The sequence below is a fragment of the Rhizobium sp. SRDI969 genome (assembly GCF_025152725.1).
Lineage (GTDB): Bacteria > Pseudomonadota > Alphaproteobacteria > Rhizobiales > Rhizobiaceae > Rhizobium > Rhizobium leguminosarum_I.
In genome coordinates, this window is record NZ_CP104037.1 from 459,304 (window position 1) to 515,360 (window position 56,057).

Annotated in this window: 56 protein-coding genes and 3 pseudogenes (2 of these 59 only partly in view); 39 read left to right on the plus strand and 20 right to left on the minus strand. The window is 60.4% G+C overall.

Features of this window, described 5'->3' with window-relative positions; translation table 11 throughout:
- The 10 genes from N2A41_RS29265 to N2A41_RS29310 all read left to right on the plus strand — a co-directional run.
- A protein-coding gene (locus tag N2A41_RS29265) for a NosR/NirI family protein (protein ID WP_260111580.1) crosses the window boundary here: on the plus strand, nt 1-1,648 show its 3' portion. Its footprint begins 590 nt before the window's first position; the window shows 1,648 of its 2,238 coding nt (coding positions 591-2,238); the start codon falls outside the window, past its left edge; it ends in the stop codon at nt 1,646-1,648.
- A 46-nt stretch (nt 1,649-1,694) separates the two neighbouring features.
- Entirely contained in the window at nt 1,695-3,614 is a 1,920-nt protein-coding gene (nosZ, locus tag N2A41_RS29270; protein WP_260111581.1) for a TAT-dependent nitrous-oxide reductase, read from the plus strand.
- A complete protein-coding gene (locus N2A41_RS29275; RefSeq protein ID WP_441005726.1) occupies nt 3,611-4,987 on the plus strand; it encodes a nitrous oxide reductase family maturation protein NosD in 1,377 nt (458 codons plus the stop codon). The genes nosZ and N2A41_RS29275 overlap by 4 nt, the downstream gene beginning before the upstream one ends.
- The gene (locus N2A41_RS29280) at nt 4,984-5,904 is read left to right on the plus strand and encodes an ABC transporter ATP-binding protein (RefSeq protein WP_131606010.1); all 921 of its coding nucleotides are present in this window, start codon (nt 4,984-4,986) and stop codon (nt 5,902-5,904) included. Before N2A41_RS29275 ends, N2A41_RS29280 begins: the two co-directional genes overlap by 4 nt.
- A complete protein-coding gene (locus tag N2A41_RS29285; protein ID WP_260111582.1) occupies nt 5,901-6,728 on the plus strand; it encodes an ABC transporter permease in 828 nt (275 codons plus the stop codon). Before N2A41_RS29280 ends, N2A41_RS29285 begins: the two co-directional genes overlap by 4 nt.
- Nucleotides 6,725-7,291, plus strand: coding sequence for a nitrous oxide reductase accessory protein NosL (locus N2A41_RS29290; protein ID WP_260111583.1), 567 nt, complete (start codon nt 6,725-6,727; stop codon nt 7,289-7,291). The genes N2A41_RS29285 and N2A41_RS29290 overlap by 4 nt, the downstream gene beginning before the upstream one ends.
- Nucleotides 7,284-8,273, plus strand: coding sequence for an FAD:protein FMN transferase (locus tag N2A41_RS29295; RefSeq protein ID WP_260111584.1), 990 nt, complete (start codon nt 7,284-7,286; stop codon nt 8,271-8,273). Before N2A41_RS29290 ends, N2A41_RS29295 begins: the two co-directional genes overlap by 8 nt.
- A gap of 85 nt (nt 8,274-8,358) precedes the next feature.
- A complete protein-coding gene (locus N2A41_RS29300) occupies nt 8,359-8,733 on the plus strand; it encodes a plastocyanin/azurin family copper-binding protein (RefSeq protein ID WP_260111585.1) in 375 nt (124 codons plus the stop codon).
- Nucleotides 8,734-8,860: 127 nt separating this feature from the next.
- Nucleotides 8,861-10,624 carry a putative bifunctional diguanylate cyclase/phosphodiesterase gene (locus N2A41_RS29305; protein WP_260111586.1) on the plus strand — a complete coding sequence of 588 codons (1,764 nt, stop codon included), beginning with the start codon at nt 8,861-8,863 and terminating at the stop codon, nt 10,622-10,624.
- A gap of 227 nt (nt 10,625-10,851) precedes the next feature.
- Nucleotides 10,852-11,295 (plus strand): pseudoazurin, encoded by a 444-nt coding sequence (locus N2A41_RS29310; protein ID WP_131606022.1) that lies wholly within the window; start codon nt 10,852-10,854, stop codon nt 11,293-11,295.
- 1 nt (nt 11,296) lies between these two features.
- Here N2A41_RS29310 and N2A41_RS29315 read toward each other — a convergent pair whose 3' ends face one another.
- From N2A41_RS29315 to N2A41_RS29325, 3 genes are all read right to left on the minus strand, one after another.
- Nucleotides 11,297-11,446 (minus strand): hypothetical protein, encoded by a 150-nt coding sequence (locus N2A41_RS29315; RefSeq protein ID WP_260111587.1) that lies wholly within the window; start codon nt 11,444-11,446, stop codon nt 11,297-11,299.
- Nucleotides 11,447-11,865: 419 nt separating this feature from the next.
- Nucleotides 11,866-12,360: a hypothetical protein gene (locus tag N2A41_RS29320; protein ID WP_260111588.1), complete on the minus strand. Its 495-nt coding sequence runs from the start codon at nt 12,358-12,360 to the stop codon at nt 11,866-11,868.
- Nucleotides 12,361-12,363: 3 nt separating this feature from the next.
- Nucleotides 12,364-12,519 carry a hypothetical protein gene (locus N2A41_RS29325; protein ID WP_097545300.1) on the minus strand — a complete coding sequence of 52 codons (156 nt, stop codon included), beginning with the start codon at nt 12,517-12,519 and terminating at the stop codon, nt 12,364-12,366.
- Nucleotides 12,520-12,801: 282 nt separating this feature from the next.
- Between N2A41_RS29325 and N2A41_RS29330 the strand changes: the two genes are divergently transcribed.
- The 7 genes from N2A41_RS29330 (at nt 12,802) to N2A41_RS29360 (ending at nt 19,022) form a co-directional block, all read left to right on the plus strand.
- Complete coding sequence (locus tag N2A41_RS29330; protein WP_260111589.1) at nt 12,802-13,353, plus strand: cytochrome c oxidase subunit 3; 552 nt, start codon at nt 12,802-12,804, stop codon at nt 13,351-13,353.
- On the plus strand, nt 13,350-13,637 hold the full coding sequence (locus N2A41_RS29335; protein WP_260111590.1) for a cytochrome C oxidase subunit IV family protein: 288 nt from the start codon (nt 13,350-13,352) through the stop codon (nt 13,635-13,637). Before N2A41_RS29330 ends, N2A41_RS29335 begins: the two co-directional genes overlap by 4 nt.
- 269 nt (nt 13,638-13,906) lie before the next feature.
- Nucleotides 13,907-14,359: a c-type cytochrome gene (locus N2A41_RS29340; RefSeq protein WP_113546179.1), complete on the plus strand. Its 453-nt coding sequence runs from the start codon at nt 13,907-13,909 to the stop codon at nt 14,357-14,359.
- Between the two features lie 19 nt (nt 14,360-14,378).
- Nucleotides 14,379-15,719, plus strand: coding sequence for a nitric-oxide reductase large subunit (locus tag N2A41_RS29345; RefSeq protein ID WP_260111591.1), 1,341 nt, complete (start codon nt 14,379-14,381; stop codon nt 15,717-15,719).
- A 26-nt stretch (nt 15,720-15,745) separates the two neighbouring features.
- Entirely contained in the window at nt 15,746-16,558 is an 813-nt protein-coding gene (locus N2A41_RS29350) for a CbbQ/NirQ/NorQ/GpvN family protein (RefSeq protein WP_260111592.1), read from the plus strand.
- Nucleotides 16,559-16,568: 10 nt separating this feature from the next.
- Complete coding sequence (locus N2A41_RS29355; protein ID WP_260111593.1) at nt 16,569-18,455, plus strand: nitric oxide reductase activation protein NorD; 1,887 nt, start codon at nt 16,569-16,571, stop codon at nt 18,453-18,455.
- A gap of 264 nt (nt 18,456-18,719) precedes the next feature.
- Nucleotides 18,720-19,022 (plus strand): DUF6894 family protein, encoded by a 303-nt coding sequence (locus N2A41_RS29360; protein ID WP_260059837.1) that lies wholly within the window; start codon nt 18,720-18,722, stop codon nt 19,020-19,022.
- A 40-nt stretch (nt 19,023-19,062) separates the two neighbouring features.
- Here N2A41_RS29360 and hemN read toward each other — a convergent pair whose 3' ends face one another.
- Nucleotides 19,063-20,415: an oxygen-independent coproporphyrinogen III oxidase gene (hemN, locus tag N2A41_RS29365; RefSeq protein ID WP_260111594.1), complete on the minus strand. Its 1,353-nt coding sequence runs from the start codon at nt 20,413-20,415 to the stop codon at nt 19,063-19,065.
- 221 nt (nt 20,416-20,636) lie between these two features.
- On the opposite strand from hemN, the gene N2A41_RS29370 reads away from it, so the two are divergent.
- From N2A41_RS29370 to N2A41_RS29390, 5 genes are read left to right on the plus strand one after another with little or no spacing between them, the layout of a single operon-like run.
- Nucleotides 20,637-20,921, plus strand: coding sequence for a DUF2249 domain-containing protein (locus tag N2A41_RS29370; protein ID WP_260059840.1), 285 nt, complete (start codon nt 20,637-20,639; stop codon nt 20,919-20,921).
- Nucleotides 20,922-20,936: 15 nt separating this feature from the next.
- Nucleotides 20,937-22,310, plus strand: a complete 1,374-nt coding sequence (locus N2A41_RS29375) for a hypothetical protein (protein ID WP_260111595.1) — start codon at nt 20,937-20,939, stop codon at nt 22,308-22,310.
- Nucleotides 22,294-22,806, plus strand: coding sequence for a DUF2249 domain-containing protein (locus N2A41_RS29380; RefSeq protein ID WP_260111596.1), 513 nt, complete (start codon nt 22,294-22,296; stop codon nt 22,804-22,806). Before N2A41_RS29375 ends, N2A41_RS29380 begins: the two co-directional genes overlap by 17 nt.
- Nucleotides 22,793-23,095 (plus strand): metal-sulfur cluster assembly factor, encoded by a 303-nt coding sequence (locus N2A41_RS29385; protein WP_260059844.1) that lies wholly within the window; start codon nt 22,793-22,795, stop codon nt 23,093-23,095. The genes N2A41_RS29380 and N2A41_RS29385 overlap by 14 nt, the downstream gene beginning before the upstream one ends.
- Before the next feature lie 16 nt (nt 23,096-23,111).
- Entirely contained in the window at nt 23,112-23,450 is a 339-nt protein-coding gene (locus tag N2A41_RS29390; protein WP_260111819.1) for a DUF6522 family protein, read from the plus strand.
- Nucleotides 23,451-23,977: 527 nt separating this feature from the next.
- Here the strand turns inward: N2A41_RS29390 and N2A41_RS29395 are convergent.
- Nucleotides 23,978-25,192 carry an NnrS family protein gene (locus tag N2A41_RS29395; RefSeq protein WP_260111597.1) on the minus strand — a complete coding sequence of 405 codons (1,215 nt, stop codon included), beginning with the start codon at nt 25,190-25,192 and terminating at the stop codon, nt 23,978-23,980.
- A gap of 202 nt (nt 25,193-25,394) precedes the next feature.
- Here N2A41_RS29395 and nirK point away from each other — a divergent pair, with 202 nt between their 5' ends.
- From nirK to N2A41_RS29425, 6 genes and pseudogenes are all read left to right on the plus strand, one after another.
- Nucleotides 25,395-26,543 (plus strand): copper-containing nitrite reductase, encoded by a 1,149-nt coding sequence (nirK, locus tag N2A41_RS29400; protein ID WP_260059846.1) that lies wholly within the window; start codon nt 25,395-25,397, stop codon nt 26,541-26,543.
- Between the two features lie 81 nt (nt 26,544-26,624).
- Nucleotides 26,625-27,587, plus strand: coding sequence for a formylglycine-generating enzyme family protein (locus N2A41_RS29405; RefSeq protein ID WP_260111598.1), 963 nt, complete (start codon nt 26,625-26,627; stop codon nt 27,585-27,587).
- Entirely contained in the window at nt 27,577-28,272 is a 696-nt protein-coding gene (locus N2A41_RS29410; RefSeq protein WP_260059849.1) for a Crp/Fnr family transcriptional regulator, read from the plus strand. The genes N2A41_RS29405 and N2A41_RS29410 overlap by 11 nt, the downstream gene beginning before the upstream one ends.
- A gap of 24 nt (nt 28,273-28,296) precedes the next feature.
- Nucleotides 28,297-28,518 (plus strand): annotated as a pseudogene (locus N2A41_RS29415) (heavy metal translocating P-type ATPase); the annotation flags it as partial.
- A gap of 71 nt (nt 28,519-28,589) precedes the next feature.
- Entirely contained in the window at nt 28,590-28,769 is a 180-nt protein-coding gene (locus tag N2A41_RS29420; protein ID WP_260059850.1) for a hypothetical protein, read from the plus strand.
- Nucleotides 28,770-28,927: 158 nt separating this feature from the next.
- Nucleotides 28,928-29,281 carry a YbaN family protein gene (locus tag N2A41_RS29425; RefSeq protein WP_260111599.1) on the plus strand — a complete coding sequence of 118 codons (354 nt, stop codon included), beginning with the start codon at nt 28,928-28,930 and terminating at the stop codon, nt 29,279-29,281.
- 264 nt (nt 29,282-29,545) lie between these two features.
- On the opposite strand, the gene N2A41_RS29430 is transcribed toward N2A41_RS29425, so the two are convergent.
- From N2A41_RS29430 to N2A41_RS29445, 4 genes are read right to left on the minus strand one after another with little or no spacing between them, the layout of a single operon-like run.
- Nucleotides 29,546-30,829, minus strand: coding sequence for a 4Fe-4S binding protein (locus N2A41_RS29430; RefSeq protein WP_260111600.1), 1,284 nt, complete (start codon nt 30,827-30,829; stop codon nt 29,546-29,548).
- A complete protein-coding gene (locus N2A41_RS29435; protein ID WP_260111601.1) occupies nt 30,826-31,677 on the minus strand; it encodes an FTR1 family iron permease in 852 nt (283 codons plus the stop codon). The genes N2A41_RS29430 and N2A41_RS29435 overlap by 4 nt, the downstream gene beginning before the upstream one ends.
- Entirely contained in the window at nt 31,674-32,015 is a 342-nt protein-coding gene (locus N2A41_RS29440; RefSeq protein ID WP_260060243.1) for a cupredoxin domain-containing protein, read from the minus strand. Before N2A41_RS29440 ends, N2A41_RS29435 begins: the two co-directional genes overlap by 4 nt.
- 8 nt (nt 32,016-32,023) lie before the next feature.
- A complete protein-coding gene (locus tag N2A41_RS29445; RefSeq protein WP_260060244.1) occupies nt 32,024-32,518 on the minus strand; it encodes an iron transporter in 495 nt (164 codons plus the stop codon).
- Nucleotides 32,519-32,877: 359 nt separating this feature from the next.
- On the opposite strand from N2A41_RS29445, the gene N2A41_RS29450 reads away from it, so the two are divergent.
- Nucleotides 32,878-33,555: an NnrU family protein gene (locus tag N2A41_RS29450; RefSeq protein ID WP_260059856.1), complete on the plus strand. Its 678-nt coding sequence runs from the start codon at nt 32,878-32,880 to the stop codon at nt 33,553-33,555.
- Here N2A41_RS29450 and N2A41_RS29455 read toward each other — a convergent pair.
- Together N2A41_RS29455 and N2A41_RS29460 are read right to left on the minus strand one after the other, a co-directional pair.
- Entirely contained in the window at nt 33,487-34,149 is a 663-nt protein-coding gene (locus tag N2A41_RS29455; protein ID WP_260059857.1) for a UbiX family flavin prenyltransferase, read from the minus strand. The two genes, N2A41_RS29450 and N2A41_RS29455, sit on opposite strands and share 69 nt — an antisense overlap.
- A complete protein-coding gene (locus N2A41_RS29460) occupies nt 34,133-35,635 on the minus strand; it encodes a UbiD family decarboxylase (protein ID WP_260060245.1) in 1,503 nt (500 codons plus the stop codon). The genes N2A41_RS29455 and N2A41_RS29460 overlap by 17 nt, the downstream gene beginning before the upstream one ends.
- 136 nt (nt 35,636-35,771) lie before the next feature.
- On the opposite strand from N2A41_RS29460, the gene ubiT reads away from it, so the two are divergent.
- The 5 genes from ubiT to N2A41_RS29485 all read left to right on the plus strand — a co-directional run bounded on the left by ubiT (nt 35,772) and on the right by N2A41_RS29485 (nt 39,137).
- Nucleotides 35,772-36,242 carry a ubiquinone anaerobic biosynthesis accessory factor UbiT gene (ubiT, locus tag N2A41_RS29465; RefSeq protein WP_260059859.1) on the plus strand — a complete coding sequence of 157 codons (471 nt, stop codon included), beginning with the start codon at nt 35,772-35,774 and terminating at the stop codon, nt 36,240-36,242.
- A complete protein-coding gene (gene ubiU / locus N2A41_RS29470; protein ID WP_113546129.1) occupies nt 36,233-37,210 on the plus strand; it encodes a ubiquinone anaerobic biosynthesis protein UbiU in 978 nt (325 codons plus the stop codon). Before ubiT ends, ubiU begins: the two co-directional genes overlap by 10 nt.
- Before the next feature lie 2 nt (nt 37,211-37,212).
- Nucleotides 37,213-38,139, plus strand: a complete 927-nt coding sequence (ubiV, locus tag N2A41_RS29475; RefSeq protein ID WP_260111602.1) for a ubiquinone anaerobic biosynthesis protein UbiV — start codon at nt 37,213-37,215, stop codon at nt 38,137-38,139.
- Between the two features lie 14 nt (nt 38,140-38,153).
- Nucleotides 38,154-38,558, plus strand: coding sequence for a hypothetical protein (locus N2A41_RS29480; protein WP_260059862.1), 405 nt, complete (start codon nt 38,154-38,156; stop codon nt 38,556-38,558).
- 183 nt (nt 38,559-38,741) lie between these two features.
- Complete coding sequence (locus N2A41_RS29485) at nt 38,742-39,137, plus strand: hypothetical protein (RefSeq protein WP_260059864.1); 396 nt, start codon at nt 38,742-38,744, stop codon at nt 39,135-39,137.
- 258 nt (nt 39,138-39,395) lie between these two features.
- Here N2A41_RS29485 and N2A41_RS29490 read toward each other — a convergent pair whose 3' ends face one another.
- Both N2A41_RS29490 and N2A41_RS29495 read right to left on the minus strand, forming a co-directional pair.
- Nucleotides 39,396-39,602 (minus strand): hypothetical protein, encoded by a 207-nt coding sequence (locus N2A41_RS29490; RefSeq protein WP_260111603.1) that lies wholly within the window; start codon nt 39,600-39,602, stop codon nt 39,396-39,398.
- Between the two features lie 748 nt (nt 39,603-40,350).
- Nucleotides 40,351-42,363 (minus strand): methyl-accepting chemotaxis protein, encoded by a 2,013-nt coding sequence (locus N2A41_RS29495; RefSeq protein WP_260111604.1) that lies wholly within the window; start codon nt 42,361-42,363, stop codon nt 40,351-40,353.
- A 382-nt stretch (nt 42,364-42,745) separates the two neighbouring features.
- On the opposite strand from N2A41_RS29495, the gene N2A41_RS29500 reads away from it, so the two are divergent.
- Nucleotides 42,746-43,129, plus strand: a complete 384-nt coding sequence (locus N2A41_RS29500; RefSeq protein WP_260111605.1) for a VOC family protein — start codon at nt 42,746-42,748, stop codon at nt 43,127-43,129.
- 81 nt (nt 43,130-43,210) lie between these two features.
- Here N2A41_RS29500 and N2A41_RS29505 read toward each other — a convergent pair whose 3' ends face one another.
- The 3 genes and pseudogenes from N2A41_RS29505 to N2A41_RS29515 form a co-directional block, all read right to left on the minus strand.
- Nucleotides 43,211-43,663, minus strand: a complete 453-nt coding sequence (locus tag N2A41_RS29505) for an SMC-Scp complex subunit ScpB (protein ID WP_260111606.1) — start codon at nt 43,661-43,663, stop codon at nt 43,211-43,213.
- 233 nt (nt 43,664-43,896) lie between these two features.
- Nucleotides 43,897-44,088, minus strand: a pseudogene (locus N2A41_RS29510) (hypothetical protein); the annotation flags it as partial.
- A gap of 349 nt (nt 44,089-44,437) precedes the next feature.
- Nucleotides 44,438-45,039: pseudogene (locus tag N2A41_RS29515) on the minus strand (AraC family transcriptional regulator); the annotation flags it as partial.
- A gap of 610 nt (nt 45,040-45,649) precedes the next feature.
- Here N2A41_RS29515 and N2A41_RS29520 point away from each other — a divergent pair.
- The 3 genes from N2A41_RS29520 to N2A41_RS29530 all read left to right on the plus strand — a co-directional run bounded on the left by N2A41_RS29520 (nt 45,650) and on the right by N2A41_RS29530 (nt 49,386).
- Nucleotides 45,650-45,850, plus strand: a complete 201-nt coding sequence (locus N2A41_RS29520; RefSeq protein WP_170282511.1) for a hypothetical protein — start codon at nt 45,650-45,652, stop codon at nt 45,848-45,850.
- Between the two features lie 327 nt (nt 45,851-46,177).
- Nucleotides 46,178-47,410: an HlyD family secretion protein gene (locus tag N2A41_RS29525; RefSeq protein WP_260111607.1), complete on the plus strand. Its 1,233-nt coding sequence runs from the start codon at nt 46,178-46,180 to the stop codon at nt 47,408-47,410.
- Nucleotides 47,392-49,386, plus strand: coding sequence for a glycosyltransferase (locus N2A41_RS29530; protein WP_260111608.1), 1,995 nt, complete (start codon nt 47,392-47,394; stop codon nt 49,384-49,386). Before N2A41_RS29525 ends, N2A41_RS29530 begins: the two co-directional genes overlap by 19 nt.
- A 68-nt stretch (nt 49,387-49,454) precedes the next feature.
- Here N2A41_RS29530 and N2A41_RS29535 read toward each other — a convergent pair whose 3' ends face one another.
- From N2A41_RS29535 to N2A41_RS29550, 4 genes are all read right to left on the minus strand, one after another.
- A complete protein-coding gene (locus N2A41_RS29535; protein ID WP_260111609.1) occupies nt 49,455-52,712 on the minus strand; it encodes an error-prone DNA polymerase in 3,258 nt (1,085 codons plus the stop codon).
- Nucleotides 52,709-54,220 carry a Y-family DNA polymerase gene (locus N2A41_RS29540; RefSeq protein ID WP_260111610.1) on the minus strand — a complete coding sequence of 504 codons (1,512 nt, stop codon included), beginning with the start codon at nt 54,218-54,220 and terminating at the stop codon, nt 52,709-52,711. Before N2A41_RS29540 ends, N2A41_RS29535 begins: the two co-directional genes overlap by 4 nt.
- Entirely contained in the window at nt 54,141-54,893 is a 753-nt protein-coding gene (locus N2A41_RS29545; protein ID WP_260111611.1) for an ImuA family protein, read from the minus strand. Before N2A41_RS29545 ends, N2A41_RS29540 begins: the two co-directional genes overlap by 80 nt.
- Before the next feature lie 92 nt (nt 54,894-54,985).
- Nucleotides 54,986-55,177: a hypothetical protein gene (locus N2A41_RS29550; RefSeq protein ID WP_260111612.1), complete on the minus strand. Its 192-nt coding sequence runs from the start codon at nt 55,175-55,177 to the stop codon at nt 54,986-54,988.
- Between N2A41_RS29550 and ligD the strand changes: the two genes are divergently transcribed.
- A protein-coding gene (gene ligD, locus N2A41_RS29555; protein WP_260111613.1) for a non-homologous end-joining DNA ligase crosses the window boundary here: on the plus strand, nt 55,176-56,057 show its 5' portion. Its footprint extends 183 nt past the window's final position; only the first 882 of its 1,065 coding nucleotides appear in the window; its start codon is at nt 55,176-55,178; its stop codon lies off the right edge, out of view. The two genes, N2A41_RS29550 and ligD, sit on opposite strands and share 2 nt — an antisense overlap.

Below are 56,057 nucleotides of genomic sequence, written 5' to 3' on the forward strand. Positions count from 1 at the left end.
TGTGAAAGCTCTGGACCTCGCGAAGACGAATGTCAGCGACTGGCAGACCCTGGTGGGGGACGGTTCGGTCCGCAGCCTCCGGCTCTCAGTCGGAGAGGTTTCGAAAGCCTTTCAGGATGCCGGGCATGAGGACGCCGCATCCCATCCGGAAACATCAAATCCGGAGGACCGCTTCATCGATCTCTACGTCGCGCCGGTCAACGTTCCCTCCATCGGAAAGACCCTTCTTGGGGACGCCGGCTACCAGCGTCTTCAGACCCGCCTGCAGCCGGGGCAGTCCGCAATCCTCGTAGCCGGCGACGGGGCCTACTCCTTCAAAGGATCCGGCTACGTCAGAGGAGGCATATTCGACCGCATCGAGTTGCTGCAGGACGGACAAGGATTGAGGTTTCGGGATCGCTACCACACCCGGATCTCCGCGCTTGCAGCCGCCGACGCCCCGGATCTGAAGGAGATCGCGCTCTTCGTGGTACCACCTGAGTTCGCATTCGACGTCACGGAGCCGTGGGAACTCCAACTGCTGGCGCAGCGAAGCAGCACTGGCGCCCGCGACAAGTCGGTCATCCCGTTCAATGTCGGATATACGCTGCCTTCTCAATATTACAACGTGACCAAAGCCGCCGCTCCGTCGCCACCGGTCGTGGTGCCGGGCGAAGCGGCGAACGAAACGGACGAACCGCCGTTGTGGATGCGCATCTGGAACATCAACCGCGTCAACATCGGCGTCACCGCAGGCGCGCTTCTCGTTTTGACGGCAATTTTCTTTTTCCAGGACTGGCTCGTCAAGCGGCCGGCACTCTTCGCCTGGGTGAGAAACGGCTATCTGGTATTCACCCTGGTCTGGCTAGGCTGGTATGCCAACGCCCAGCTATCCGTCGTCAACGTCCTGACATTCACGAACGCGCTGATCACCAATTTCAGTTGGGAGTTCTTCCTCGCGGCGCCGTTGATCTTCATCCTCTGGGCAGCGGTGGCGGCGGGGCTGCTGTTCTGGGGGCGCGGTCCATTTTGTGGCTGGCTCTGCCCTTTCGGCGCGCTTCAGGAGTTGCTGAGCAATATAGCCAAGCGTCTCAAAGTGCCCCAGGTCAAGCTGCCATGGGGTCTTCATGAGCGCCTTTGGCCAATCAAATATATGATCTTCCTCGGGCTGTTCGGATTGTCATTCTATTCGATTTCCTACGCCGAGATGGCGGCCGAGGTCGAGCCTTTCAAGACCGCCATCATTCTGAAGTTCGTCAGGGACTGGCCTTTCGTCGTCTTCGCGGCCGCGCTGCTTTTTGCAAGCCTCTTTATCGAGCGCTTCTATTGCCGGTACCTGTGCCCGCTTGGAGCCGCCCTCGCCATACCAGGTAGAATTCGCATGTTCGAATGGCTGAAACGCTACCCGGAATGCGGCTCGCCCTGCCAGCGTTGCGCGAAGGAATGTCCTGTCCAGTCTATCCATCCCGAGGGCCAGATCAATGTCAATGAATGCATCTACTGCATGCATTGCCAGGAACTCTACCATGACGATCACCGCTGCCCGCACATGATCCAGGTCCGGCTGAAGCGCGAGAAATTCATGGCGCTTTCGACGCCGGAGTCACGCGGCGAAAAACCACCAAGAACGGTCGTCACCCACAACGGCAAACCGATCGAACGAGCTTAATCGGCAATGCGACGCTCCGTCGCAACCACAACGAAGGAAAAGAAGCATGTCAACGGAAGACAATCAGCGGCGGTTCAACAGACGCCAGCTACTCGGAACGACGGCGATGGCGGCTGCCGCCGGAGCGGCAGCGGCCGGCGGCGCCCTGAATTTTTCAGGCGGGATCGCCTCTCCTGCGATGGCAGCGGAAGGGCGTCGCCAGACCTGGGAGGTCAAGCCCGGAGAACTCGACGAATATTACACGTTCTTCTCCAGCGGCCAAAGCGGGGAAGTCCGCATCGTCGGCGTCCCCTCGATGCGTGAAATGATGCGCATCCCGGTCTTCAATCGCTGCAGTGCGACGGGATGGGGCCAGACCAACGAAAGCCGGAAAGTCCTGACCGAAGGACTTCTTCCGCAGACGGTAGAATTTCTCAAGGACCAGGGCGGGGTCTATCACAACGGCGACCTCCACCACCCGCATCCCTCGCAGACCGACGGCACCTACGACGGGCGCTATCTCTACGCCAACGACAAGGCCAATACGCGCGTCTGCCGTATCCGTCTCGACGTCATGAAGTGCGACAAGATCATCGAGCTTCCCAACCAGCACACGGTCCACGGTTTGCGCGTCCAAAAATACCCCAAAACCGGCTACGTATTCTGTAACGGCGAAGATGGCGTGCCGATCCCAAACGACGGAAAGATCCTGGACGATCCCAAGAGCTATCAGGCCATCTTCACGGCAGTCGATGGAGAGACGATGAAGGTCGCCTGGCAGGTCATGGTCGATGGCAATCTCGACAACGTCGACGCCGACTACCAGGGCAAGTATTGCTATTCGACCTGCTACAACTCGGAGAACGGCGTCAACCTCGAGCAGATGATGGCGAAGGACCAAGACTGGGTCGTCGTCTTCAACCTGAAGCGCATCGAGGACGCGGTCAAAAGTGGTGACTTCAAGGAAATCAATGGCGTCCCCGTTATCGACGGCCGTCACGGCTCACGGTACACGCGATACATCCCGGTCTCGAATGGCCCGCACGGCATGAACACCGCGCCCGACGGAATTCATGCGGTCGCCGCGGGCAAGCTCTCTCCGACCGTTACCGTTTTCGACGTCCGCAAATTCGACGACCTTTTCGACGACAAGATCCAGCCGCGGGACACGGTGGTCGCAGAACCGGAACTTGGTCTCGGACCGTTGCACACGGCCTACGATGGTCGTGGCAACGCCTACACCACCCTCTTCATCGACAGCCAGATCTGCAAATGGAACATCGAAGACGCCAAGCGCGCCTTCGCCGGCGAGAAGGTCAATCCGATCCGTCAGAAGCTCGATGTCCATTATCAGCCGGGGCATAATCACAGCTCCATGGGCCAGACCAAGGAGGCCGATGGCAAGTGGCTGATATCGCTGAACAAGTTTTCGAAGGACCGATACCTGAACGTCGGCCCGCTGAAGCCAGAGAGCGACCAGCTCATCGACATCTCCGGCGATGAAATGATCCTCGTTCACGACAACCCGACCTTCGCCGAGCCGCATGACGCGACGATCGTGCATGCCTCCAAGATCAACCCGGTCAGCCTCTGGAGCCGCGACGACCCGTTCTTTGCGGACGCCGTGGAGCAGGCGAAGAAGGACAACATCGATCTGATGACCGACTCCGAAGTGATCCGGGATGGCAACAAGGTGCGCGTCTACATGACGTCGTCGGCGCCCGCGTATGGTCTGGAATCCTTCACCGTCAAGCAAGGCGACGAGGTCACGGTCTACGTCACCAACATCGACGAGGTCGAGGACCTGACGCATGGATTCGCCATCGTCAACTACGGCATCAACATGGAAGTTGCGCCGCAGGCGACAGCTTCGGTCACCTTCACCGCGAGCAAGCCGGGCGTCTACTGGTACTACTGCTCCTGGTTCTGCCATGCCATGCACATGGAAATGAAGGGTCGAATGCTGGTCGAACCGAAGTCGGCATGATGCGGCAAGCTGCAATCGCTACCATGGCGGCCCTCTGGGCCGCCATCGGTTCGGACGCCTCGGCCGCGGATCGGATCGTCACGCCTTCCGACAGGGTGACCCTGGCGGCGATCGTCGATCAGGCCGCTGCGGGAGACCGGGTCATCCTGCGGGCCGGCAGCTATGACGGGCCGCTGACGATCAAGAAGCCGTTGACCTTGCAAGGTGACCTTGGCGCTTCCATAGTCGGAACGGGCAAGGGAACGGTCGTGACGATAGACGCCGTGGACGTCACGCTGCGCGGCCTCGAAATCCGTGGGTCGGGCACAAATCTTGAAACGATGGACTCCGGCGTCTTCGCAACCGAAGCAGCGAAGGGGGCGGTCATTGAGGACAACTTCGTAGCGCAGAACCTCTACGGCGTTTACATCCATGGCGCGAAGGACTCTATGACGCGCGGAAACCGGATCGTCGGAATCAGGGAGGGGCGGCTCAGTGAAGCGGGAAACGGCGTGACGGTGTGGAATGCACCGGGTGCGAAAGTCGTCGGAAACGACATCAGCTTCGGTCGCGACGGCATCGCCACCAACGCCAGCAAGCGCAACGTCTTCAGCGAGAACCGCTTCCACGACCTCCGTTTCGCCATTCACTACATGTACACCAACGACAGCGAAATCCGCGGCAACGTCTCGGTTGGAAACGTGGTGGGCTACGCCATAATGTTCTCGAGCCGGCTGAAGATCGTCGACAACCTCTCGGACGGCGACCGTGACCACGGAATCCTCCTAAACTCCGCCAACAGCTCATTAGTCCGAGGAAACATCGTGCGTGGGCGGCTGCAGCCGGAGAGCCGGTGGGCGTCGGCCGGATCGCGCGCCTCGACCCATGGGCTGCCTACCGACGACGGCCGACCCCAGGCCAGGGGCGACGTGGCCGGTTTCCACCTCGGCCCGGAAAAGTGCGTCTTCATCTACAACGCGAACAAGAACCAGTTCATCGAAAACGAGTTCAACGGCTGCGCGATCGGCATCCATTTCACCGCCGGGTCAGAAGGAAACGCCATGAGCGGAAACTCCTTCATCAGCAACCGCAACCAGGTCAAATATGTGGGAACCCGCTATCTGGACTGGTCTGCGAAAGGCCGAGGCAACTACTGGAGTGACAATCCTGCCTTCGATCTTGACGGCGACGGCATCGGCGACAGTTCGTACCGACCCAACGATCTCGTGGACAAGGTTTTGTGGACTTCGCCGCAGGCGAAGATCCTCACGACAAGCCCTGCCGTCCAGCTCATCCGCTGGGCCCAGGCCCAGTTCCCCGCCCTGCTTCCTGGCGGCGTGGTCGACAGTCATCCATTGATGGAACCTCCTGTTCGTTCGGGAGCTCGCCAATGAAGAAACCTACGGTCGTCCTATCGGGCGTCGCCAAGCGCTACGGCAAGGTCGAAGCAGTCAAGAATGTCTCCTTCACGCTCAACGAGGGCGAAACGGTGGCGCTCGTCGGTCACAACGGGGCAGGCAAGACCACGCTGATCAAATTGATGCTCGGCCTCATCCGCCCATCGGGCGGCAGCATCAACGTCATGGGAGAGGATCCGGCGGCGGGCGACGTCGCGGTTCGCAAGAAACTCGGATACCTGCCCGAAAGCGTCGCCTTCCACGCCGCCTTGACCGGCCGCGAAACAATCGCCTTTTACGCTCGGCTGAAGCACGTCGGTCCCTCAAATTCGCTGGAGCTTCTGGAACGTGTCGGACTGGGCGCCGAGGCCGCCGACAGACCTGTCCGCACCTATTCGAAGGGAATGCGCCAAAGGCTCGGGCTGGCGCAGGCCCTGCTTGGGGAGCCGCGCCTCCTCCTCCTCGACGAGCCGACGAGCGGCCTCGATCCGGCGTTGCGGCGCAGGTTCTATGATCTCTTGAGCGAACTCCGTTCGAAGGGCACCACGATACTCCTGTCGTCGCACGCCCTGACCGAACTCGAAGACCGGGCCGACCGTTTGCTGATCGTCAACAAGGGCGTGGCCGTCGCCGACGGGACATTGGACGATTTGCGCGGTCTTGCGCGATTGCCGACCCGCATCAGTGTCAAATTCGCCGCTGGGGCGACAGTTCGGAGCTTCACGAGCGGACGTGCCGCCTGGAGAGCAACGGAGGACGGCAGACTGGAAGCTGATGTGGCGATGGAAGACAAGATCGCCCTCCTCAAGGAAGTTACCACCTGTCCCGATGACATCGCGGATCTCCAGGTCACTGAACCTACTTTGGATGACCTCTACGCACACTTCCTCGGCGCCGGAAAGATAACTTCATGAAGAACGTGATCATCATCGCCTCGAAGGAAATTCGCGAGGGCCTTCGAAACAGGTGGATCCTCGCGACAACGCTTCTCCTGGGAGCGCTCGCCTTGACCCTTTCTTTTCTTGGCAGCGCGCCGACCGGAAATGTCGGAACAGATCAGCTCGACGTAGTGATCGTCAGCCTTTCCAGCCTGACCATCTTCCTGGTGCCGCTGATCGCACTCCTTTTGTCCCATGACGCGATCGTAGGCGAAATGGAACGGGGCACCATGCTTCTGCTCCTCAGCTACCCCGTAGGGCGAAACCAAGTGATCCTGGGCAAGTTTCTCGGACACATTGCGATTCTTTCCTTCGCGACGCTGCTTGGCTATGGGGCTGCCGCCGTCGCACTGGCGGCAACGGGAGCGAAGATCGACGCCGCAAGCTGGTCGGCGTTCGCAGCTATGCTGACGTCGTCGATCCTTTTGGGCGGCGTGTTCGTTGCGATCGGCTATCTCGTCAGCGCGCTTGCAGGCGAACGCAGCACCGCGGGAGGCATCGCCATCGGGGTGTGGCTGTTCTTCGTTCTCATCTACGACATGGCGTTGCTTGGCACGTTGGTCGCCGCAGGTGGACATGCTCTTCCAACGGGGCTGCTCGACGCTCTTCTTCTCATCAATCCGACAGACGCCTACCGCTTGCTCAACCTCGGATCTGGAAGCGCAGGAGCTCTTTCCGGCATGGGAGGCGTGGCGGAGCACTCCATGCTTGGCACCACGACCTTGCTGACTGCGCTTGCTCTCTGGACCGCTGGTCCTCTTGCACTTGCCGCCATGACATTCTCCAGGAGGGAACTATGAGGACCGCGTTCTTGACTTTGGTTTTCCTGTGCACGCTGTTGCTTGGCGGATGCGAAGAAAAGAGGGAGGCTGTCCCTCCCGCTCCGTTCGCGCTGACGGCGGAAGCGATCGGCAGGTACTGCGGGATGAACGTCCTCGAGCATGCCGGACCAAAGGGTCAGGTCATCCTCGACGCACAGATTGGAGAGCCTATCTGGTTCTCTTCGGCGCGCGATACATTGGCCTTCACGATGCTACCAGAGGAACCGAAGGACCTCGCGGCGATCTACGTTTCCGACATGAGCAAGGCTCCAAGCTGGGAGAAGCCCGGCGCGGACAACTGGATAGACGCCAGAAAAGCCTTCTACGTCATCGGCAGCTCGCTTCGCGGGGGCATGGGCGCCGAGGAGACGGTGCCGTTTTCGACGAAGGAGGCGGCAACGCGGTTCGCAGGCGAGCACGGCGGCAGCGTCGTTGCGTTCGCCGACGTTCCCCGCGAATACGTGTTGGGAGCCGGTGTGGACATCGGCACGGAAGCCCCGGCCGGTGAAGACAAAAAAGTGGAGGCACATGAACATGGCTAGGACTTTCACTCGTCGTCGCGCCATCGCCATCTTTGCCGCGGCGGCCGGACTGCCCTTGTTGACGCGCGCTGAGGGCGCCGCTCGTCCTCTGACTTGGAGGGGACAGGCTCTTGGTGCGCCGGCGACGATGATCCTGAACCATCAAGATCCAGTCGAGTCTACACGTCTTGTCGCCCTGGTCGTCGCGGAAGTTTCCCGGCTGGAGAAAGTGTTCAGCCTCTACCGCGACGATTCCGCCCTGACCGAATTGAACAAGGTGGGCGCCTTGATCGCCCCTCCCCAGGACCTTGTGTCCTTGCTCCAAAGGAGCCGCGGTTTCTGGGAGGCGACAGGCGGCGCCTTCGATCCCACGGTGCAGCCTCTTTGGAAGCTCTATTACCGACATTTCTCCGCGATCGATCCGGACCCGGCCGGTCCCGCGCAGGCAGAAGTCGCCTCCGTGCTGAAACGGGTCGACTTCGAAGGCGTCAAGTTCAACCGTGACCGGATCGTCATGCGCCCCAACATGGCGCTCACGCTCAATGGAATCGCGCAGGGCTACATCACCGATCGCGTCGTCGACATGCTTCGCAACGCTGGAGTGACGAGCTGCCTCGTCGACATGGGAGAGGATCGGGCGATTGGCTCCCGACCGGATGGAACCCCGTGGCGCATCGGCCTGGCCGAAGGAGAAGACGGTCGCCCCGATCAAATCCTGAACATCGTCAACAAGGCCGTGGCGACATCAAGCGCCGCCGGTTTTCACTTCGACGAGGAGGCTCGTTTCGGCCATATCCTTGATCCGCGAAGCGGCGGCACGCCTCGGCTCTATCAGCGCGTAAGCGTCGTTGCCGGCGACGCCACCACCGCCGACGCCTTTTCGACCTCCTTCAACGTGCTGGACGAGATCGCCATCCGAAGGATCGCGCGGTCCTCCACTGACCTGACCATCCACGTGGTCGACGAGGCCGGAAACCCCTCGCGCATCGAAAGCAAGGCATGAACGAGTGTCGTGAACAGAGGCTGCGGCGTTGATGCGCGCATAGGCCGTCGTCTCTAATCCCACCGGAATGACGAAGGAGAAGCCGATGAAATCGATTGCAACTCTCGCTCTGGCAGCATCCGCCGCAGTCATCGCTGGTTCGGCGGCTGCGGCCGATTTCGAAGTCCACATGCTGAACAAGGGCGCGGACGGCGTCATGGTGTTCGACCCCCTTTTGAGGAAGGTGAAGGATATGATTCCGGACGGCGCCGCGGCCTTCCGGGGTAAGACCAACGAGACCGTCAAGCAGACGTTCTCTATGCCGGGCGCCTGCGTGATCAAGTGTCTGCCCCATTTCCCCATGGGCATGGTGGCCGTCGTCGTCGTGGGTGACGCTCCCGCGAACCTTGATAAGATCGAGTCCGCAAAGCTGCCCAATAAGGCCAGGGAGCGCGTCGACAAGGCGCTGTCGGAGCTCTGACCCATATCCTCATGCGCCAGGTAGTTGGGAGGCCGTCAGCCCATCGTTCTCGTTCGATAAAATCCGGAACTTCAATCTTCACTAATGTTTTCGACATAGGGTGTCTGCAACAGCAGGTGGCGGGTTGATGACATCAGACGATATTGAATGCGAAGTCGGGGCTGGCGGCGCGGCTCTTTCGCGTGTCGCGGTGGCAGCCCCGCCGACCTCGCTGGCGTCACCGGCCATTCCGGGGTTCGACATGGTCGTCGCCGCCAACTTTGCCGACGCGACGAAGCTCGCGCTGATTTCGGTCGATCCGCGCGGCCGTATTCGATTTGTGAACCGGGCGGCCGCCAGTCTTTTCGGCTACGCGCGGGATGAAATGATCGGCCAGCCCGTTGAAATCATCATCCCAGAACGACTGCGCAGCTCGCACGCGCGGGGTTTCGCCCGTGCAATGGCTGGAGAAGAACTGAACCTCGGCGGCAAGGCGGTCGAAGTGTACGCAGTGCGCCGGAATGGCAGCGAGTTTCCGATCGAATTGACACTCTGCGCCTGGCATGACGGCCGCGAAATGGGTGCTGGTGCGGTGATAAGAGACATCACCGAACGGCGCGAGAGGGACAGCCGTCTCCTGCGCCTCGCAAGTCAGGATCAATTGACGGGGCTTCACAATCGAAGCCGTTTTACGGAGATCCTCGAGGGCGAGATGATGGCGGGCGGGCGCTCGACTGTCGTGATGATCGACATCGACGGCTTCAGGGACGTGAACGACGTGCACGGTCATGTGACGGGGGATTCCCTTTTGCAGTCGGTGGCTGTGAGACTGCCGCATAGTCTTCCTGCAAATGCGGAGGTGGCGCGCTTCGGCGGTGACGAATTCGCGGTGCTGCTGCCCGGCGTGGACGACCGGCGTGCGGCCATGGCGTTTGCCCAGGCGATATTGGAGTCTTTTGCAAGACCATTTGAAGTCGACGGACAGGTGCTGGACCTTGGAGCTAGCATCGGGATTGCGATCGCCGCCGTGGACGGCGGTGACGCCGACGAGGTCGTGGCAAGCGCCGATCTCGCGCTTGCCAATGCCAAGTCGGGCGGCAGGTCGGCCCGTATGTACGAGCCGGAAATGAGGAGCGAGGCTAATGAGCGTCGCGCCTTGAGGGATCAACTGCTTCAGGCTCTTCGCGCTCGCCAGCTAGTCCTCCATTTCCAGCCACAAGTCGACATAAGATCCAGAACCATCTTCGGAGTGGAAGCACTGATCCGTTGGCAGCATCCAGAAAAAGGCATGCTGATGCCAGGGACGTTTCTGCCCGCGCTCGCGCAGAGCGCGCTCGCACTTGAGATCGGCTGGTGGACGTTGGACGAAGCCTGCAGGGTCGCCTCGCTTCTTAACGCGTCAAGCAGCCGCTCCATAAGAATGGGCGTCAACCTCTTCCCTGAGCAACTGCAGGCGCCAATTCTTTGCAAAAAGGTCTCGCAGGCTCTGGACAGGCACGGTCTGGCCGCGGAGCTGCTCGAGCTCGAGATAACGGAGACGATTGCCTTGCACGACGACGACAAGTCGCTCGATGCCATGAACATGCTGCGCGACATCGGCGTCGGCATCGCGTTCGATGATTTTGGAACCGGCTACGCGTCGCTCAGTTCGTTGCAACGTTATCCGCTTACGAAGCTTAAGATCGACCGTGGTTTCGTTTCAGAGCTTGCGACAAAGCCGCGAAACGCGGCGATCACCCGCGCCTTGATCGCCATGAGTCTCGAGATGGGGCTCGAAACGATTGCGGAGGGGATCGAGACGCGGGAGCAGGAGGAATTTCTTCTCTCGCTCGGATGTCCCTCCGCACAAGGCTGTCGCTACGGAAAGCCAATGGCTTTCGAAGCTCTTAAAGATTATCTACGCGAGATTTGAAACGCGCCACGGTCCGTTACCAGCCTCCGAAAATTCGACCTTCCCTCGTAGGGCTTGGTGACCAAAGCAGTCACGGGAAAAGCGCCATCGCGTTTGGCTCCTTCGCGGCGTCCGGCTTTCAAACGATGATCTTATCGATGCTTGACCAAAGTCAAAGAGCGACTTGTAGGGATATCTTAGGGTCGTCCGCGAGGCCAGATCCGGCCCGCAAAAAGGAGATATGAAAAATGCGTTCGAAATTCGGTCTGATCGCCGTTGCTGCGGTGCTCGTTGCGTCTGCGGCCCCGTCGATGGCCGCCGATCATCAGATTCAGTTGCTCAACAAGGGCGCCGACGGCGTCATGGTCTTCGAGCCTGGCTTCGTCAAGATCGCTCCCGGCGACACCGTCACCTTCGTGCCGACCGACAAGAGCCACAACGTCGAAACCTACAAGGGTCTCATTCCGGACGGCGCGGCGCAATTCAAGTCGAAGCCGAACGAGGAGTTCCAGACCAAGTTCGACGTGCCCGGCGCCTACGTCGTCAAATGCACTCCACATGCCGGCATGGGCATGGTCGCACTGATCCAGGTCGGCGACGCGCCGACAAATCTCGACGCCATCAAAACGGCAAAGGTGCCGAACCCGGTGCGCAAGCGCCTCGACGCCGATCTCGCCCAGGTCACCCAGTAAATTACAATGCTGGCATGAGCAGGTGGCGGCGAAAGGCCGCCACCGGGGATTCGAGCTTGCCCTCCTCGACGAAGCAACGCGACTGAATGCCAGCCGCGACGTCCGCCGCTCGCCGACGTCGGCTGAGCATGGCACGGATGAGAGCTTCCATTCCCCGCTCATGAATGTCGGAAGGAAGCTTGTCATCTCGACAGATTCGAGTTTGCTCGTCCTCCCTACGCTTACCCAAGGCGAAACCGCTCGCGCTGTTCGGGCGTAATCAGGGCCAAGATGCTTTTTGCGAGCTGCTGATAAGATGACGTGCTTCGGCCCTCAATTGAGGTGCCTTGAACCGCGGCTACGAGCAGTGTCCGCAGGTCCGACACAACGCGGGCGTCCGCATCGCCTGCACCCACGTCGGGAGTGCTCAATCCTTCGAGATTCTCGACCAAGACACCCGCGCCCACCATTTGCCAATGAGAAATGGTCGGGCCGAAAACTGCTGGCTGCAATGGCTGATCAATTCCGAGAGTCCGAGCGTCAAGCTAGGACGCCTTGTTTCCAACTCTGCCAAACTTTCTCGATAGGCGGCTAAGCCGCTTCGGCTTCAGGGTGGACCGCCCGATCGCCAGGAGGATTATTGTCGCCATGGGCCTTGCGGATCATCCGCAGGATTTCGCGTTCAGCCTTGATATGCTTGCGCATCGAGTGGAAGAACGAGCGGAGCAGGTAGCCTACCGCATCCCATGACATGCGGCATCCGCCGTCCTTCAGGGCCGACAGTACCTCTACCACCTCGCGACCGTTGTCCAAGTCGAAAATCCGTTCGCACCTTCTGCCTTCCTCGGCTTCGGCCCTTTCTCCTTCTCCAATGACGAGATGCAGACCTGCCGAAATTACCTGCTCCTCCAGGCGGTGCGTCGCCTGCAATAGCGGAACGAGGCCGATCGTTATCGTATCGCAAATCCGCTCGTCGACGTGACACGGCAGGAAGTCGGCGATCGCCTCAAGGAGGTCGCACCACGACGCGAGTTGCCCGTAGCAGCCCTCGAGGTCGGCGAACTTTTCGGGATGATGGTTATGCATGGTCTACCTTTGCAGAAAGAGGCTCGCGGCGATTCCGACCGTGGCGATTACGGCGGAAATCACACCGGCTCGCTGGAGAACGCCCATGCGATAGAGCGCTATCGCAAATATGACGATCACCGGAGTGGCGATCGACAGGCCTGTCTGTGCGTCGGTCATTGAGGTTCTCCTTTTGCCGCCGAACATATGGCGGCTCGCAGGCCCGGTCTTTGAGATCGATCAAACACGGAGAAGATGCGCGAAAAGGCGTCGCGAATGCAGAGGCATAAGACAGAGACTTCCCCCGGACAGGAACTCGATACACCAGTCGATCCGGCTTTTGCGGCACCTCGCCAGCGTGACCGTCGACCTTTGCACCGATCAAGGCTCCGCAGCGTCCAACGTTTTCAATCTTTGCCTTTCGGCAAAGAAGGATGCCGACATAGGTCCTATTCGGGTTGCATGACATTGACGACGACGCGCCATGAACTGGAAGCCGGATCCCCTGCCAGGGGCGACGATCTTCTCGTGTGGATCTTATCCTGGAGCGAACTGGCGGCCTTCGGAGCTCTTCTTTCCGCCTTCGTAGCAGTCTCCTGGATTCATCCAGAAGAGGTTGCCGCCGGTAGGGCGAAACTTCACCACCTCATCCCGATCGTCAACACCGTCGTGCTCCTCGCGAGCGGCTGGTTCGCCGCTGTCGCCACTTGCCAGGCGACTGTCAAGAGGCAACGGATCGCTCTGCTTGGAGCTTCAGCCGGCGGGATGTTGTTCGTGGCCTTGAAGATACATGAATACAGTCTGGAAGGCGCCACGCTACTCGCGGACGACACCTTCTCGACCTTATACGTGCTGATGACGGGCTTTCACCTCGCGCACGTGCTGTTCGGTTCACTCGTGCTTGCCTTGCTCGTACGATACCCCTCGCCACAAAACGTCCATATGATGACGACTCTCTGGCACGTGATCGACATCGTCTGGTTGGTCATGTTCCCCGTGGTGTACATCTTATGAAATTCGACGCCTCGAAACGAGCGACACGGACGCTCGCGGTCCTCCTCGGCCTTACCGCCGCCACGCTGGCCGCCGTCTTCCTGCTACAAGCCTCTTCCTGGAAAGCAGGTCTCACCGTCGCCGTGGGATTCACCTCGATTTGCAAGGTACGGCTTGTCGTCCTGGATTTTTTGGGGCTTAGGACGTCGGGCTCGGCGCTCATACTGGCACTGCAGGCCTGGGCCGCCGTCGTCCTGATCCTCGCGGCGGCACGACCTATGGCCGCCGCGTTTGCGCTTTTTTGAGCTGCCTTTTTTCCAGCTCTAAACACATCGACAGCCTGCGCTTCGCCTCGTCAACGGCAGGCATCGAGACGTCAATCCTTGTCCGGAGCATTTGCGTCACAGCGCCCTCGGTCTCCGTTGGACAGATCTTTCGTCCGGATCGCAGAATCGATCGACTGCTTGCGAATCCACAAAGACCGCCTGCGCTCCTTCGATCATCCCGTCTCTGCGAGCCAACGGCTCGATTCCGACGTCACGGCGACTTCGCCACTGACCTGAAAGGATGATCGATGGCTGAACGCCTGACAAAAACCGCGGCTCGAAACGTCTTTTATGGCGGATCGGCCTTCTTCTTCGCCATATTCCTGGGGCTGACCGCCCATAGCCACTACTACATCCGAACCGTCTCCACCGATGAAACGACGCTGACTGAGGGCGTGGCCCGCGGCAAGCACGTCTGGGAAAAGAACTCCTGCATCAACTGCCACACGCTCGAGGGTGAAGGCGCCTATTTCGCGCCGGAGCTGTCAAACGTCTGGATTCGCTGGGGCGGCGACAAGGATTCGTCGAGCGCCCGAGAAGCGCTTCACGCCTGGATGGCGGCGCAGCCCTCCGGAATCGAAGGCCGCCGGCAGATGCCACAGTTCAACCTGACCGACCAGGAAGTGGACGATCTCGCCGACTTTCTCGAGTGGGTGAGCAAGATCAAGACCCAGAACTGGCCACCGAACCAGGCCGGCTGAGCGCGAGAGGATCACAAAGATGAAATACAAGACCCAAAGCGTGGCTATGCTCTACTTTTACGGTGCACTTGGCTTATTCATGGCGCAGCTTCTTTTCGGCGTCCTCGCCGGAACGATCTACGTGCTGCCTAACACGCTCTCCGTCGAGCTGCCCTTCAACATCGTCCGTATGATCCATACGAACGCCCTCATCGTCTGGCTGCTGATGGGATTCATGGGCACGACGTACTTTCTCATTCCCGAGGAGTGCGAGACCGAACTGTACAGCCCGAAGCTGGCGATCGCCCAGTTCTGGATCTTCCTGATCGCAGCAGCGGTAGCCGTCGTCGGCTATCTCTTCCACATCCACGAAGGGCGTGAGTTCCTCGAACAGCCGTTCCTGATCAAGGTCGGGATCGTCGTTGTCGCGCTGATGTTCCTGTTCAACATCACGATGACCGCGCTCAAGGGCCGCAAGACCACGATCACTAACATCCTACTGTTCGGCCTGTGGGGCGTCGCGATCTTCTTCCTCTTCGCCTTCTACAACCCGGTGAATCTGGCGCTCGACAAGATGTACTGGTGGTACGTCGTCCACCTTTGGGTCGAAGGCGTCTGGGAGCTCATCATGGCGTCGGTCCTGGCGTTTCTGATGATCAAGCTCAACGGCATCGATCGCGAGGTCGTCGAGAAGTGGCTCTACGTCATCATCGGCCTCGCCCTCTTCTCCGGCATCCTCGGCACCGGTCACCACTACTATTGGATCGGCGCTCCCGGATACTGGCAGTGGATCGGCTCGCTCTTCTCGACGCTCGAAGTGGCTCCTTTCTTCACCATGGTCGTCTTCACCTTCGTCATGACGTGGCGGGCCGGCCGCAAGCATGAAAACAAGGCGGCGCTCCTGTGGTCGATCGGCTGCTCGGTCATGGCCTTCTTCGGCGCGGGCGTCTGGGGCTTCCTGCACACCCTGTCGTCGGTGAACTACTACACCCACGGCACGCAGGTCACCGCGGCCCACGGTCATCTCGCCTTCTTCGGCGCCTACGTCATGCTCAATCTCGCTGCAATGGCCTATGCGATACCGCAGATCCGCGGCCGCGCCCCCTACAACCAGTGGCTTTCGATAACCAGCTTCTGGATCATGTGCGGCGCCATGTCGGTGATGACATTCGCCCTCACCTTCGCCGGCGTTGTCCAGGTGCACCTGCAGCGGGTCCTCGGCGAATCCTACATGGACGTCCAGGACCAACTCGCCCTCTTCTACTGGATCAGGCTCGGTTCCGGCGTCTTCGTCCTCCTCAGCGCGATCATGTTCATCTGGGCGGTCCTCGTTCCAGGCCGCGCCCGCGTTCACAACGTTGCAGCCCAGCTCGCCGAATAGGCGGGCTTCCCCACTGGAGATCTGAAATGACGATAGCTCTGAACCTTCCGCTGAACCCGAAGACGGAAATCCCCCACTATTCGCCCCAAGGCAACGAATGCGCGCTGTTCGAGAGCGCATGGACGCGTCAATTGCCAGTGCTTCTCAAAGGACCGACCGGGTGCGGAAAGACCCGGTTCGTCCACCACATGGCGGCTCGGCTCGGACTTCCCGTATCGACCGTCTCCTGCCACGACGACCTCACTGCAGCCGATCTCACCGGCCGCTACCTTCTCAAGGGTGGCGAGACCGTCTGGGTCGACGGACCGCTGACGAAGGCAGTGCGCAACGGGGGCTTATGCTACCTGGACGAAATCGTCGAAGCCCGCAAGGACGTCGCCGTCATCCTCCATCCCCTCACGGACGACCGCCGCATCCTGCCGCTCGAGCGAACTGGCGAGATACTCGAGGCTCAGCCTGCTTTCATGGTCGTCGTCTCGTACAATCCGGGCTACCAGAACCTGATGAAGGCATTGAAGCCGAGCACTCGCCAGCGGTTCGTCTCGATCGAGTTCGACTTCCTTCCCCGCGACAAGGAGATCGCCATCGTATCGATCGAGAGCGGACTTCCGGAAGGCAAGGTCGCGCCTCTGGTCGACCTTGCCAGGCGACTGCGCGTTTTGAAGGGACAGGATATCGAGGAAGGCGTGTCGACGCGACTTCTCATTTATTGCGCGACGCTTGTCGACGCCGGCATGCCCGTCTCGGAAGCCGTTTTGGCGGCCATCATCGAACCTCTCACGGACGAGCCGGACGTCAAGGCTGCGCTCCTCGAAGTCGCCAAGGCGACATGTGCTTAGGATCGACATCATGCTGGAATTTCTGGAACTTGAAGAGACTGTCGGACGAGCTTGGCATCGCATTATCGGCGAAACGAGTTCGTGGCCGCACCATCCGAACCAGGCTGTGCATCTGACGGAAGTCAAGCCGCAGCTTTCCGTCTGTTTTCGTGCCTTCGGCGGTGCGGCCACCTTTCAGATCCAGAAGTCCCGGCAGAAGACCTCCTCACATCGCCTGCGGCTGCGCCAGGTCGTCGGCCTGGGCGAAGAAAGAAGCGATCATCCGACCTGGGACGACGCGGCCATACATCTCCCAGGCACGATCGACGTCTTCAGCGATCAAGACCTCAACCGAGACCTCTACTTCTGGCTCGCAGGCTATGTCGCGGTGGCCGTCGCTAAGGATCCGCCTTCCGACGTCGCGCTCGCGGACATCGCCCGCGTCGAAGCCGGCCGGCGGAACTCGCGGCGTCTGGTCAAGACATTTCCAGGCATGGCCGACCGGTACGTGCGCCTCGCCCACGCGCTGACTTCCTGCCGAAAGCGCGGCAGGCTCCCGCTGATCGAGTCCCGCATCGAGGCGTTCGCGATGACCGCCCTGTCGTTCCCGCTCGAACACGAACTTCCGCCCGCCGCCCAACCCGCCATCGACGCCGCCCCCGCGGGGTATCTGCCAATGCTTTCCATCCCCCTCTGGCCAGATTTCCGTGGACGGACGGAGATCCAGTCATCCGATCGTGACGATCTTCCCTCTGACGCCGCGCAACGGGACGGTGAGGAAAGGCTCTCGCACGAGGCGAAGCGGCAGAAGGATGGCGACGACCGCAAGCGCGATCCTTTGATTTTGAACAGGTTCGAGAAGATCCTCGCGATGGCGGAGATGGTCAACGTCGACCGACCGACTGACGATCGCGACGACGACGAACCATCCGCCGCCGACGAGCTCGATGACATCACGCTGAGCGAGACGAAGGAACGGCCGAAGTCCAAGTTTCATTTCGATCTCGACCTCTCTCCCGAGGCGGTCGACGCGTCCCGCATCCAAGGCGAACTTGTCTATCCCGAATGGAATTTTCGCAAGAACGAATACCTGGAGGATCATTGCCGCGTCATAGTGGGTATTGCTCCCGACGCCAAGCACGCGACTTTGGCGACAGATCAGTCCATCGTCCGCAAGGTCAAGAAGCAGTTCGAAAACCTGCGCCCGAAGCGCGAAGTTCGACACGCACAGTTGGATGGAAACGATATCGACATGGACGCCGTCGTCCGCTCGCGTATCGATCTTCTCGTCACCGGCGAGCCGAACGACCACATATTCGAGTGCGCCCGGCCGGCCGCGCACGAACTTGCGACCACGATACTCGTCGACGTTTCGCTGTCGACCGATTCCTGGGTCGACAATCGGAGGGTTCTCGACGTGGAAATGCAGGCCCTCGACGTGCTCTCCCGTGGTCTTGACGCCTGTGGAGACAGGTTCTCCGTCCAGACATTCACGTCCTGTCGCAGGGACTGGATTCGCGTCGACACCATCAAGCGGTTCGATGAGAGGTTCTCGCCGGCAGTCGCCTGCCGCATCGCCAGCCTCAAGCCTGGCTACTACACCCGTATGGGCGCCGCGATTCGGCACGTCTCGGACCAGCTTGACAAGCAGGGCTCTCGCAAGCGGCTGCTGATGATCCTGACCGACGGCAAGCCGAACGACATCGACCACTATGAAGGCCGGTTCGCTCTTGAAGACTGCAGGCGCGCCGTCATCGAAGCGAGAGGTCGAGGTCAGGCAGTCTTTGCCGTGACCGTCGATCGGAACGCGCAAGACTATCTTCCCGCCATATTCGGGCGTCAGGGCTACGCGCTTATCTCGAACATCGCGAGGCTGCCGAGCGCGCTCCCTGCGATCTATCGGAATCTGACCGCATGAAGGCGCTATCGCAACGCGGCAGGTGATCCGGATATTCGTCACTAACGGTTGAAACCGAAATTCCGGCTCACTGAAAAGAGTCATCGTCCGGGCGGTGCGGAGAACCGTTCCATGGTCCTTCGGCGGTCGTGGGACGGATGCCGCTTCAGTCACGTAACGAAGGGGTCGGTCGCGTGTCAGGAAAATGTTACTGAAATGAAAGTCGTCAGGATCGTGAAACTCGCGTTTCAACCGTTGGTGACGAATACCCGGTGATCCAGATCAATGCGAGGAACTTTGGAGAACCCTAATGGTTCATTCGCCGACGGCTTCTTCCGTCTTTTTGAGATCGGTTCTCCAATGTCGACCACATGCTGCGGCCGCTTCTTCTTCAACATCCGATCTGAACAGGATCTGATCCGCGATTACAGCGGCTGCGTTCTCCCGGACATCGAGGCCGCTATTTCCGCCGCCCTGGTAGGCGGCTTGCAGATCCGTCCCGACGCGGGCTGCTTGCGACACCCGCAGCAATTCGAAATCACGTCCGAGGACGGGAAACTCGTCGCGATCGTGCCGATTGATTATTGAATATTCGTCGGACACTTCCCTAGTGCGTCGGATACGCTAATCACGCAGCTTTGCTATGCGTCCTGCCGAGCGCACCAAAGTAGGCGTCGAACGCGGCCGCTACTGCGCGAACCATGAAGCGCGAGTCCTTGGCCACCGTGACGCGACCATCGGCTATGGTCGCCACGCCGTCGCCGATAAGGTCCGCGAGGCGTTCGTTTCGCTCCAGGAGAAATCCCTCTTCGTACCCCGCCTCGTGGCTGAGGCGAGCGAGATCGACCTCGAAATCGCACATCAACCGTTCGATGGCCCTGGCGCGCAGCTTGTCCTCATTCGTCAGAAGGTATCCTTTCGCCGTCGGAAGGACGCCGGACGACACCATCTCGGCGTATCGACCGATCGCGACGTGATTCTGATAGTAGCCGGAGGCAAGGCGCCCGATCGACGACGCGCCAAGTCCGATCAGGGTCTCGCAGTCGTCCGTGGTGTAGCCCTGGAAGTTCCTGTGCAGCCTACCTCCCACGGACGCGATGGCCAGTTCGTCCTCCGGAAGCGCGAAATGGTCGAGACCGATGCGGACATATCCGGCTGCAACGAGTTCTTCAGCTATCGCCTCGGCCTGTTCGTTGCGCTCGGCCGCGCCTGCAAGTGCCGCCTCGTCGATGAGCCGCTGATGCTTCTTAAATGCGGGAACGTGAGCATAGCCGAAGACTGCGAACCTTTCCGGACGAAGTTCGATGGCCATCTGCACCGTCTCGACGCAGGAATCGACCGTCTGATAAGGAAGACCGTAGATAAGATCGAAGTTCGTGCTCTTGACGCCGTGGGCCCGCAATCCTGCGACCGCAGCCTTGGTCTCGTTGAACGTCTGTATCCGGTTGATGGCCTTTTGAACGACCGGGTCGAAGCTTTGCACGCCGAGACTTGCTCGATCCACGCCATTCTCGCCAAGCGCGGCGATCATTTCGCTGTCGAGGGTTCTGGGGTCGATCTCGACCGCCACGCTGGCGTCTTGTTCGAACGCGAACCAGGTCTTCAGCGTCTTCATCAACGCCGCGAATTCGTGCGGCTTCATGATCGTCGGTGTTCCGCCACCGAAGTGAAGGTTCTTGACGGGAATGCTATCATCGGCGGCTTTAGCGACGAGTTCGATCTCCCTGCTCATGACGTCGAGGTAGTCGAGGATCGGCGCGTCTTGCTTGGTGATTGTGGTGTGACAGCCGCAATACCAGCACATCGACCGGCAGAAGGGGACGTGCAGGTACAAGGACGCCGGCTCGCCCTTTCCAGCGCTCCGAAGAGCTAGCGCATAATCGTCGGGACCGACCGCGGCTGCGAATGCGGGGGCGGTCGGATAGCTCGTGTAACGTGGAAGGCGAGCTTCGCCGTATTTGGCCACAAGTGCGTTCGACATCTTCTTGTCTCTGGATTTGATCGTGCCCCCTTATGACCGTCGGCAGGGAGACTTTCCTTGTCATAAGTCAATGAACGCGATCGCAGATTGTCTGAAACCTTCCTGGTGTTTGCTCGCTGTCAATGTTCGCTGCGCATCTGTCGCGTATCTTCAGAACCGATCGGGGCGAGCCGCCGCTCCATCATAGACAGAAAGCGGCGATCGAAAGGAATTCGAATCACATGTCTGAGGCGCAAACTCAAACAAGCGAAGTCTCGCACATCGATGTGCGGACCCTGCATCCCGGCGAACGTCATCCGAAGATTTTCGGAACGCTTCACACGCTGACGCCGGGCGGCGTGCTGCACATCACGAGCGATCACGAGCCGCGCCCTCTCCAGTACCAGCTCGAAACCGCGCTGCCCGGCAAGTTCTCCTGGGAATATCTGGAGCAAGGGCCTGAAGTCTGGCGCGTGGAAATCACCAGGCTCGACTCGGGCTGCGACTGCTGCTGCGGAAGCCACTAGGAACGGAGAAGCACGATGATCCCTACGGGGACGAGCCTATCGCGCTGGACGATGTCCTATTTCGCAGCGTCGCTCTTCTTTCTGCTGTTTGCGGAGGTCCTGCTGGCGGCTGGAGGCTGGTCGCCGTCGCTGGACGTCGCCGATCCTCGTTCGCTCATCATCGTGCACTCGACCACCATCGGTTGGCTTGCCCTGCTGATGATAGGTGCACTCCTGCAGTTCGGCCCGGTTCTGACAGGTCTCGAACTTCCGAAAGGCAGCCTTGGGCTGGTCGTCCTCTGTGGAATGGTCGTGGGCCTGGTCCTGCTCCTGTCGGGCTTCGGACTGACGAGCGTCGGTTCGGCGCTGGTGGGTCCGGTCATGTGCGCCGCCGCCGCAACGCTGGCCGTCTCGTTCCTTACGATCGCGGCGGCTCTTTTCTCACTGTTCTGGCGGGGACGGCATGCGCACGAGGCGTCGCGATTCGTCCTTCTCGGCATCGCCAGCCTTGTCGCTACCGTCGCACTAGGGGCATTCTTCGCGGTCGTCGTCTCCGGCGTCGCCGACGCCTTTCCGCTCGTCTCGTATGTCGTCGCCGCCGCGCCGCTACACGCAGGACTCGGACTTGTCGGCTGGATGACTTTCGGCGCGATCGGCGTAAGCTACAAGCTGCTGCCCATGTTTCTGCTGTCAGACGACATGAAGCCGTCGGATACGCTCCGTCACAGTTGCCTCGCCGTCGCCGGCCTGCTCATGGCCGCTGCGGCATCTCTCGCCTTCGACGAGGCCGTCGCCGGCGCATCGGCACTGCTGGCGACGCTGGCGCTCCCGGTGGCCGCTGCCGCGTACCTTGCCGAACTGGCGAGGGCCTACCGGGGCCGCCGGCGCAGGAAGCTGGAACCGAACACATACTGGTCTCTCCCGGCCTTCGTCATGTTCGGCGCATCCGCAGCACTTCTTCCCGCCGCCGTCGCACTCCATGCCGGTCCGACAACGCTCACGGCGCTGGGCTATCTCTTCGTGTTCGGTTGGTTGACCGGTCTGGGCCTGGCGCAGCTTCTCAAGATAGTTCCCTTCCTGACCTGGATCGAAGCGTTCGGTCCGCTTCTCGGGCGCCGGCCCACCCCGAAGCTGGCGGATCTGGTGAACGGCGCCCGCTCGTCCGTCTGGTTCAGCGTCTTCTACTGCGCGGTGATCGTCGCGTCCGGCGCCATTTTCCTCGGACTTGACGACGTCTTCAGGATCGCCGCCTTCGCGCAGACCTTTTCGACGGCCGCGCTCGCGGCCGAGCTGGCCCTGTCGCGAGCTCTGGCCGGCGTCGACGCGGACGCCAAGAAATCTCCCTTCAAACACCCGGCTTTCTTCTTCGCCGGCAACCATAGAGGTGATGCCAATGGTTCAGCTTCGTGAACTAGACGTACGACAGATCCTGCGCGATGGCGGGATGCCCTTTCAACTGATCATGGACACCTTCGCCAGCCTTCAGCCGGGCGAAGGCGTGAGGCTTCATGCGATCTTCGAGCCAAAGCCGCTGATGCGGCAGCTCGCGGATCGCGGTTTCGAACATATCGCGCGACGTCTCGCCGACGACGACTGGGAAATCGATTTCGTTCCCGCTCCGACGCAGGAGAAGGCCGAACAGGAGGCTCTCTGGCCGGAGCCGGTCTGGAACCTCGACCTCACGGATCTCCCGCCGCCGGAGCCGATGGAGCGGATCCTTGCAAGGCTGGAGATGATGGAGGGCGGCGAGGTGATGTTCGCACTTCTGAACCGCGAACCAGTCTTCCTCTTCAACGAGCTGAAGGAACGCGGCCACGAATGGGTCGGGAACTTCGATGAAACCGGCAAGGTCTATCGTATCATGATCCGCGCGACACCATCGGATTCCGCCTGTGCCAGAACATGAACTCACGCCTGAGGACGTGCTTGCTGCCCTGCGGGACATCGAGGACCCGGAGGTTGGCACGAATATCGTGGATCTCGGACTGATCTACGAAGTTCTTGTTGCGACGGACGGCATGGTGAACGTCAAGATGACGACGACGACGCGCTTCTGTCCAGCGTCGGGGTTTCTTGCCGACGCGGTCAAGGTCCGCGTAGAGCATCTCGCCGGCGTGCGGCGGGCGCAGGTCGATCTGGTCTACGAGCCGGCATGGACGCCGGAGATGGCGCAGCGTTTTTCGCTCGATGATTAAAAAGGTTGAACGCGGCATGGACTGCGCAGAACAGATTGACATTGGGGAGCTGACGATCGACGCCGCTTTTCTGGCCCGCCGGTTCGCCATCTCGCCCGACGCCCTTCGACGTCACATGAAGCTGGGCCTCGTCCGCAGCTTGGTGGAGCGGGGCGAGGGTGAGGACGCTGGACGAACCCGGCTGACCGTCCGCATCGGAAACCGCACATGGCGCGGTGATCGCTTCCGACGGCGCTGTGGTGAGCGAGCGCATGGCGCATGCACCCGCCCATCTTGCTGCAGGATCCAGGCGATCCTGACGGCTAGCGCCAACGCATTTACACGGTCGCTATTCAGGGAAGGATGGAGGTTCTGAGCGGATGTCGAAGTCGGACAACACGGGCGGCACAACAATCCGCGTTGCGGCGGCCAGTTCATTCCCGCGACCACCATTCCGGCGGCTCTCCGCTGGTCGAGGATGAAGCCGGCGTTCACCGGAGAGACGCGAACAGCCTCCTTGGCGTATACAATTCCATCGCCACCGCTTCGGATCTGGCACTAAGCACCGCTTAGGCTGCTGGCAGGCTCATGGCCAATCCACGACGTATAGGAGCAACCTTCGACTGCCTGATACTCCGCGGCAGCGGACCGGATGGTCCTGCCTTCTCGCCGCGGAACAGCTCGGAGACTGCTCCTGCCAGACTTCAGGGAAGAACTTGAAGACGCCGACTTCTCCACACGCTCATCGAAATCGTCCGCCAAGCCCAGGCGCGCCCAAAGGCGACCGCGGCTTTGCATCCACTTTTGGATCAGCGGCTGGGCCCCTGGGAAACGCTCTCTTGCATGTTTATGTGCTTCCCGAGCGACGCGCCGCAAACACCGTCGGTGCATGCCGCGCTGGAATTACTTCCCTCGGACGGTCAACGGCTTCCTGCCGGTGCACAGCATCGACGCATGCTCCACGATGAAGAGGGAAAAGGCCGCGATCCAGCCCGCCGCGGCCACGAGCAAGACCGGAGCGCTGTATTCCGGTAGAAGCTCGGCAGCAGGTCGCACGAGCGCAACGGCGCCAAGCACCACGTAGGAAATATTGGTGACAGGTGCGGACGTCAGCTTTCTGCCTGTGTGGCCGCGGCTCGCACGGGTCATAACAGCGAGCATCATCAGCGAGATAGAACCGATCGCGAAGACGTGCAGGACGGCGAGTTCCGGAAGCCCTATGGCCTGTAGCGCGATGGCCGCGAATCCAAGCGGAACGAAGGCGAAGGCTGCGTGGAGCACGAATACAATGGGCTCCGGCCACGTCGTCCATCCACGCCAGCGCACGAGCCTGATGAGGTTGAGCATGGTGGCAGCCAGCCCAAGCAGACCGCTCAGGAAGGATTCTGGCCCGATGGACCAGACACCCAGTGAGGCGGCTCCTATAGTGATGGTCGCCGCGTCGAAGCGGTTGTAGGGCACTGGGAAGTCAGTGCGACCGAACTGGTTGATCCAGTTTCGCGTGAAGCTTGGAAGGATACGACCGCCCACGATCGTCACGAGCAGTACGTAGGCGCCGAGACCAAGGCGGATCGGCAGCTCGGGGCTTTCCCGCTGCACGACCTGAAGCTGGAAGCAGGCATTGGCCACGGACAGGACAAGGAGCCCGGCAACGACCTTCAGATCCTTCCACTTTCTCCCGGCCACGACCTCCCGAGTGCAAATCACGAGCATGGCCGGCAGAAAGAGGCCGTCGACGAGCGCCGCGGCCATGACGCCAACCGAGCCGCTGACAAGCATGGCGATCCGGCCCGCGCACCACAGTGAAAACAAAGCTATGAGCCGACGTCCGGCGATCGGCAGTCTACCCGTCCAGTTTGGAATGGCCGTGAGAAGAAAGCCCGTCAGGATCGCCGGAGCGAATCCGAAGAGCATTTCATGTGCGTGCCAGTAAAGCGTCCCGTATTGGGTGGCGACCGGCAGGTCCATGGTCAGAAAGCTCGTCCATAGCAGCATGCTCAGGATCGCCCATAAGGCGGCAGCTAGGAAGAAGGGACGGAACCCGTAGGAAAAGAGGACGAGGCCGTCGCGCGACATGCCGCGAGGAGCCCGCGGTTCGGCGTCCATGGTCTTCTGCATGATCATTGTCTCCAGTTGTCACGCAGCAATGCCTGACATCGAAGAGCAGGTCGTTGAGATTACGCAAATAGAGTCTCGGTCACTTTGCGGTGCAGCAAACAGGAAGTTTGCTCCAAATCAAAGAGTCCCGTGCCGGTTCTACTACTCTCCTCCTCGAAACCGGGCGGTGTTCGTCCGCTCTTCGACTAATGGAGATTGGGGCATGACTAATACTCTGCAGATGACAAGACGCACGATGCTGACGGGCGCAGCCGTCGCAGGGGCGCTGACCCCCATTCTGGTTGCAAGCGTTCCCGCCCACGCCGACGAGCACGTAGCGCCCGGCGCCAAGAATAGCGGGAAGAAAGTCGACCTCTCGAAGCTTCCGCGCGAGAAGGTCGAACTTGTGAAGCCTCCGTTCGTCCACGCCCACGATCAGCAGGCGAAGGGCGGACCTAGGATCAAGGAATTCACCCTCACCATTAAGGAACAGAAGATGGTGTTGGACAAGGACGGCACCGAAGTCAACGCGATGACGTTCGACGGATCGGTTCCCGGCCCACTCCTGGTCGTTCACCAGGACGACTACGTCGAGCTGACCCTCGTCAATCCCGATACCAACACGATGCAGCACAACATCGACTTCCACGCCGCCACCGGTGCGTTAGGCGGAGGCGCGCTGACGATCGTCAATCCCGGCGAAAGCACGGTGCTGCGCTTCAAGGCCACGAAGGCCGGCGTCTTCGTCTACCACTGCGCACCTCCCGGCATGGTGCCGTGGCACGTCACTTCGGGCATGAACGGTGCGATCATGGTGCTTCCGCGCGAAGGCCTCACAGACGGCCACGGAAAGCCAGTAGTTTACGACAAGGTCTACTACGTCGGCGAGCAGGACTTCTACATTCCGAAGGACGAGAACGGCAAGTTCAAGAAATACGACAGCCCCGGCGAGGCCTATGAGGACACGATCGCCGTCATGAGGACCCTGACCCCGACGCACATCGTCTTCAACGGTGCCGTCGGTGCTCTGACGGGCGACAACGCTATGACCGCGAAAGTAGGCGAGACGGTGCTGATCGTCCACTCGCAGGCAAACCGCGACACGCGTCCGCACCTGATCGGCGGTCATGGCGAGTACGTATGGGCCACCGGCAAGTTCGCCAACGTGCCGGACGTCGACCAGGAGACCTGGTTCATACCTGGCGGAACCGCCGGCGCTGCCGTCTATACGTTCGTCCAGCCGGGCATCTACGCTTATGTGAACCATAACCTCATCGAAGCCTTCGAGCTGGGTGCGGCGGCACACTTCAAGGTCACCGGCGAATGGGACGACGATCTCATGACTTCGGTCAGAGCTCCGTCGGGCAGTTGACGGTCTGAAGCGAGGGGGCGCGGGGCTGAGAGGACCCGCGCTCCATCCGTTCACAAAGAGGCGCAACCAGCGATATAAGTTATGACCGGGAAAGACGAGGTTTCGGCGATATCCATAGCCATTCCCCTTGCCCTGCTTGCGGTCCTGTCCGGTGCGGTCGCGGTCGCGTCGGGGCTGGTCCCGTTCCACGATGTCGACCTCGCTCTCCCCGCTCTCCCGTCTCCCCAATCTGTCTTCATCGAGAGCCGAACGTTCGCCTATCGCGATTCGGCCGAGTACTTTCGCAACGGTCGGGCGGTCGACGCGCCCCGCAAGGACGTCGACGTCCGGACACGTCTCCAGATTATGAAGTTTCAGACGACCCGTGGCGAGTACAGGCGATGCGTCGACGACGGCGTCTGCGTCCCGGCCGACGAACCGGAAGACGCCGTGGCGCCCGATATGCCGCTGACCGGCGTCAGCTACGAAGACGCCGTGCGATACGCGGCGTGGCTTTCGAAACGGACCGGGCAGGCGTGGACGCTGCCCACGGACTTCGAACTCGCCTACGCCGCCGCCGACCGTTTTCCCGACGACGCCCTTGGCGTCGATGAGGACGAGAAGAATCCGGCCGTGCGCTGGCTTGCCGACTACGAGCGGGAGGCGCGGAGAGCCGCGTCCGTGGACCCGCGCCCACAGCCAAAAGGCACCTTCGGCGTCAGCAGCACCGGGCTTGTCGATTTTGGCGGCAACATCTGGGAGTGGACGTCGACATGCAACAAGCGAATTGATCTTGATCAAGGAATGGTGGACGAAAAACGGTCAGGTTCCGACTGCGGCATCTTCATCGCTTCCGGCAAGCACCGCGCCCCGATGAGCAGTTTCATTCGCAACCCAAAGGGCGGCGGATGTTCGGTGGGGGCGCCGCCGGACAATCTAGGATTTCGGCTCGTCCGCCACATGACGCTGATGGAAAGCGTCTCGGACTTCGCCCGAAGAACCGCGACCGACATTATCGCCCGGTCCACGAAGGCGTACACGGAGACGAGCAGCAATGAAGGTTGACCGCGCAGTTCTGAAGTCGCTGTCATTGTTTGAACGCATGACGGATCCGGACCTGGATTCAATGCTGGAACATGCGGCACCGCGCCGGGTCGCTCAGGGCGACGCTGTATTCGAGCAGGGTGGGCATGCGAAGTCTTTCTTCCTCCTTATTCATGGGAGGCTGAAGGTCACGCAGGTCACTCTTGACGGTCAGCAGATCATCGTCCGCATGGTGCACCCAGGCGACCTTTTCGGCTTCGCAATGGCCCTCCGTCGCACCGACTATCCCGGTACAGCGCGGGCTGCGGCTGAAAGCCTCATCATCGGGTGGCCGACCGAGATGTGGTCATGCTTCGTCGAGCAGAACCCCCGCTTGGCAATGACCGCGATGCAAACGATTGGACAGCGCCTCGAGGAGGCCCACACACGCATACGGGAGATGTCGACGGAGGAAGTCGAGAAGCGGGTCGCACATGCCGTACTTCGCCTCTCGAAACAGGCTGGACGGGCCGTCGAGGAGGGCATACGCATCGACTTCCCGATATCGCGTCAAGACATAGCCGAGATGACGGGCACCACGCTACATACGGTGTCCCGCATACTGAGCGCGTGGGAATCCAAGGGAATTGTCGAGGGCGGGCGTCAGAAACTGACGTTGACGGACCCACCTCGCCTACTGCGACTGGCCGATGGCGAGCGGCAATAGCCGCGCGTGCCTGCGCTGCTTGATCTCGCCGTAGACGACCTCACCAAGATAGCGACGGCGATCGGCATCGCGCGTCGTTCGCGCAAGATAGCGCTTCAAAGCATCTATACCAGCACAGGTTTCTCGCTCCGCGCGACGGAATTCGCGGGAGCGGGATACCTTCCATCGGTCGGCGGCGCATTGCTTCAGGAGGCAATCGACGTGGCCGTCATCTTCGGCGAGGGGGCGTCGGCGCCCAGCTTCTAGTGCAAGTTCGACCGTTCCAGCTTCCAAGCGGTGACGTCGGCGGCAGAGACGCTTAGTCGCGAATGAGGGGATTGTCCGTCGCTCAGGATTTTCGAAGTCGCTATTTCGCAGATCGCGCCGACGCTCTGCTGAAGTCGGGTCTCGTCGGCCCGAGGCGGGTTGGCCATCTCGCAGAGCGCGGCGCGATCGACTACGATCACACGATGGGCGCCTGCATGTTCCATCACTACGACGCCCGCCTCGCCGGATGATTTCAGAAACGCGGTAACGAACCTCGGCAGCATCGCACTCTCCATTTCGTGCAGTTGATGGAGAGCATATTAGATGTCCGCGCAAATCCGTCTTTGAGGGATGTCAAAGAAGGGAATGCTCTCCAAGTCTATAGTCATTGAAAGTCCTGGAGATGAAGATGCGTACGCTGATGATGATGATCGCCTGGGCCTCCGTCGCTGCTGCAATCGTCGGCATTTTCCTGCCTCTGCTTCCGACGACGCCATTTCTGCTGCTGTCAGCGGGTATATTCGCCCGCACTTCGCCAAGGTTCGAGTCCTGGCTTCTGGATCATCGATGGTTCGGCGCTTCGGTAACGGCATGGCGCGAGGGCGGGGCGATCAGATCAAGGGCGAAGGCTGTGGCGGCGCTGACCATCGCGACCAGCTTCCTGCTTCTCATTTGGTTTGATCCCGGCCCCTTGGCGCTAGCAGTCGTCGCTACGATCCTGAGCGCCTGTGTCGCATTCATCATCACCCGTCCGTCGGCGTGACTTTTCTGCAAGACCCTCAGCAAAGAACCATGACGATGCTACGGAAAGACCATTTGTCGTCGAGATTAAAAAGTCCCGGCGACGGCGGCCGCAGTGCGTCTCGACCCCTCCCGTCGTCGCCGCGCCAATTTGCAACCGCCCGCAAGAGCAGCTCTTGATCGTGGAATGGTCTTCTACAGGAACGAAGCCAGCCAGGCCGCGCAGAACAAGGCGGTCGCTATGACCGCCGGTACCGTAGCGAGGATGCGGCGGGCGATTCCTTTGCTATAGACGCCCCCAATCCTGAAAAACAGCGCCGACGACCATACGCCGCAAATAACGACTGCTGCTCCGCGGCTCGCATCGACTCCGGGAAGAACTACGCCATCCGAGCCTAGCTGGCTCGTGGTCAGCGCAAGGAGGCCGCAGAAAAGCGACGCTGGCGAGCGGAATGAAAGCCTGCGCCAGATGATGGACGATCCGACTCGGACGACGAAGGATCGCAGCGGCGGCGGCGAGAGGCAGCACGAACGCGACGGTGGCGGCGAGCGCACCCAGGCACGCGAGCACTAGAAACGAGACCGCGTCTACGAAGTTCATGACGTCGTTGACCGATGGGTAGTTGGTGAGAAACCACCAGGGAATTCGCAGAGAGAGCGGCCAGGACCAGCTCCTGTCGACGCAGAGTTCGACAAGCCATTGCCGGATAGACTGGAACACGCCGCTAGCCGTCCAATGAAGCGCCGTCGGCACCAGACCTAGAAGCACCGGAACGATGAGGATCGTGTCCCAACGGGTCGCCATTCGTCCCGAGCCGAAAACGATATCCGACGACGGCTTGCGCCACGCCAGCCGTATCGCCCCCCGGTGCCCACTGCAGCGGCCGCACATATGACAGGCCGAACTTCCCTGCATCGTCTTGATTGGAACGAGCGGTGCGCAATTCACACCTGAGCCGTCCACTGCGGCCGAACGTTTCCAAAACTCGGGGTACACTCGAAAATGCAGCGGCGCGATTTTCGAAACGACCCCGAAGACCCCGCTCACCGGGCACAGAAGCCTGCACCATACGCGCTTCGCCTTGCCATACCGGGCTCCGACGACCATCGCCGCGAGCGTTGATCCTCCCAGCAGCAGTGCGGCGGGCTTGGGGTACTGGTAGACGCTCGTGAGCTGCCCATAGATCGTGGTCGTAACGAATGCCACGACAGGCCAGCCGGACCATTTCATCCAGCTCGGAATGGCTCGACCGGCACCTCGCTCGCTCGCGAACTCCGACAGCGCACCTTCGGGGCAAAGAAGCCCGCACCAAAATCTGCCGACTAGCGCCGTCCCCAGAATCACGAAGGGCCACCAGACCCCCCAGAACACGAACTGCACGAACCGCGACAGATTGTTCCAGATGTAGTCGCTGCTGCCCGGTAGCGGAAGCAGCAGCGGAATGACGAGGAACGACAGGTAAACCATGATCATGACCCATTGCGCCCGGCGGATAAGGGCCTGATGAGCGAGAAGGACGTCGCCCAAGCCACCGGCGAAACTGCGCGCAACTGTCCGGACTGCGTTCATGCGTGAGCCTTGTCCCCGACCGCCGGTGCGTAGGCCAGTGACGCTGTTATCCAGTAGAATCCCAGTGCGAGCAGCGGGAGTAGCTCGGGCCTCGAGCGATAGCCCGTCAGTGCTGATAAAAACGCCCCGGCCCCCGCCGATTCGTCCAGTATCCAGCCCGTATCCCAAAGCGACGACGTCAGCATCGGCACGATCCCAAGCGAGATCGCTCTGTCCACGGCAGTCATCATCAGTCCGCTTCCGAGGATCAGAAGCAGCACCTGGCTCGTGATTGATACCGCTCTTTTAGAGAATGCCGACGCGCCGGATCTAAAGCACAGGAAGGTCAGGCACGCCGCCGCGAGCCCGAGCGCGCCGGAACCCGCCACGAGCGTCGCGCTCCCGCCCGAGCCCGAGAGCATCCCGTAGAGGAAGACGACGGTCTCGGCGCCTTCTCTCGCCACGGCGACTGCAGAGAGCAGGCCCAATGCGGTCCAGCTCCGAGCTTTTCCAAGGCCGGCGGCTTGCGATCTCATTCCCTTGGACGAGCCGCGCACAGCTCGCTGCATCCAGAACACCATGCGAAGCATCAGGATGGAGGCTGTCGCGGCGAGTGCGAATTGAAGGATGTCTTCGCCGTCGCCATCGAGGAAACCGGCGGCACCGCTCATGAGGAATGCCAGTCCGACAGCGATCATGACTCCGGCCACCGCGCCACCAGCGATGGACCTGATTGCTCGCCGCCGGACGGCCACACCCTCGTTTATCGTCCACGCAAGAAGTATCCCGACGATCACCAGCGCCTCGAAGGATTCCCTCCACACGACGGAAGCGATCCTGAAGGATTGGAGGAGAACGTCCGCTGTCATCGCACAGTCAGTCTGGCTGGTGGCATGTCGAGGTGGAAGTCGTCGAAGAAGGCGTAGTCGCCCTCCCGCAAAGACCTGAAGACGAGAAAGCTTGAAGCTCCCGGAGCAAGCACTTTTTCCTTCCGGAGCGGGATGCTCTCGAACTCGATCGGCGTGGAACCGTCGTTATGAAGTTCCAGCTTGAATCGCTTGTTCGCAGGCACCTCGATGACCGCGGGCGAAATCACGCCGTTGCTGAAATGAACGTCGAAGACCGGGTCCTCGTCCCCAGCGGCCGCAGGAGGCAGCCCGACAAGAGCGGCCGCAAGCGCCAGAGTCAGGACGGTCGAAGGTCTCATCACCCTCATCAGTAGCCGCCCTTCTTTCCAACCCCCGCGAACACGAACTGGTAGTTGAGACTGAATGCCTCCGGCCACTCGGCGACGCCGGTTTCCTTGTCGACGTGCCGACCGAACGACATCATGCCATGCCCTCCCGGATGAATGGTCAGCTCGACCGCGTAGCGACCCGGACCCGAAAGTTTGACGTTGTCTCCGTAGTGCGGGCCGTCGCTGGCCACCATCGCCTCGAGAGCGCCGGCCGCTTCCCCACCGTTGTCGAGGTTCTTGACCTTATATTCGACGTGAAGATTGGGGACCCAATCCCCCTCCGCAAATCCATTCGCGTTGTCGCCCGTGGCGTGGATGTCGGCTTCCAGATGGACGTCGGACTCCGAGGCGGGCTGCATCATTCCGGGAGGATCCATCTCGATTGGCTGCAGGTACACCGCGGCCACTTCCATCCCACCGGCAACCTGAGGTGCGCCAATGGGAAATTCAGCGGCATTGAGGACGAGCGGCATCGCGGCGAGGACGATGGGAGCGAAGCAAAGGGAACGGATGCGGAGCACGATAGGAGCCTTTAAAGATGACAAATGCCATCATCTTTAGTCGGGCAGAAGGCTGCGCTCTTTGCGCTGGCGCAAAGACTGCGACGTCGGGCCTATCCAGCAATGCTCAGCCAGATCTGGCCTGTCTTCAATTGCCAATGCCGACGGTAAGAACTTAAAGCCCCCATCGGCATCTGGTTCGGATTTTGGCTTCGATTCCAACGGCCGGCCAAACATCAAATGCCGCCTAGTGGAACGCGGCGAGGTCGTGGTTGATCACGATCAAATTTAGCGGAAGTCGGATCTGCTATAGAAGTTCACAGGAGGCCGCCATGATTTCGTTCGTTGCTGCATTTGCAGTCTTCCTGCTTCTCCATTCCGTCCCCGCGATCCCAGCGGTGCGGGCTGGCGTCATTTCACAGGTAGGTAAACCAGTCTATCTGATCAGCTACTCGGTTGTATCGACAGCGGCGCTCATCTGGCTGTTTTCAGCCGCGTTAGCTCTCGACTACGTTCCGCTTTGGGATCTACAGCCTTGGCACGCGGCGGTAACCTTCGTCCTTGCACCGCTGGGAGGTTTCCTGGTGCTAGCGGGCGTGTTTAGTGAAAACCCGCTTTCGATCGCAATGAGGTCCTCGGAAAGACGCGGAGCCGTTGTGCAGGTGACGAGACACCCGGTACTCTGGGGCTTCGCCATCTGGGCGTCCGGACATATCGTCGCGAACGGGGACCTCCGGTCGCTCCTGCTGTTCGGAGGATTCGCGCTCTTCGCTCTCGCGGCCATTCCCATGGCTGAGAAACGGGCGCGCCGACGCCTCGGCGGTCGGTGGCAGGCGTTGTCGGAAGGCACCTCGATCGTTCCACTCGCGCGCCGTCCCTCGCGATGGCGCCTCACGTTGGACCTGCCCATGCTTCTCGCCGCCGCGCTTACGGCCGGAATTTCATGCTGGCTCCTGGGAGGCGGTCATGCGACGCTCTTCGGAGCCGACCCGATCGCCGTCTTCGGCTGATCGAAAGGGTACCTCTCCCGTCCACGGCCGCGACTGATGTGGGATATGCAGGCCCAAGAGGTCGATGGCACGGCAGGCCAAGTGGTCAACGGCCTCCTGGAGAGACTGAGGCAGGTGGTAGAAGGCAGGCACCGGCGGCATGACGATGGCCCCCATCTCGGTGACGGAGACCATATTGCGAAGATGCCCGAGGTGCAGCGGCGTTTCTCGGGTCATAAGCACCAGGCGGCGGCGCTCCTTGAGTTGGACGTCGGCGGCGCGCGTGAGGAGGTTCTCCGACAAGCCCGTCGCAATTCCTGCAAGCGTCTTCATGGAACAAGGCGCGACGATCATGCCGGAGACCGGAAAGGAACCGCTTGCGATCGCCGCACCGACGTCCTTGTGGTCGTAGTATCGGTACGCCTTGAGAAGCATCCTGCCGTGAGCCTCGGGGCCGAGCTCGTGCGCCAGCGTGCGCCGTCCGCCGGCTGTTACGACGAGATGCACTCTGACACCCAAGGTGGTCAGTCGTTCCAGAACGACGACGCCAAGCGCCGCACCCGACGCGCCGCTCACTCCTACCACCACGTCGTGACGATCAACGTGCGAGTCCACATCGGATCCTTTCCCAGATTTCGCCCGCGCGTTTTGTCATCTCATCCGGCATGCGAAGTTCCCGTCCCCATTCCCGCTCTGTCTCAACGCCGATCTTGTTGGTGGCATCCAGTCCCATCTTCGTGCCCAGTCCAGCCTTTGGAGACGCAAAGTCGAGGTAGTCGATTGGTGTGTTTTCAAGCACGACGAGATCGCGCGCCGCATCGAAACGCGTGGAAATCGCCCAGACCACGTCCTCCCAGCGACGCACCGACACATCGGCGTCGACGACGATGATGAGCTTCGTGTAGTTGAACTGGGGGAGCATCGACCACAGCCCCATCATTACGCGACGGGCCTGACCGGGGTATCGCTTGTCGATCGCGACGACTGCCGTGCGGTAAGAACAGGCTTCAGGAGGAAGCCAAAGGTCCCTGATTTCGGGAAAATGGCGTTTCGCCATCGGCACGAACAGCTCGGTCATCGCCTCTCCGAGGACCGAAGGCTCGTCCGGCGGCCGGCCGGTATAGGTCGTAAGGTAGACAGGCGATCGTCTGGTGGTGAGCGCGGACAAGTTCACCACGGGAAAAGATTCGACCGAGTTGTAATAGCCCGTATGGTCACCATAGGGTCCTTCCTGGGCAGTCTCGTCCTTCGATACGTAGCCCTCGAGGATGATCTCCGCGTTCGAGGGCACGAACAGGGGCACCGTCCGGCCTTTGGTCACCTGCGTCCGTGTTCCCCGAAGCAGACCCGCGAAGCTCAGTTCACTCATGCCTTCAGGGAGGGGCATCACGCTAGAGAGGATCGTCGCCGGGTCGGCGCCGATCACGACCGCCACCGGCATGTCCAAGCCCTTTCGCTGCCACTCTCTGAAGTGCTTCGCGCCACCACGATGGGCGAGCCAGCGGACGATCAGCGAGTTCCTGGCACGCACCTGCATTCGATAGATTCCGACGTTGACATCGTCTGGGTCGTCCGGACTGCATGTAATGACCAGCGGCCAGGTGACGAGCGGCGCCGGTTCGCCGGGCCAGCACCATTGTATCGGCAAGCGGCCGAGGTCGACGTCGTCACCCTCGAGCACGACTTCCTGCGACGGCGCCTTGCCGCAGTACCGGGGACGCATCGCCGCGGCGGCCTTCAACAGAGACACCTTGCTCCACGCGTCGGCCAGCGACTTCGGCGGCCGTGGGCGCTGCAACTCCGCAAGTTCCTCGGCAAGATGCGAAATTCCGCCTGGTCCAAGACCGAAGCCCAGTTCGATGCGCTCCCTCGTGCCGAATAGGTTCGCGATCACGTTGATCGGACAGGTCCGACCGTCCGCCCTCACGGCACGCGTGAAGCGGAGGGCGGGACCGCCCTCGTGCAGCACCTGTTGATGCAGGGCGGTTATCTCATGAACCAGTGATACCGGTTCGTCCACGGACACGAGCAGACTGCGCCTCTCGAGGTCGTCGAGAAAGCTCTGCAGGTCCGAATGTCTTTTGGTGATGCGATCTAGCATTGAATTGCAATCGACCAACAAACCTCTTCTGTCTTTGTCGAAGATCAAACAGGATCACCTCGGGAAAAACTAGGATGCCTCATTCATTCGAGAGGCTTCAATGCTCGTCCCACCCCGCCTGATGGCGACCGCACACATGGTGCCGTTGCCGATTGCCGCCCGCGTCGCCGACTTGCTTCTCCAGCAGGTTCTAAAAATCCACCCAAAGCTGTTCGACCGTCTGGGAGACCACGACCGCACTCGGTTCGCCTTCATCCCCTCCGACTTTTCATTCGCCTTTTCGATCCGCCCCGCCGAACGAACGCTGAGAACATTCCGAAATGGCAGCCCAATCGCTGCGGATGCCACGATAACGGGTCCTCTGGTTCTCATGCTTGCACTGGCCGAAGGGAGGGTCGACGGCGACGCCGTCTTCTTCGCGAGAAGGCTCCTGGTGTCCGGGGACATGGAGGCGGTGCTCGCCCTGCGAAATGCACTCGACGACAACGAAATCGATCTGGTGAAGACCGCTGCCCGGTTCGCTGGGCCGATGGCCCGATCGGTGACCCGCGCCTTCGAGATAATCAGAACCGAAGCACTCAAGCGACAGGGGCTGTCATGGAACTAATCTGCCCTGCCGGAACCCCGGCATCTTTTCGCGAGGCGGTCGACGCTGGCGCCGATGCCGTCTATTGCGGGTTTCGGGACGAGACGAACGCCCGCAATTTTCCAGGCCTGAACTTCGACCGGGTGGAGCTCCAAGAGGCCGTCGCCTATGCACACGCGCGGCACGTGAAGACGTTCGTCGCGCTTAACACCTTCATGACAGCAGGCAAAGAAGAGCTGTGGTATCGAAGAGCGAGGGACGCGACGGAGTCGGGCGCCGACGCGCTGATCGTCGCTGACTTCGGACTGATGGCCCACGTGGCCGAACAACATCCAACCCAGCGCCTGCACATATCGGTCCAGGCTTCGGCTTCCAATGCCGACGCCCTGTCCTATCTGGTCGATAATTTCGGAGCAGCACGCGTCGTGCTCCCGCGGACCCTGACTATCCAGGACATCGCACGGCTGGCCCGGCGCGTCGCCTGCGAACTGGAGGTCTTCGTGTTCGGCGGCCTTTGCGTAATGGCGGAAGGCCGGTGCTCGCTTTCTTCCTACGCGACAGGCAAGTCCCCGAACATGAACGGCGTATGCTCGCCGGCGAGCCACGTCCGATACCACCAGTCCGGAACGGACATGGTGTCCGATCTGGGCGGTTTCACGATCAATCGTTTTTCAGCAAACGAACCGGCGGGTTATCCAACGCTGTGCAAGGGACGCTTCGAAATCGGCGACAGCAAGGGCTACGCCTTCGAAGATCCGGTTTCGCTCGACGTCATGGATCAGCTCGACGAACTCCGCGCAGCGGGAGTGAAGGCTCTCAAGATAGAGGGCCGCCAGCGTGGCAAGGCTTACATTTCGGAAGTCGTCTCCACCCTCCGCAGAGCGCTCGATGCGGCGCCCCATGAGCGCGCGCCCCTGATGGCGCGCCTCAGGTCGCTGAGCGAAGGACAGCAGACCACGCATGGCGCATATGAAAAGCGGTGGAGATAGCGATGACGCCGCTGAAACTGACCTTGGGACCGCTCCTCTACCTGTGGCCGACCGACCGCTGGCGAGACTTCTATTTCGAGATTGCGGACCAATCTCCCGTCGACGTCGTCGTTCTCGGCGAAACAGTCTGCTCCAAGCGGCTTCATTTCATGGAAGGCGAGTTTGCGGCGGTGGTCGAGCGGCTCGAAGCCGCGGGCAAGCAGGTGCGGCTTTCGACCCTGGCGCTAGTCACCATCGATCGAGAGGTAAAGTACCAGCGAGCCTTTGCGAACGCCGACACGCATCTTGTCGAAGCGAACGACCTCTCGGCTCTCCATTTGTTGAAGGGCCGGACGCATGCCGTAGGGCCCTTCGTGAACGTATACAATGGCGCGACGGCGAGGATTCTTGCGAGAAACGGCGCTACCAGCGTCTGCCTTCCGCCGGAGCTTCCGGCGGCGTCGATTGCCGAGATCGCGGGATCCTGCCCAGACGTCGCCTTCGAACTATTCGCTTTCGGCCGGGTGCCGCTCGCGATTTCGGCACGCTGCGCGCACGCTCGATCAAAGGGAAGGACTAAGGACAACTGTCAGTTCGTCTGCCAGGAGGATCCCGACGGCCTTCCCGTCAACACCCTCTCCGGGCAGTCCTTTCTCGCGCTGAACGGGGTGCAGACGGTCTCCCATTCCTGTCAGGCTCTGTTTGAAGAACCGGCCGAAACCCGATCTCTGGGCGTGGCATCGCTCCGACTCTCACCACAGGCATGCGACATGACCGCCGTGTCGCGGCTGTTCAGAGCTCTGGCGGACGGTGCAATTTCGTCCCTCGAAGCAAGGGCTCGATTGCTGCAAGCCTATCCAGGCGCAGCGCTTTCCAATGGCTTTCACCACGGATTGGCCGGCGCCGAATGGGTCGCTCGGCTCCGAAACTCACAGGGACCGGACCGATGACGAGACGAGACGAGATGCCTGGCGGCTCCGCAGATCGAAGAGCGCTCCTTGCTCTGCGGCAGATCAAGGCATTCGCAAAAAACCAGGATTTCGATTGTGGGTGCGCGGCTGTCGTCGGGGAAGTTCTGGTGCATCTCGTGCCCCGGCAGCGGGCAGCGGTCGCTCAAGAACTATTCATCGCCGCCATCCGTCAGCGGGGCAAGTTGGAGACGCTGCTCGAGCTCCTTAGGGAGCTGGATCAGTTCGGCCCGGCGACCGACATATCGGAGATCGGCGAAGCCGCAATGATCTTCGAAGACATCGGACAGCAAGCGCGTCTCGGATCGCAACTCCTTAGAGCGTTCGTGTTCAACCGCGAAGACGTCCGAGGTTCAGGTTGCGCGCCCGAGCCCTCGGAAACGGCGGGACCTCTGCCATGATCGATCGCAGCCTCCAGAGGCACGTGGACGTGTTGGAATTCCTAGGCACAATCGGCGCGGCCGGCGGAGAGGTGCAAGCCACTCTTGAAGCGTACCTGTACGACACAAGCCCTTTCCAGACATTCGCACATCGTGCCGGTTCAGTCGAAGACGGCGACATTATCAAGAGGATCGGCAACGACAATGGATGAGGCGCCGTGCGCAGCACAGGAAATCAACTTCGACGAAAAAAACATGAGAGGGTCATTTCTTCTTCGGGCGGACGACGTGCAGTGTTTGGTCACGGTCACGCGCCGGGGAATCCTCAATGCGGCCTCGCCCCCTCGCGCCTCCGCCGCCCATTTCGCCGAATGCCTCGAGACGTTCCGCGCCGTTGCGCTGGAGAAGCTCTCGGAGCGCGGACGCCGCGAGACCCTTGAACTGACGGCCGAAGACCTCAGGCGGTGGCGGAGACGTCACACGCCTTCGTTAGCTGGACGGTATTCCGCGAAGCCCCACCGTGCGGCGTCAGTCGTGTTCCTCGACGAATATCGCCAACAACATCGCGCGAGATCGATCTACCACCGCGATTCTTACTGATCGAACGGCAAGGCTGGTGACCCACGGGCAACGCGACGATCAACGCGGATGCTCACTTCTTGGTCGGCGCCGCGATCTTGTCGGCCCGACCTCGATAGTCGTTTCAATCGCACTTCGCGGTTCGGTCGCCGATCACACGCCGTACGCTCAGGGCCGTGGCACTTGTGAAACTGCGAAGCGAAGCAACGAACATCGCGAGAATTGCGGTCAAAACGCTGACCGGGAAACCGAACCTCTGCTTCATGCACGCTGGACAGATTACGGTTCGTCGAACATCAACGCAGTGGCGAGATAGCAGACGCCGATCGTGCTTGCGAACTGATAGATGAACATTCCCTGTGCCACATAGCTGTACGAGGGGGAGACTGGAGCGATGGACTTTCTCCAAACTACGAAACCGGCTGTGGCGCCCAGCAAGAACCCGATCGCAAGACGAGTGACGATGAACGTGACTAGAGGAGGCATGGAAATCTCCCGACATCGGTGTACGAAAACGATCAGTGGGCCTCGCTTGTTCCATCTGGGAAGATCTCGATCAAAGTTTTCGGGCGGGTAATCGTGCAGGGTGCTGTCGCGAACTTGGATATGCGCACCATGAGCCAGATGACATTCATTGCCGGCGTTTTCACGCTACTGGTACTTCCCGGCCCTACCAACGCAGTCTAGCAATGGCGTCGGCGGCCCTAACGCCATTGCGCGCCCTTTTACTAGTATCGACGGTGATCTCATCCATACTTGCTATCGTGATACCGGTCGCCGTATTCGCGGGCCCCCGTTGCGGGCGCGGCGGTGCGGTACCGTCGCGCTTCTGACGTATTTATTGGATTGACGCTCAGTGCCATTTCGCAAAACTGGCGCTCTAGCAAGTTAATTGCCCACCCGACTCGACTGCGATGAGCTTCAACAAGCCGACACGGAAAGAAAGGTGAAATAGTCTAACTGGCGCTCTAACGAACACGCAGGCTCTCCCATCCTTCTCGAGCGCACCGACACACCGGGCGCGGGAGCTGGCTTGGCCGTGATGATCCAATGATAAGCAACAAGGTCCTGGCGGCCACTAGCACAGCGGTCGGTTCAAAAGTTCGGATGGAGCTGAGCCCATCCGCGACAGGGAACCCCCGGTCTTACCTTTCGGGGGACGTTGGCGGTGGAAGAGGTCGGCTGACCGGAAGCAAACGAGAGCCACGAATGCACTCCTTGGTACTCTTTATGACTAGACCGCCTTGGCACCCACCGCGTTTGCGAGCGTCTGACGCAGCGCACGCGCTGGTGACGCTGAGGGCGAGTGATGGCTGACCGCACCGGCGAGCGAAAGGGTAGGCCGCCCGTCAGCCTGCACCTTGAACCGTGAAATCAATTGCGAAAGAGAAACCACTTCTTCCGCCAGTCGGCTGGTGCTTGCGGTGGCTTCCTCGACCATGGCCGCATTCTGCTGCGTGACCTGATCCATCTGATTGATGGCTGTATTGACTTCTGAAAGACCGGTCGTTTGTTCCTTCGCCGCAGTGGCGATCGACTGGACGTGTTCGTTGATCCTGGTTACCTGACCCTGGATCAGGCTCAGTGCCTCGCCGGTGGCGGTCACAAGTCTCACGCCGCTCTGCACTTCGGTTCCGGAGCGCGTAATCAGATCCTTGATGTCCTTGGCGGCGCGAGCAGACCGCTGCGCAAGCTCGCGGACTTCTTGGGCGACGACTGCAAAACCTTTCCCCGCCTCTCCGGCGCGCGCTGCCTCGACGCCGGCGTTAAGCGCGAGCAGGTTCGTTTGAAACGCAATCTCGTCGATCACGTTGATGATCTGGCTGATCTCGCCGGAGGCCTTCTCGATACGTCCCATGGCCGCGACGGCATCGGCGACCACTGCGCTCGATTGATCTGTGCTTCTGCGCGCCTCGGTGACCATGTGACTGGCTTCAGCCGCGCGCTCCGTCGAACTCTTTACCGCCGATGTGATCTCCTCCAGACTTGCGGCGGTTTCCTCCAATGCAGCCGCCTGCTGCTCGGTACGCTTGGACAGATCGCCAGACGCGTGGCTAAGCTCGCCGGTGCCCGAATTGATCGTTTCTATCGCCGCGCGGACTTCTGCCATCACGGTTCTCAAACCGTCCATTGTCGCATTCACGTCGCGTTTGAGTTCTGCGAATGAGCCTTGAAATTCGCCCCGCATCTCGTTGGTGAGATCCCCATGCGCCAATGCCGCGATGACGCGTTGGGTCTCGCCGACGCCACGGTGCACAGAGGCTACAAGCTCATTGACGCTTACCGCGAAACGATCGAGATCGGGATTCTCATAGGCTTTCTGAATTCGCTGGGTAAAGTCTCCAGCAACGGCCGCAGCGACGACCGCCGATATATTCGAGGACAAATCCGCGTTCTTTTCCTGCAGGGCACGCTCCTGGGCATTAAGTTGGCGGATCCGAATGCCGTTCTGCTTGAACACGTCCACAGCGCCAGCCATTTCGCCAATCTCGTCGGTTCGAGTTGCGAACGGCACTGCGGTTTCGAGGTCGCCGTCGGCAAGCTGTTTCATGCTCGATGTCAACTGACCGATGGGGCGGGCGATCGCCTTCGAACCAAAGATTGCCGAGGCGACAAGCGTTGCAACCACGAGGAATCCCATCCCAAGGCTGATTTGCAACGCCAGGCTCGATGCGGACGACATCTGGACCCCGGCTTCCTCAGCTTTGCTTTTGGCCGCATTCACGCACTCATCGAGTAACGACCCGATCTGATCGGCAATGTTCAAAAGCTTGCCCTGTGCAGCTTTTTCCTCAGCAGACGCTTCCGAACCGTTGCTAGCGCTGCCTAATCTGGCGTCTATCGAGTTGGACAGACCTTCGTATTCGGTCATCCACTGGCTCGTCAGCTCGGCAACTTTAGCGATCCGATCTTTGTTAGCCTGGAGCGTGACGTGCGCGCTTGCGCTCGCCAGGTATTTGGTCGCCGATTCATGCCGTTTGCTAACATACTCGCGCGCTTTCGTTGCATCGATGGAAGTCTCCGCCAGACGTAATTCCAACATTCCCATCATCATGCCGCGCAGCGATGCTTTTGCGTCCACCAGATCCCGGGAAATGACCAGCTGCATCCGTCCGAAATCGGCGTTTCTACCGGTCGAGGCGTCGCCAACCCAGACCGCTGCCAGCAAGGCTAAAACCATGAAGATGCCGACCGCTGACATGGCGGTCAGTTTAGCGCTGATGCGGGTGAAAAGTTTGGATGGCATAGTCTCACTCCTGTCGCACGGGGCCGCCGTGGCTCCGGGCCGATGCAATCGATCAACAAGCTGGACAGGCATGTTCCAGCGGCACATGCATGCGGAACTCAGACACGTCGTCCCACACTCTGCGGCGAGGTGGTTGATTAGAATTATTACAAAGTGCTTAAGTTTTCGTTGAGGCTATTCGTGCACCGATCGAGCGACCAGACGTACGCCTCCGCACGGGCGCTGAAAGCGCTTCCGCTTGCGAGGCCTGATATTGCGGTTTTGCGACAAGAAGCCCCACGGGAAAAATGACACTTGGAGAGCGCAGCCCTTACTTGCTATTTTCCAATCCGAAACCGGTCTGTTAAACTCTCTCCGCTTCTCCAGACCTTGCGAGGCAACCATGGCCTACGAGACAGTCAACGTGCGTTATATGGTCGAGAACGTCGAGGTCGCCGTCGAATGGTATGTCGCCCATCTCGGCTTTTCTCTGATCTCGAAGCATGCGCCGGCTTTCGCGGACATCAGGCGCGGTGCACTGCGTCTGCTTCTGAGCGGCCCGAGAAGTTCGGCGGGCCGGCCGATGCCTGACGGCGAACAGCCGATACCCGGCGGCTGGAATCGCATTCACCTAATCGTAAACGATCTGACCACCGAGGTGGCGCGTCTGCGGGCAAGCGGCGTCCGCTTCCGCAATGATGTGGTCACCGGGCCGGGAGGCTCGCAGATCCTGCTCATTGATCCCTCCGGCAACCTCATCGAATTGTTTCAGCCTGCGCGGCAGTAACATTGATGTGTGGCTTCACTCGAACACACTCGACGGCAAGCCGAAGTCATCCGTGTCGTCGCCCAGCGCAATGGAGTTTCATCAAGGAGGCCCCTCCTTGAGCAGCCGGTATCCTCGATGCGCTCCAAATCCGAGATCGCGCAAGCTCACGAGTCCGAACGGCGACAGGAAGGCTTTGGTCGTCACCAGCGTATAGAGCCCGCCCGGCTGCGGGCTGCGCGGATAGGAGGAAACCAAACCGAGAGAGCGGAGGTGCGCGATCACGTCGCGGCGGACCTCCGGCAATCCTTGAGTTTCCCCGCGCGTGATCGGCTGGTGATAGGCGACCATCACCATAATTTCAGGTCGGCCTTCGACAGCACCGGCTTCACAGGCCAGGCGCGCATGGGTTTCGAAGGGTATGTCGACGTCGTGCGCAAGCTGACACGACGTTTCTCGCTCTTCTATGCACCTGTCTACGAAAACATGAAGGCTCACGGCGATGGCGCCCTGGCCTCCGCCGATGTGGTTCATCCGAACGATGCCGGACATCATGCGATCTTCGACGCTTTTACAAATGCGGATCGGTCATAGCGCTTCAGACTCAAGACCAGCGCTGTACTCGCCGGACAGTCCTGCCAAGGCGGCCGCTCGCCGTTTGGTGGGCCCCGCAATGCGGTCATTCTCCGGACGGCGCGCAATCCGCCAGATTGATCAGGCCTCTAAAATGCATTCCTGACCGGAAACACGTCTTCGCCGTAATGGTGAAGCCTCGTGTGGTGCCGTCAGCATAACCACCGTACCCTTAAAGGCTCTTCGTATTGATCATGACGGGCATCGACTGCTTCGACCCCGCAGACTTCACAGCTTTGCTTTTCCAGCTCGCCGGCTTTGACTGCTCGCTGCACGGCGAGGTGAGCATCATATTTGCCTGGATTGACACGACGCCAATTCGCTTGGCGGGTATCGGTTTTCAGCATCGCTGCATCCTGCCTCATGTCAGTTTGTGCTCTCGTCGGAGACGATGCCTGTATCACAACTTCGCGTGCCGGGCTTCCGGGGCGAACATCCCGACAACTGCGAGTCTACTTCGGCTGGTGCGAGATTGTCACCTGCTATCTCGCCGTCAATCAATGGCTCAACGCCGGCGCCGCCATTCACTCGGGCCGGTCCGAACGCCATCCGCTGTGCGATGTCGAATATCATCTGACCGAAGTTATCCTTGGATGGATATTGGACTGAGTTGCGGAAGGCTTAGCCCACCGCATCAACGTGCGACCGTTAACCAATCGCCGATCGTCGTCCCAAAATGCTGCGTCCAGGCCGTCGATAGCTGACGAGCAATTCGGCGAGGCTCCCGGAGAGGGCGATGTTGTGGGCGATCTGCAGAAGGGGCGCATCACGGGTCAGTTCATAGGGCAGGAAGACGAGCACCGCGGCTGAATCGGTCATCCGCCCACGGTAGGGATAACCGAGAGACCTGAAAAATATCTCACCCGGGCCGGTCTCCGTGACACGGCGTTGGCCTCGGTCCAGGCCCGGCCGCTGCGAAGTACGCCGACGTTCCAGTGGTCGATTAAGCTCGACCGCAGCATGGCCTGATTGCGAATATAGCTGCATGCCTGCACGCGCTGCTGGACGATGAGGATATCGCCGAGATGTCAGCCGGTCTGTTCCGCGAGAAAACCGTCGTCCTCAGATTGTCCGTCCGGCAGATGAACATCGACAAGCGGCGCCATATGTGATCGCCAGGACTGGAATTGTTCTTTCGGCGGCAGGTCTCGCGTCGAAAATCGCAAGGGCACCAATGCAAGTGGAACGTCCACCTGATGTTCTTTCTGCGGGGACGGTTCGCGCGGCCAGCGCCGCCGCTCAAGGTGGGCCGGCCATTCCCGTCCAGCAGCGCGGTCATCTCCAGACACCGTAACCATCCAATTCCCTCAGCGCATAAGCCGATCCGGGCTGTTGAAATAGCAAAAAAATCGCTTTCGCGGCTGAAATGGCCGCGCAGCCCATCCGAACAAAACCGAATCGACCGAAGTCTTACGTGCATAATCTACTTATCATATTCATTTACGAGCAGAAATGGACGGACCGATAATTTTCGGGATGCGGCGATAACGACAATCGCGTCCTGTTCCTGTATCTAAATGAGCACGGGTTAGTTCCTAAGGACGGTTCGGAAAGCCCAAATACTCACTTGCCAGTGCAATGCAGTTTCAAAGCACTCTCAACGTGAAAACGACAATAATCACAACAAAATATGCAAGCAGAGGAGGATAGGTCGTGAACTATCGGGGCAATATTCGTGCGCGCTTTGCGCGAGCGTCGGCTTACGACAGGAATTCGGCGGGTTTCCTCTGCTCACCTTCATGCGAGACGCGCCTGAGGCCGGACATCGGCAAATAAGGACGCGAAGGGGTTGCGCGCAGACTAGGGCCGTCTGTGTCGATGCGTATAAGGCCGAGGCTTGCACGCAACCCCTACCATATCCACCCATTGGCGAATTTTGTGACGCTGCCCATTTCTAAGGAGGCTAAGATGACCACCGCATGTGATGAAAAACGTATCGAATTGAAGCCGATTTCGATCTGCAGACGAGAGGTTGAAGTCGCGATGGTGGAAATGCTCGTCAGTTTGCAGAAACGTGGATGGTCGGCTGCGGAATTGGCATTGGAGCTCGCCGATGCCTCCGAAGATCTCGTCATGCTGATCGCGACCAAAAGGCTTCGACCGCATTAAAAGAAGGTCGCGTGAAATTATGCTGTCTCTGACTGAATGGAATGGCAGCACTGTCGGGTGCGGCGGTGTGATTTCCCACGCCATCACCACTCATCACGTCAGTCGCCGCGCCGGAGATGGCTTGACCATATTCCGGGCGCCGCACCGATACGATGCCAAGCCTCGCGTCGGCGGCGGTTCCTCCACATCCGAACTGTTCTGCCTCAGCTTTACGACCATCACTTGTGTTCTAGTTTTCGATGCGCTAAATTACAAGAATTAGTTGCATCCGTTTGTGCCGGCTCGATAGGACGGATGGCTGCAGAAGTGATATCTTCGGATGCCAACATGATCTGGAACCATCGCATTACGCGCATCGTTGTCGGATTGCTGCTGCTGACACTCGTGACTGTCGTCTCATTGCCGACGATCACCGGCTTTACGAGCCTTGATGGCACGGTCAATGCGCGGTTTGCTGTCGTTAACGCGCCGATCGACGGCACGATTGCCGAAGACCCCCCCAAGGTCGGCAGCCCGGTAAAAGCGGGACAATCGCTGGCTGAAATCAGAAATACACGCGTCAGTCACGCAATCCTCGCGTCGCTTGAGGCGGATCGCAATACGGCGCTCGACCGCGTCGCGGCGCTGAAAAAAGAACGGGAGGAGCTCTCCACGCTACGCGAGGAATTGTCTGCCAGATTGGAAATCTACAGGCAGACCACCATTGCCAATCTCGAACGCGAAGTCGCAATCCTGCGGAAAAAAGTCGAAGTGTCGCAAGCGCAGGATCTGGTCGCGCAGGTCGACCTGAGCCGCCGGATGCAGCTCGAGTCAAAAGGCATTCTGACGCAGAAGCTGGTTGAGGCCGCGCGGGCTGCTGGCGCTGCGACCGGCGGCGAGGTCGAAATCAGCAACCTGACTGTCGATCAATTGCAACAAAGGCTCAATGCGGTCCGCCAGGGTATCTTTGTCTTCGGCGACGGACAGAATGACGTGCCTTATTCGCGACAGCGTGAAGACGAGGTGGTCGTTCGCATCAATGACTTGAACTCGCGCATAGCGGAAAACAAGACACGAGCGACCGAAGTTCAAAAGCAGCTGGTCAAAGAGGCAGGCCGCGTCAGCAGCCTTGAATCCGCAACTGCAACAGCGCCTTTCGACGGCGTTGTTTGGAGCAGGAGTATCGTCAACGGTTCCAACGTCATGCTGAACGACGAGCTGATGCGCCTTCTCGACTGCCGAGAGTTGTTTGTCGATATTCTTGTCCCTGAGGTCAACTATGACGAGATCTATCCAGAACTCGTCGCTCAGGTGCGCCTGTTTGGCCGCAGCGATGTTTTCAATGGGACGGTCGTGTCCGTCAGAGGCAGTTCGGCTTCGGTCGAGGCCGATTCCTTTGCCGCCAGTTTGCCGCCGTCGACGCAACGCAACGCCCGCATTCGGGTTCGCCTCGATCCATCCTTCATGAACGATGACTTTGCGAACTCCTGCCAGGTAGGGCGCACAGTGCAGGTGCGGTTTTCCAAACACGGCATCAACGTATCCAACTGGGTCAAAAGCCTGTGGTTCAGTATCTTGTAGCGCTCTCTCCGACCTTTGTCGTTTTGGCCTTCTTCTTCCTGGGGCCGTTCAATTGGTCGCGCCATCACACCTGGACACGGGCGGTGACCTGCGCGGTTGTCGCAGCAGTCGCATTGCGATACATGTTCTGGCGTTTGACGGAGACAGTGCTTCCCTATCCTGACGGCGGTGCGAGTTTCTACTGGGTCTGGATCCTCTTCATCGTCGAGATTTTGGCGTGCGTCGAAGTCATTCTCTTTCTGGTATTGATGAGCCGCTACGTCGACCGCAGCGCAGAAGCGGACAGGCTGGCCCGCGTTTTCTTTGCGCGAGAGCAGCGCGAGCTGCCGACTGTCGATGTTTTCATTCCCACCTATAATGAGCCCCTCGACGTGCTCGAGCGAACCATCATCGGCGCCCGCTCGCTGGATTATCCTGCCGACAAATTGAATGTCTATGTGCTTGACGATCAACGCCGAGATTGGCTGAAGGCCTATTGCGAGGAAAAAAACGTCATCCACGTCACGCGCGGCGACAACAGCCATGCCAAAGCAGGCAACATGAACAACGGGCTGAAGGTCAGCTCGGGCGAGTTTATTGCGATCTTCGACGCCGATTTTGTGCCCTATCGGCATTTCCTTCGCCGGACGCTGCCCTTCTTTTTAGATGACAGCATCGGCATCGTCCAGACACCGCAACATTTCTTCAATGTCGATCCGGTGCAATCAAACCTTGGCCTGGAGAATATCTGGCCGGACGAGCAGCGCTTGTTCTTCGACGAGATCGCGCCCAGCCGAGATGCCTGGGACGTCAGTTTCTGCTGCGGGTCATGCTCGATTGCCCGCCGCGAGGCCGTTGACGCGATAGGCGGGTTTCCAACGGAGTCGATCACGGAAGACCTGCTGACAACTCTTTCGATGCTCAACAAAGGCTACAAGACGCGCTATCTGAACGAGCGGCTATCGATGGGACTGGCCGCCGAAAACCTGACCGGGTATTTTGTGCAGCGTGAACGATGGTGTCAGGGGGGTATTCAAACCCTTTACCTCTATAACGGCCCGCTGCGCGGCCCGGGATTGACGCTCTTTCAACGGATCATGTTCTTGCCGGCATCATGGCTGGTGCAGTATCTAGTCCGCTTCACGATATTGCTCGTCCCCATCGTCTATCTTTGGTTCGGCCTGCTCCCGCTCTATTTCACTGACATAGCCGATTATGTCTCTCATCAGGTGCCGTTGCTGGCGGCGTATTTTCTGCTGATGCTGTGGATCACGCCGACCCGGTACTTGCCTGTGATTTCCAGCGCCGTCGGGACCTTTTCAACATTCCGCATGTTGCCGACCGTGGTCTCCAGCCTGGTGAGGCCATTTGGTAAGCCGTTCAGGGTAACGCCAAAGGGCAGCGGCAATGAGTCGAACCAGTTCGACCGCTACAGCTTCGCCTGGATCGCAATCATGATCACGGTTACCGTCCTTGGACTTCTGGTCAACGTCGTACCGGAAACGTCGCATGTACAAGGCCAGTTTTCACCGGTCGCGGCGTGGTGGTCAGGCATCAATATCGTCGTCCTGCTCATCGCGTCGCTGATCTGCTTTGAGAAACCCCGGCGTCTGTTTCATGCGTTCAAGCTCGATGAACCCGCTGTCGTCGACGACGTCCCCGGCCAAATCGTCAGTCTGGCACTGGACAAGGCGGTCGTTGCAGTCCCCAGCATGGCCCGATTTCAATCCAAATCGGTCATGCTGAAACTCCCCGGCTTCGCCCCGTTCAAAGCGGAGCTCGGACAGGTCACTCAACGACGAAGCAGCGTAAGTCGCAGCGGCGACAAGCAAGTCTATTACCTGCATCTGTATTTCGAACTCAGTGGCGCTGCTCGCGACAGCATGATTGTCAAACTCTACACCGGTCAATATTCGCGGGATATTCGCGACATCGACAAGGTTGCTGTTTCTCTTAACCTGTTGTTGCGGTCATTCGGGCGAACGCGCACGTTGTAGCCCAGTTCAGGCGAGAGTTCGTCGCCTTGAACGGATGTGAACCAACGACCAGCTCTCCAAACAGAATATCAATGAAAATTCCTGCTCTTCACCTTCAACGTATCGATATGAAGATCAGGCACGAACAAGTCGCGCGCGGCGACAACCGGCTTCGGCTGATCCCGCGGATCGGGCCCTCCGCCTCTGGCAAACTCATCGCCTCGGCCGGCCGGAAGCTTGAACTCTTCATCGCGATCGGCAAGGCCGACAAGGTCGCCCGACAGATCGAACAGCTGCTGGGCGACAAGATGCACGACCTCGCCTTCCCGCTGGATCCGGCCATTGATCGCCATCATCGAAGACCCGAGAACGACCCGCCGTCGTTTTTCGAACAGCGTTGGCCAGACAACCAGATTGGCCGGCCCGGTCTCGTCTTCGATGGTGATGAACATGACGCCCTTGGCCGATCCTGGCATTTGCCGAACCAGGACTAGACCTGATGTGTAGACCCACCGCCCGTCCCGCGAATTCATCGCCTCCGCACATGTGATGATGTTGCGCGCCGAAAGATCCTTGCGCAGGAAGGCGATCGGATGCTGCCGCAATGTCAGTCCGGTATGGCTGTAGTCCTCAATGACGTTATGCCCGTCCGTCATCTGCCGAAGTGCCACCTCCGGCTCCTGCTGCTCTGCGATCGCCGCCCTCTCCCGTTCGGCCGCGGCGGCAAACAGCGGCAAGGGTTCATAGCGCAGCGCCTTGATCGCCCAGAGCGCGTCGCGGCGTTCAAGCTTCAGCGACGGCAGAAAGGCATCGGCCTTGGCAAGCTGGACGAGCGCCTCCGATGGCACGGCGGATCGACGCCACATATCGTCAACCGAGACAAAGCCATTGTCCATGCGTGCCGCGACGATGCGCGCGGCGTCAGCGACCGCCAGTCCTTTCACCTGCCGGAAGCCGAGCCGGACAGCGTGGCGGCCAGAATCGCCGATCCGCTCCAGCGTACAGTTCCACCGGGAGCGGTTAATGCAGACAGGCCGAACCTCGACGCCGTGCGCCCTCGCATCGCCAACAATTTGTGCCGGCGTGTAAAAACCCATTGGCTGCGAATTGATGAGCGCCGCACAGAAGGCGTCCGGATAGTGGCATTTAATGTAGCTCGACGCATAGGCGATCAGCGCGAACGAAGCCGCATGGCTCTCCGGAAAACCATAGGAGCCAAAGCCTTCGAGTTGCGAGAAGGTCTTTTCGGCGAATTCCGGCGTGTAGCCGTTCCTCACCATGCCCGATACGAGTTTGTCCTTGAAGCGCGAAACACCGCCGGTGAACTTGAAGGTCGCCATCGACTTGCGCAGCTGGTCGGCCTCGCCACCGGTAAAGCCGGCGCAGACCATCGCCACCCTCATCGCCGACTCCTGAAACAGCGGCACGCCGAGCGTCTTGCCGAGCACCGCCTCAAGCTCGGGCGTCGGATATTCGACGGCCTCCTTGCCTTCACGGCGGCGCAGATAGGGATGCACCATGTCGCCCTGGATCGGGCCTGGCCGGACAATGGCGACCTGCACCACGAGGTCGTAGAAGGTTCGGGGTTTCAGCCGCGGCAGCATCGCCATCTGCGCGCGGCTTTCGATCTGGAACGTGCCGAGCGTATCGGCCTTGCGGATCATCGCATAGGTCGCAGGATCCTCCTGCTCGATGTCAGACAGGTCGAGATCGCGGTTCTTGTGCTCGCGGATCAGATCGAAGGCCTTGGCCATGCAGGTGAGCATCCCGAGGGCCAGGATGTCCACCTTCATGAATTTCAGGGCTTCGACGTCGTCCTTGTCCCATTCGATGATCTGACGGTCCTTCATCGTTGCCGGTTCGATCGGCACGAGATCGTCGAGCCGATCGTGGGTGAGGACGAACCCGCCCGGATGCTGGCCGAGATGCCGTGGCGCCCCCATCAATTGCTGCGCAAGCTTCAAGGTCAGCACAAGACGCCGGTCGTCTGGATTGAGATTGAGCTCGCGGACATTGCGGTCGCAGACCTCCTCCGACCAGGCCCACATGCCGGACGACAGCGCCTTGATCACATCCTCCGGCAGGCCGAGCGCCTTGCCGACATCGCGGATCGCGCCGCGCGCCCGGTAGCGGGTCACGGTGGCGCAGAGCGCTGCCTTTTCTCTGGAATAGGTGCGATAAATCCACTGGATCACCTCTTCCCGCCGCTCGTGCTCGAAATCCACATCGATGTCCGGCGGCTCGTCGCGCTCCTGGCTCACAAAACGCTCGAACAGAAGATCGTTGGTCGAGGGATCGATACTGGTAATGCCGAGAATGTAGCAGACGGCGCTGTTGGCGGCAGAACCCCTGCCCTGGCAAAGAATGCCTTCAGACCGCGCATAGCGCACGATCGAAAAGACCGTCAGAAAATAGGGCGCGTATTTCATGGTGCGGATCAGATCGAGTTCGTGCCGCACGACCTTCAACACATCGGGTGGCAGTCCTTCGGGATAGCGATCGGGCACGCATTGCCAGACATAATGCTCCAGCGATCCTTGAGCATCCTTGCCCGGTACGATTGCCTCCTCCGGATATTGGTAGGTGAGCTCCTCGAGCGAAAAAGTGCACCGACGGACAATCTCCATGGTTCGTGCCAGAGCCTCAGGATATCGCGGAAACAACCGCTCCATTTCTTCCGGCGGCTTCAGGTACCGGTCGGCGTGGCGCTCGCGCTCGAAGCCCACCTCGTCGATGGTCGTGCGGGTGCGGATGCAGGTGACGATGTCCTGCAACTGCCGGCGGCCTGGCTCATGGAAGAGGACATCATTGGTGACGACAGTCTGCACCTTGAACCGCGCGGCGAGATTGGAAATCTCATGCAGCCGCAACTGATCGTTCTGCCGGCGTCGCAGACAAAGCGACACATAGGCCCGATCACCAAACAGCTCGGCCATCTTGCGCAGCTGGATCGCGCAGACGTCATCCGGCAGATCCGGCACAAGAATGCCGATCATGCCGTCGTTGTACGCGATGACATCGTCCCATTGCAGGACGCAGTTGTTCTTGCCGCCGCGGGACTTACCGAGCGTGATAAGGCGGGTCAGCCGGGAATAGGCAGCCCGGTCGGTCGGGTAGACCAGCAGCGACATGCCGTCGGCCAGATCAAGCCGGCAACCGACAACGAGGCGCAAGGCGGTGGCACGCGAGGCCTCCAGCGCCCGGACAATTCCGGCAAGCGAATTGCGGTCGACAACGCCGAGGGCTTCGATGCCAAGAGCCTTGGCGGTCTCGAACAGTTCCTGCGCCGAACTGGCACCGCGCAGGAAGGAAAAATGGGTCGTGACCTGCAGCTCGGCATAACTCATGCGAAGATCCCATGGCAGAACCAGCGGTGGCTTCCGGTTTCCGGATCGATGCCATCACCGGAGCGAAACACCCAGAGACGCTCGCCGGCCTCGTCTTCGATGACGAAATAGTCCCGCACCGCCTCCATCTCGGCGTCGCGCTGCCACCACTCGCCAAAAATCCGTTCCGGACCATCGGCGCGCTTGACCTTCCGGCGCTTGCCGCGCCAGGTGATCGAGACCGGCGGCCGGTCCGGCAGCAAGGCGATGGCCTCGATCAGTTCCGGACGGGCCAGCAGCCGGACCGGCCGGCGCCAATGACTGACCCAGGTGACCTCGACCGGATCGGCAGCAGGACTGATGCGCTGGACGGCGCGCTCGGGCACGTCGGAGGCAACCGGCGCCACCCGATAAACGCGCTGGCCACGGTTGCCGTAGATATCGATCAGTGGCGTGACGTTGGTGACCTCGTCCTCGACCAGCGACGACGACTTCTGGCGCTCCTCCAGCGGCTCGACTATCACCGCAACTAGGGTCAGCTTCTCGATCCCGAAACCGGGCTCGATCTTTTCCGTCCGGTCGCGAAACAGCTTCGTCAACCAGACGACGTCGCGCACCGGCTTCACCGTGCCGGCGCGGATTGCCTGCCGCGTCCCGTCGACCTTTTCGACGATCAGGTCGGCGCGCCGAACACCAAGGCCGCGCCTTTGCAACTCCTCGATCAGTTGCACGACCAGCCGGCCGACATATTTGTTGATGGTTTCGGCAGCACCGATCGGTTCGGCAAAGGCGCGGCTCACCTCGACGAGCTCGGCGGTGCGGATCGGATCGATTGGTTCGGAAGCGCGGCCGAACATCTGGTCGAGCCGCCGGCCGATCTCCGGACCGAAACGAAGGGTCAGCGGCGCACGTGGAGTATTGGCGAGTTCTCCGATTGTCTGGAATCCAAGCGTGCGCAGATCGCTAACGACTTTCCCGGGAAGGCGCAGCAACGATATCGGCAGCTTTTCGACGGCACGGACGGTCTGACCTGAAGGCACGATGACCGTTTCGCGGCTGATGGCGCGGGCGCAGGCGTGGGCCGCACCCCAGGTGTCGGCGATGGCGACACGGGCGGTGAGTTTTTTGGCCAGGAACTGATTGGCGATCTTCGTCACCATTGCGAGCTCGCCGCCCTGCAGGTGATCGGCGCCTTCGGTGTCCATGACGATCCCATCGATCCCATCGACCGCGACGATCGGCGAATAGAGCGTCAGCGCCCAAAGGGTAATGCGTTCGAGTGCTGCGGCATCCTTTACAGGATCCGCATCGACCAGCATCAGGCCGCGGAACAGCGCCTGTGCTTTCGCCGCCGGCATGCCGACATGAACGCCGGCTTTCCTGGCGGCCGCGTCGGCGGCCGACACCCAGCGTTTCGAGCCGCTCCTGGCGATCACGGCGATCGCCTGTTCAGGCGGAATAGAGGGATCGGCGCGACGAATGCGATCCGTCGGCAGATCCGGAAGATAGATCGAGACAACCCTTGTCATCGCACGCCCTCACGAGAAACTCAGCACATTCACCCGCTTTCACGCGCATCAATTCCAGCAACCATTCGGCCCTTCCGACACCCGGCACCGGCAATTCCCCCGACGGCATCACGCTCACCCGCCACCTCGTGGTCGACGCCGTCGGCTGCCCAAAATCATTGGCCTCCGTCTGCCGCCGCCATCGGCGCACGGCGAGCGCCATGGTGCCTGTTCGCTCAGCCGCCAGCTGCAGCCGGCGCGAGCTGACCATCGGCAGTCGAACGAGTTCACCGACGACTGCGCCGAGCCCGCCGAAGGACAGCCCTTCCTCCATATTGGCCAGCACGTCCTCTTCCTTGTCGGATTCGACAAAGATCACCCGGTCGGGATGGAGTCCGACCTCAGCGAGCGCAGGAAAGAACAGATCGGGACGCGTCAGGCACCAGACGATCGGGCCTTTGGTGCGAGCCGCGATGCCCGCCGCACACAGGGCTGCTGCCGCACCATCCACCGTGCCCGACCCACCGCCGGCAAATTCGTGCAAGGCGCCATAGGCCAGGCCACCTCCCGGCAGGACCGCATCGATTTCCGGCACGCCGAAGGACAGACAGCCAGCCTTTCTGGCTGATACGCCTTCCAGCGATGCAATGCGCTCGCGCAGATCGGAAATCACCCGTTCACGGGCAGCAGTCATCGTTCACGGCTCCCTTCAAGGTCGTGTTGGCGGCCGACATCATGTCGAACAAAATGCGGATGTTCTCTTTCTGTTCCGACCCAATAAAAGAGTCAAGCAACCGGAGGGATGGGAATATTATCCTGAACATTAGGAATCTGAAGAATAATCAGGAGAATCAGCCCAATAGCAGCCTGTGGATTTTTTTCCGAGCGTTTGCGAGCGCTAATCCCTTTGTGTGAATTGCGGGGACAAGTCGGCATCGTCAGAGTGTCTTTAAGATTTTTCTGCTGAACTGTCGGCATGCCGAAGCCTCCGAGATCAAAACCTCTCCTTCGCGACACCGAGGCCCCGATCCGTTCCCGGCCGCGAGGCAAGCGCAATCCAGCCCAGCCACAGCTGCTGTTCGATCCCATGCCCGAGCGCGTCGAGCCCGCGCTGGCGCAACTGAAGTCTCATCCCCCAAAAGGAAGCGAGTGGAGCTGGGAGCTGAAATGGGACGGCTATCGCCTCGCGGTCCATATCGAGCCGCAGGGGATCAGGATCCTCACCCGTGGCGGCCATGACTGGACGCATCGGTTTCCGGCAATCGCAGAGGCCGCCCGAGCGCGCGGGCCGGCAACGATGATCATCGATGGCGAAGCAGTCGTGCTCGACGAAGAGGGTCGGCCGGATTTCGGGCTGTTGCAGCAATCGCTGGGCGCATCCGGCAAACAAGCTGGCAACCGTGCCTCCAACGCCGTCCTCTACGCTTTCGATCTTGTTTATCTGGACGGGCACGACTTGCGCGATGTCGAATACCGGTCCCGACGACACCTTCTCGAGGACACGTTAAACGTCGCAAACAATGATGAAGCCGGCGCCATTCGGCTATCGGAAACACTCGATGCTGAACCAACCGTCCTGCTTGAGCATATCTGCCGCCTCGGCCTCGAAGGCATCGTCGGCAAGCACCTCGACCGGCCCTATCGTTCGGGCCGGACCGGGGATTGGGTGAAAGTCAAATGCATCCAGAGCGAGGCTTTCTTCATCGTCGGCTATGAGCGGTCGACGGCATCCCCTGCCGGCTTCGGCTCGTTGGTGCTCGCTGCATATAGTGGTGATGAGCTCGTCCACGTCGGAAGCGTCGGCACGGGGTTCAGGCAAGCCGAGGCCATCAGATTACGGAAGATGCTGGACACGCTG

Coding starts and splice junctions, on each gene's coding strand:
- nosZ (WP_260111581.1), top strand. CDS start 1,695: ATGTCAACGGAAGACAATCAGCGGCGGTTCAACAGACGCCAGCTACTC.
- N2A41_RS29275 (WP_441005726.1), top strand. CDS start 3,611: ATGATGCGGCAAGCTGCAATCGCTACCATGGCGGCCCTCTGGGCCGCC.
- N2A41_RS29280 (WP_131606010.1), top strand. CDS start 4,984: ATGAAGAAACCTACGGTCGTCCTATCGGGCGTCGCCAAGCGCTACGGC.
- N2A41_RS29285 (WP_260111582.1), top strand. CDS start 5,901: ATGAAGAACGTGATCATCATCGCCTCGAAGGAAATTCGCGAGGGCCTT.
- N2A41_RS29290 (WP_260111583.1), top strand. CDS start 6,725: ATGAGGACCGCGTTCTTGACTTTGGTTTTCCTGTGCACGCTGTTGCTT.
- N2A41_RS29295 (WP_260111584.1), top strand. CDS start 7,284: ATGGCTAGGACTTTCACTCGTCGTCGCGCCATCGCCATCTTTGCCGCG.
- N2A41_RS29300 (WP_260111585.1), top strand. CDS start 8,359: ATGAAATCGATTGCAACTCTCGCTCTGGCAGCATCCGCCGCAGTCATC.
- N2A41_RS29305 (WP_260111586.1), top strand. CDS start 8,861: ATGACATCAGACGATATTGAATGCGAAGTCGGGGCTGGCGGCGCGGCT.
- N2A41_RS29310 (WP_131606022.1), top strand. CDS start 10,852: ATGCGTTCGAAATTCGGTCTGATCGCCGTTGCTGCGGTGCTCGTTGCG.
- N2A41_RS29315 (WP_260111587.1), bottom strand. CDS start 11,446: ATGGAAGCTCTCATCCGTGCCATGCTCAGCCGACGTCGGCGAGCGGCG.
- N2A41_RS29320 (WP_260111588.1), bottom strand. CDS start 12,360: ATGCATAACCATCATCCCGAAAAGTTCGCCGACCTCGAGGGCTGCTAC.
- N2A41_RS29325 (WP_097545300.1), bottom strand. CDS start 12,519: ATGACCGACGCACAGACAGGCCTGTCGATCGCCACTCCGGTGATCGTC.
- N2A41_RS29330 (WP_260111589.1), top strand. CDS start 12,802: ATGACATTGACGACGACGCGCCATGAACTGGAAGCCGGATCCCCTGCC.
- N2A41_RS29335 (WP_260111590.1), top strand. CDS start 13,350: ATGAAATTCGACGCCTCGAAACGAGCGACACGGACGCTCGCGGTCCTC.
- N2A41_RS29340 (WP_113546179.1), top strand. CDS start 13,907: ATGGCTGAACGCCTGACAAAAACCGCGGCTCGAAACGTCTTTTATGGC.
- N2A41_RS29345 (WP_260111591.1), top strand. CDS start 14,379: ATGAAATACAAGACCCAAAGCGTGGCTATGCTCTACTTTTACGGTGCA.
- N2A41_RS29350 (WP_260111592.1), top strand. CDS start 15,746: ATGACGATAGCTCTGAACCTTCCGCTGAACCCGAAGACGGAAATCCCC.
- N2A41_RS29355 (WP_260111593.1), top strand. CDS start 16,569: ATGCTGGAATTTCTGGAACTTGAAGAGACTGTCGGACGAGCTTGGCAT.
- N2A41_RS29360 (WP_260059837.1), top strand. CDS start 18,720: ATGCGAGGAACTTTGGAGAACCCTAATGGTTCATTCGCCGACGGCTTC.
- hemN (WP_260111594.1), bottom strand. CDS start 20,415: ATGTCGAACGCACTTGTGGCCAAATACGGCGAAGCTCGCCTTCCACGT.
- N2A41_RS29370 (WP_260059840.1), top strand. CDS start 20,637: ATGTCTGAGGCGCAAACTCAAACAAGCGAAGTCTCGCACATCGATGTG.
- N2A41_RS29375 (WP_260111595.1), top strand. CDS start 20,937: ATGATCCCTACGGGGACGAGCCTATCGCGCTGGACGATGTCCTATTTC.
- N2A41_RS29380 (WP_260111596.1), top strand. CDS start 22,294: ATGGTTCAGCTTCGTGAACTAGACGTACGACAGATCCTGCGCGATGGC.
- N2A41_RS29390 (WP_260111819.1), top strand. CDS start 23,112: ATGGACTGCGCAGAACAGATTGACATTGGGGAGCTGACGATCGACGCC.
- N2A41_RS29395 (WP_260111597.1), bottom strand. CDS start 25,192: ATGCAGAAGACCATGGACGCCGAACCGCGGGCTCCTCGCGGCATGTCG.
- nirK (WP_260059846.1), top strand. CDS start 25,395: ATGACTAATACTCTGCAGATGACAAGACGCACGATGCTGACGGGCGCA.
- N2A41_RS29405 (WP_260111598.1), top strand. CDS start 26,625: ATGACCGGGAAAGACGAGGTTTCGGCGATATCCATAGCCATTCCCCTT.
- N2A41_RS29410 (WP_260059849.1), top strand. CDS start 27,577: ATGAAGGTTGACCGCGCAGTTCTGAAGTCGCTGTCATTGTTTGAACGC.
- N2A41_RS29425 (WP_260111599.1), top strand. CDS start 28,928: ATGCGTACGCTGATGATGATGATCGCCTGGGCCTCCGTCGCTGCTGCA.
- N2A41_RS29430 (WP_260111600.1), bottom strand. CDS start 30,829: ATGAACGCAGTCCGGACAGTTGCGCGCAGTTTCGCCGGTGGCTTGGGC.
- N2A41_RS29435 (WP_260111601.1), bottom strand. CDS start 31,677: ATGACAGCGGACGTTCTCCTCCAATCCTTCAGGATCGCTTCCGTCGTG.
- N2A41_RS29440 (WP_260060243.1), bottom strand. CDS start 32,015: ATGAGACCTTCGACCGTCCTGACTCTGGCGCTTGCGGCCGCTCTTGTC.
- N2A41_RS29445 (WP_260060244.1), bottom strand. CDS start 32,518: ATGCCGCTCGTCCTCAATGCCGCTGAATTTCCCATTGGCGCACCTCAG.
- N2A41_RS29450 (WP_260059856.1), top strand. CDS start 32,878: ATGATTTCGTTCGTTGCTGCATTTGCAGTCTTCCTGCTTCTCCATTCC.
- N2A41_RS29460 (WP_260060245.1), bottom strand. CDS start 35,635: ATGCTAGATCGCATCACCAAAAGACATTCGGACCTGCAGAGCTTTCTC.
- ubiT (WP_260059859.1), top strand. CDS start 35,772: ATGGTGCCGTTGCCGATTGCCGCCCGCGTCGCCGACTTGCTTCTCCAG.
- ubiU (WP_113546129.1), top strand. CDS start 36,233: ATGGAACTAATCTGCCCTGCCGGAACCCCGGCATCTTTTCGCGAGGCG.
- ubiV (WP_260111602.1), top strand. CDS start 37,213: ATGACGCCGCTGAAACTGACCTTGGGACCGCTCCTCTACCTGTGGCCG.
- N2A41_RS29480 (WP_260059862.1), top strand. CDS start 38,154: ATGCCTGGCGGCTCCGCAGATCGAAGAGCGCTCCTTGCTCTGCGGCAG.
- N2A41_RS29485 (WP_260059864.1), top strand. CDS start 38,742: ATGGATGAGGCGCCGTGCGCAGCACAGGAAATCAACTTCGACGAAAAA.
- N2A41_RS29490 (WP_260111603.1), bottom strand. CDS start 39,602: ATGCCTCCTCTAGTCACGTTCATCGTCACTCGTCTTGCGATCGGGTTC.
- N2A41_RS29495 (WP_260111604.1), bottom strand. CDS start 42,363: ATGCCATCCAAACTTTTCACCCGCATCAGCGCTAAACTGACCGCCATG.
- N2A41_RS29500 (WP_260111605.1), top strand. CDS start 42,746: ATGGCCTACGAGACAGTCAACGTGCGTTATATGGTCGAGAACGTCGAG.
- N2A41_RS29505 (WP_260111606.1), bottom strand. CDS start 43,663: ATGATGTCCGGCATCGTTCGGATGAACCACATCGGCGGAGGCCAGGGC.
- N2A41_RS29520 (WP_170282511.1), top strand. CDS start 45,650: ATGACCACCGCATGTGATGAAAAACGTATCGAATTGAAGCCGATTTCG.
- N2A41_RS29525 (WP_260111607.1), top strand. CDS start 46,178: ATGATCTGGAACCATCGCATTACGCGCATCGTTGTCGGATTGCTGCTG.
- N2A41_RS29535 (WP_260111609.1), bottom strand. CDS start 52,712: ATGAGTTATGCCGAGCTGCAGGTCACGACCCATTTTTCCTTCCTGCGC.
- N2A41_RS29540 (WP_260111610.1), bottom strand. CDS start 54,220: ATGACAAGGGTTGTCTCGATCTATCTTCCGGATCTGCCGACGGATCGC.
- N2A41_RS29545 (WP_260111611.1), bottom strand. CDS start 54,893: ATGACTGCTGCCCGTGAACGGGTGATTTCCGATCTGCGCGAGCGCATT.
- N2A41_RS29550 (WP_260111612.1), bottom strand. CDS start 55,177: ATGCCGACAGTTCAGCAGAAAAATCTTAAAGACACTCTGACGATGCCG.